Below are 57,671 nucleotides of genomic sequence, written 5' to 3'. Positions count from 1 at the left end.
TGCTCCTGCTCTTTTTTGGCGGTTACCCGAACTTGTTTGCCGTTGATCGTTACGACCATTCTTGGGTCCGGTACAGGGGATGGGGCAGAAACCGGAACCCAGCTATAGGATGGGAGTACCGGTTCTGGGGTATAGGCAGCTCTCAAATCGATGCGCCCTACGTCAACTGTCCCCCCAGCTAAGACATTTACGGTTGTCGTATAATCGTTATACGCCGCTGCTGTCACCGTGAGTGCATGGCTGCCTGCCGCTACGTTATTCACTGTAAATCTCCCCTCGGCGTCGGTCATATCCTTGATTCCGCCCACCGATACCGCCGCACCGACCAGAGGCGTATTCCCTGTACCGTAGACTGCGCCGATCACCGTCCCCGTGTCCACTGGAACCGACTGGACCGTCACTGCTGCGGTGGCCGTGAACCCTCCGTCGACGGTCGTCACCGTAACGACCGCCGTACCTTCTGCAATCGGCGCCACCTCACCGTTCTGATCCACCTGAGCGACGGCCGGATCGCTGGAGTTCCAGGTTACCGTCTGATTCGACGCATTCACGGGCATAAGGACGGCTGTCAGCTTCTGTGAAGCACCTCCTGCCGCAAGGGTCAATGCCGTCTGATCCAGCGTCACTCCCGTCACGCGGACTTGGTCTCGAATATGTGCGGCTTCCACCTGTACGCTGCTCCATGCCTGAATGCGCTTCTGTACATCCAGTTCAAACACCTGGAGATATTGACCCGGGATTGGATCCACAATGTCCGCTCCGAGCGAGTACAAGACCGCTTCGCCAGGCAGCGCATCACCCACCAGAGGACGCATCCCCGCATCCTTCTCGAGCAGATAAGCGAATGTATGCCCAGGATCGCCTGGAACTGCCGTCGCGCTCGTCGAACCGTTCGCTCTGCCTGGACTAATAGTAAGCCTGTCGATGTCCTGTGCCGGTTCATCCACGTACAGAGTCAATACCGCGCTGACGGTGTTCCGGCCCGCATCGGTCGCCGAGACCGTTACCGGGAACGCGCCGCTCACCGTAGCGCTGCCTTCGATTCTGCCAGAGGCAGTCATCGATAGGCCACTGGGAAGTCCGGAGGCGCTCCATGACAAGCCCCCACTTGCGCCGTCGAAAGCATCTATCACCATCGAATAAGGAGCGTCCTTGGCCGCCCGCGGCAGATCGATTGTTAAAATATCCGGGCGCAGAAACGGATAGCCCCCATTGACGCCAGTGTGGACGGCCCACATATTCGCAAAATCCCAGCCGCCATAATTGGAGGCCGTCTTCATCTCGTTGGTGGTTAGGCCTGTGAGTTGAGGTGAGCCTATGATATCCCCAACGCCCACGCCAGCGGTTTGGGCCGATGTCGTGTTATCGTAATATGAGGCGTCGATGGATGAATGCGTCACGATTCCGATAAAACCGCCCACCGTGTAATAGGTGACGCTTCCGGATTTCATGATTGCAGTTGTAGAATAACTATTGGCTATTGTTCCGTATATCATTTGTCCGGCCAATCCGCCCCCATGGAAATATTGACCTCTCTCCGTATTCGTGACCCTTCCGGTGGCATACGAATCATTGATGCTGCCCAATCCCTGTGAACCGACCAGCCCGCCGGCATACTGATTGGGGGCATCGCCGCTTTTGACGGCAGCGGATGAAGATGAGCGAAGAATGGTCGAATCGCCATTGGCTGCCCCGGCCAACCCGCCTGCTACGCTCACGGAAACCGTATTGCCACTCGTAACGGTGCCCTGCGAATGCGAGTTGAGAATGCTGCCGCCTATCAGGTGTCCCACCAATCCGCCGGCATAACTGCCGCCGTTGACTTGTGCGGAAATGCTTAGATTACGGATGGCCCCCGATACGCGGCCGAAGAAGCCGACATACTGTAGAGCTCCTCCATCGATGGTGAGACCTTCGATCCGGTGTCCCCTTCCGTCGAAAATACCGCTAAAGACGGTCGCTTCATCGGCTATGGGTACCCAATCGTATCCGGTCATATCGATGTCGCCGGTCAATCGGATATTCCGATCCAGGTAAGACGCTTGATTCCGATTGATATAAGCCAGTTCTTCTGCGGTCCCGACCCACACCCAACCGTCCGTTTCGGCCGGAACCGAGTCGTTTCCAGCCCGGAGCACGGGCTGAGCGGAAGCCAAGGGAGCAAGCACCATCGAAAAAATGAGCGTTACTGCCAGCACGATGGACATTTTTTTCATAAACAGGTTTCTCCTTTGCATCAGTACAGTCATCGATGAGTCATAGAAACACGTCGTGATCTGATAAAATTCAACATCTTCAATTAAGTGTAATATAACAATGGAATAAAGACTGTCTCAATTTTGTTTCAAGTTCATAGGAAAGCAGTCATAACGAAAAAACCGAGCGAATACAGGGAGCGGCCCTGAGTTTTCGCTCGGCTAAGATTGTGCCTATGATGTTATTTACCGCAATGACTGCAGTCCCATCTGGTCTTCCTCCCTTTTCGTGATGTGGGAAGGGAACCATTCCATAACTTCTTAGTCAATCTCCTCCCCCACCACCATCTCCAGAACCTCCATCATAGCCACCGTCACTACTGTAGTCGTATGAGCTCCCTCCGTCTGCTCCACCGTCACCATTACTGCTATTCCTCCCGGAAGATGTTCCATCAGATATTCCTTTCCAAGATTGAATAAAGACATAATCGATAGCAGTATCCACATCTTTATCGAACAGAGAAGAAGCCTCTGAGAAAATAAAATTCGGATTTTCTTTGCTTACCTTTCTCATAAAACGTTCTCCTACACCAAGCAATAGCGCATCCTCTCTCATCTTTTCAAGCCGATTACGGTCATATTCACCCCTGCCTTTGCCATGTCCGCCTCTTGCCAGTTTCCGTCGATACCGCTTTATAGCGCTTAGGTAAGCTGCCGAACGCTGATCTAATGCTCCTCGGGGTAAAAAACCAACAAATAAAAATGAAAGAATTACGAAGTTCAAGTATTCGTCGACCAGTGGATCATACAAAATTGGAGCTGCAACGAAAAAGCAAACGACCAAAAAGATGATGATGTATCTTTTGAGGCGCCAGCGAAAAGAAGCCAATATGAGTCCGCCGCCCAAAATAATGGCCAATACTCCTACCCATCCCCAAGGCGTTACGTCTGCAATGTACAGATAGATGAGCAAAACCAGATGTATGAGAGCTAGAGCAGGTATGATGACTTTTCTCGCCGCGTATTCCTTGTACATGATCCCTTTGCTATTCTCAGTCTCCACAAGCTCCTGCCAACGGCTGAGTCCCTTTTTAAGACTTCTCATCCGCTTTATGTATTTACCCATAGTCGCTTTATTTCTGCGCTCTGTTTTCGTAGGGCCAGAAATTCTCTCCAAGTTCAGGATAGTCGTACCGTGAGACAGCCAACCAAGCAAATAACGGTCTGGTTTTTTCAGGGCTGTACGATTACCCTTGAATGTAAACTCTGGAAGCCTCTTCGGCGCTCTCGAATCTTCCTGGAATCGCATATCTGATGGCACTAATGAAACACTCACCATGCCTTTACGGCGCAGCGAAAATACACCGGCCAGCCCATCTGCAAGTCGGAGCTTTCCCTTCCGGAAAAGGTAAATCAGATCGATTGGATCCATCGCTGCGAGATCTTCGAAGCTGATCCGCCTACCACTCCACCAGGATGAGATCCTACGCAGCGAAAGGGAATAATAGACGATACCCGCTATGGCTACATAGGTCAGCCAGTGGCTGATATGTTGACCCGCTTTCAGTAAATGTTCACGCTTTTCGAATCTCTGCTGAAGCTTCTGTTCATCTAACAGTCGTTCCGAGAGTGAGGCTGAGGGCTCTTCTGTTTCCCTCTCCGTCAGCACCTCTGGGGGGAAATACAACTTCAGCCTCGCACTATCCCCTTCGGGTAATAGGGCATTTTCGTATCTAATCCAACGATTGTTTATTTCCGTCAAGCTGCCTCTTGAGCGATCGTAGGCATATCCGGATAAATTCTCTTTTGCAGGCTGTTCTGTATAAACCCTAACGGTTACGTTGTGATGATCAAACCTGTTATCTTTGAGTACAGTCCAATCCAGCTCTCCACGATCGTCATATTTCACAGCTTCTCGATCAAGCCTATAGCGATAATAGATCTGCCTCGTTTCATCTTTAGCTTGTAATTCGATGTAATAAGAACCTGATTTAGTTCTTAAATAGACCGGATAACGCTCCAAATTAACATAACCAAGATTACCGAGCTCTCGGTCATTCGGTGCTACATAAGCTTCAAAAAATTCAATATTCGCTCCCCCGAAATTGTCCATATATCTAGGAATTCTTTCATACTCTCCTTGTACTGTGTAAGTGAATAGCTCTTCCACATATAAGTCCCCGTCCGCCATTACCTTGGCCACAACGTCCACTTGATCAATAGTTAACTCATTGTCGTTGCTACACCCGCCTAAGATAACAACCAAAACAATACTAACAGCCAAAAATAACACATGTTCAATCTTTATTTTCACAGTAAACCTCCTGTTTTCCAGTTAGCTTTACTAGAGGCGCTAGACTCCACAAATTCTGGTCGCAAAAAGTCATTATATCACAAGGTTATTTGCAAAAAATTAAAATGCTCAAAATGTTAGGATAGTGTTAAACTTACTGCTCTTTTACCTAACAAAAAGCAGCCGATCATTATAATCGGCTACCTCTTTTAGTTTATTGGTTTCACGTTTGCTTGATCTTGGTCCGACATTAAATATAGCTGCCAACCACAAAACTTCCTTCACCGTTTCTTAGATTTAAGTTTCCCTTTAGTTGAATGGCTATATATAAAGATACCTTATTGTAGCGTTTCCATCATAGTATAGAAAAATTTGCTGCCGCCAGTAGTGATTTCCGCAAATTGATTAAAAAATAATCATTCCTGCAAACTTGCAAAAAGGCAAATTCCTAACTCATACTTAGATTAGAATAAACCTTGGAAACTTTCACGTATTTCTCAAGTGTGTAACCTGCAAACCAACCTTATATTGAGATTACAAATTAATCTTATTCATAAAATTGGTTAATAACTCACTATACTCAATCTGATCTTCTTCACTAGACCAATCTAAATTTGAAACATTGTTATTAATCTTCTGTAGAAGAAGCTTAAGCTGAGACAAATCTTTAAAGTCATCTAAATCGACAGCACTAAGTAACTCCAGCAATTGACCATCATAAAACCCCCCAGCAATCGGATCCTCCGATAAAATTTCCATCGCCCTTTTTATGCCAAGGTCAATGAATACATTCTGAGATAACATCCTTGAAACATCTTCCAAATCAATCTCGTCCGCTGTTTTATTAATTAGACTATCGTACCATTTATCCAATGCATACTCGGGTTCATGATTCTGATTGTTTGGATTCAATGAATAAATCTCTTTAATGGTTTGACTCATTTAATTCAATCCTGTCAATTTTTTAGTGTGCTTGGTTTGTTGATTACTCACTCTAAGTTGCATAATAGCTTTTCAATAGCTTTTAAAATGCGCTAGTTGTATTGTAAAACCTATTACCAAAGTATTCGTCAGTAACTAAATCGCTAATACAAAACAGCCATAAAAGGATGCCTTCCATGGCTGTTCGCGCTTGCTCCTATTTGGTTACACTGACACTCAACTAGCTCTTAATAAACACAATTTTTACGCCAACCACCTGATCCTGCTCATTCACGGCCTTATACACGCCATATGCACCATCGCCAATGCCGGTCCGGGATACGACGCCTCCATCCAGGACACCCGCTTCTTCTCCGCTGTCGGTGATGTCGCAGCATGCAAGATACCAAGCACTATCCGTATCCGAGCTATCTGATGTCGCATCAGCGTCAGGAATTCGGTATACTTTTGAATATCAAAAATCCCGGCCTGCCCGCTATCCACCCCAGCTATAAAAGGACACTTGATCCATTCCAGGAATGCCCCCTGTTCAGCTGCCGAGTGATGGTAAGCCGTTAGCTTGGCGTTGGCTTCGCCCCAGTCCGGAATCTCCACCTTCTCTACTTCTCCTACCCACGTTCCACTCAATGCGGCTTCCAGCACACCCATGATAATAATGTTCGTATCCAATTCATAACAAGGGTCCGCGACAACCAATTGTCCAGATTCCACCTCAAAATCGCCCAGTTGAATGATCAATGAAGATACCTCCAATAGCAGTTTATGATGGTTCTATTCTAGCATGTCCCGCCATACAACCATCACAAAAAAACGCACCTCCTAAAGAGATGCGTCTTTCACTGACATTCATATGCTACAAACCACATGTTACCTGTAGCTTGCAGGATTACTCCGGAATATTCCCCCCGGCCACCCGGTCGCCGGAATTGCCCGATGGATCGGTTACGCCGTCATCTTCGTCGGCATGAATGATCAGCGAGCGTCCGAGCACTGAGTTTGGCTGGTTCTTTTCAAGGGTGCCATGCTGAATGATCGTCTCCGCTTCCACGGTGCCGTCTGCGCCTACGACCAGATTCGGCATATCGCCAACATGGCTTCCTTGTGGATGCTTGAGTCCATGATGCTTGTCGGTCGGATTAAAATGCCCACCGGCAGACTTGAAATCCCTATCTTTGATCGTGTTCTCATGTACATGGAACCCATGCTTGCCTGGTGTAAGGCCCGATGCTGTGATCTTCACCTTCACCCCGTCATTGATCTGCTCCAAGATAGCGGAACCGGCAGACTCCCCCGCCGCATTGTACAGCTGGACTTCAAGATGCCCCAGAGATTCCTTCCTGAAAGCCTGGTCCCAGAACACGGGTTGATTAACCGGATCCGAAACCATGCGAGCGGGTACATCGCTGCTGCCGGTAGGAGTCTCGGAATCCGAGGCCGCCGTCCCTTGTTGCGCAAATGGTCCGTCAGCGGTGGAGTTATCCTTGCCGTTCACGTAGTAGCTTATTTTAGACATCGTGTGTTTAATCGCAGCTAAAGTTCCTTCGGGATTCCCAGCAGCGAACAAAATACCTGTAAACAGCAGGGCTCCGGCAAGAAATGCTCCAGCCATATATTTTAACTTGTTGGTCTTCTTCTTCACTTCATCGCCTCCTGAATGATGTATTCATTCATCTCCCAATCCCCTGATTTTATACGTCTAAGTCGTTATTTTATGGGATATGAGCCCCAAGACAGATATACGGATTGAATAACCTACTAAACTGGCTTTTATATCATCTCCAGCTACTGAACATAAAAAAGAGATTCCCTCCGCTACGGCGTTAATGCCCCTCTTGCAAAATGAGTTCTCTCATCCGATCCGTATGTTTGGCGGAAACCACATATACATCTTCTCCCCAATCTTTGAAACCGTAGCTAAACACACTTTCCTGACCCTCTTCCCCCAACCACAGCTTAATGGCGTGAATCGGGGATTGCTGATCATAGATAACCATCACGTCGTAATCCGGGTCTGTTCGTTTGGCAGCATCTGGTTGCTTGCGAGCCGTACGGATCGCTTCCTCAAATGCGCTTACAGCCTTCGCCTCCTTGAAAGAAACCAGTGTATCCCCGTTCATCTCGTCCCATGACTCAAATGCCGAAATCCGAATTTCGACAACCTTCTCGTCCAGCAGCTGCATCGTTTCCCAGCCGGGTTCCTTATCGCAGCCTGTTAATAGAGCCGCCATATAGAGCAGCATGATCGTTAAAAAGTGCTTCATCAAATCGTCCTTCCTTCTTCACAAAATAGTATTATTGGATGACCCCATGAAGCTTCAGCTTGTTCCTCAGCATGGTTCTGTACGTCTCTTGATCATAATGGGAGTTGTTCATTCGTTCCTTGTTCAGTCCAAGACTGTCCAAGATCCGGTACTCCAGCCTGCGCCGGGCCTCTTCAAGTCTCAAAAATGATTGCAGCTTCAAGTTATTCTGTAGGGGCCGACTGATATCCTTTTCTCTATACAAAAAAGGCTGCGGACGTTATCTCTCATGAAGAAGCCTCCCTGTATCCCCCGGGTAACTCCGAATGATCTCAATCGTGTTCCTGACCTGTCATCACTATGGAGTCTTCGTTAATAACTCAAGCTCATATCTATTCGCCTTTAAACTATGGACATCTCTTTTTTAACGGACTATAATGACAAAAGCGCTCCAAAAAACGAACATTAAGGCGGTAAAAATGAGTAAATATATGTTATTATTTCAAGGGACTTCTTTTTCAAGCAAATCTCCCAAAGAAATTCAAGTATTGAGAGACTATCTTTACTGCATCAACACGGGCGGCATGATTGAGCGAGTCGTGGCACCGGAAGACGCCGACTATCAATCCTTGCTGGATACGTATCAAGGCACGGACAGCTTTCACCGACTAGAGGAAGGACAGTATTTCCTGCCTGGCTTTGTCGATTTGCACGTTCATGCCCCGCAATGGGCTCAATCCGGAACCGCATTGGACATTCCACTCTACGATTGGCTGAATACGTATACGTTCCCGCTGGAATCCAAATTCTCCGATCTGGCGTTTGCGCAACAGGTTTACGACGATGTGGTAAGTACCCTGCTGGCCAACGGAACAACGACGGCGCTTTATTTTGCCACGGTGCATAAAGAAGCCAGCTTGTTGTTAGCCCAAATCTGTGCGAACAAAGGCCAGCGCGGACTTGTCGGAAAGGTTGTCATGGACGATCCCGAGCAGAATCCGGATTACTACCGCGATGCGGACACATCCACGGCACTGGCGGATACGGAGGAATTTATTATCGCTGTACAGGAACTCGCCAAGACCACCAAACAAGGCGTGTATCCCGTCGTGACCCCACGCTTTATTCCAAGCTGCACCGATGAGGGGCTGAAGGGGCTAGGCGAGCTGGCAGCCAAATACGACACGTATGTGCAGTCCCATTGCAGCGAAAGCGATTGGGCGCACGGGTATGTGAAGGACCGGTTCCAGAAAAACGATGCGTTTGCCCTGCATGATTTTGGCCTGCTGCGCGATAAATCGGTCATGGCTCATTGTAATTTTCTCGATGATCAGGATGCCGAATTGTTCGCTGACACCGGCACCGCGATCGCGCATTGCCCGATATCCAACGCGTATTTCGCCAACAGCGTCATCCCGGTCGCCCGCTTCCACGCCAACAATGTCGAGATCGGTTTAGGCTCGGATCTATCCGGCGGCTTCTCACCGAGTCTCTTCGATAATATAAGACAGGCCGTAATGTCCTCGAGGATGCTGGAAGATGGCGTGAACACCTCCCTTCCTGCGGAAGCTCGCGGCGTGCCCGAGTCGCGGATTACGGTCCATGAGGCATTCTATCTGGCCACGGCCGGAGGCGGTGAAAGTCTGAGCCTGCCGATTGGCCGCATACAAGAAAACTACGCATGGGATGTGCAGGTGATCGATACGAGACTTCCATCCGCCAAGCTGCCGATTTTCGATGAGAATGAAGACACACAAGATATTTTTCAGAAGATCATGTATCTGGCACGTCCTGAGCATATCCGCGAGGTGTGGGTACAAGGGGAAAAGGTTCATACGCGTTAAGAAAGATAGAGGTTGTTCAAAAAGCAATTCATCCTAACATTCGAGGTGTCCAGCGGAGTGAATACACAAGCAGACAAGCAAAATGACGAGCAAACGAAGTCACAGCATTTAACGGTACCTCCCGACGGCAAAATATCATTCGGGAAATCCGCCATTCTCGGTTTACAGCATGTCGTCGCGATGGACGTCTATGTCGTTCCTTTCCTGATTGCCATGTTAATCGGCTTAGCGCCCAATCAGTCCAGCGCATTGATTCAATCCACGTTTATTGCGGCAGGGCTTGCCACGATCGTGCAAACGTATTTCTGTATGAAGCTGCCGATGGCGCAGGGCCCATCCTATGTTCCACTCGGCGCGATTGTCGCCATATATGCCGCCAGCGGCGGTGGAGAGATGGGTTGGAGTTCCGTGCTGGGCGCGAGCTTGATTGGCGCGATCCTCGTCATTATTTTGGGATATACGGGAGTTTTCAATAAAATCGTTAAATCCTTCATCCCGCCCATTGTCGGGGGCACGATCATCTTCATTGTCGGTCTGTCGTTATTGCCTGTTGCGATTCGAGACAATATCTACGGCGCCACGGACGCCACCATCAATCAGAATGTGCTGCTGGCCCTGATCTCAGCGGCTGCACTCATCCTGTTCGTCATCCTGGGTTCTCTGTTCCGAACAAGAGGCGCGATATTCCGCGTTACGTCCGTGATGGTCGCATTAATTATCGGATGTATCTCCGCCAACTTTATGGGTGTGCTGGATTTCAGCGCTGTTGCAAACGCCAAGTGGTTCAGCATGCCGCAGATTCCGTTTAAGGATTTTGGCTTTTCGTTCGACTTCTCGGCGATCATCACCATGGTCATCATTTACCTCGTACTGCTGGCGGAAACAACGGGTACATGGTTTGCCATCAGTAACGTCATCGATAAACCGTTAACGGATAAGAACATTAACCGAGGGGTGATTGGCGAAGGGATCAGCTGCCTGATTGCTTCAGGACTCGGCTCCACGCCGGTTACCGGCTATTCCACGAATGCAGGCATTATCTCCATCACGGGTGTGGCCAGTCGCCGGGTCTTCCTGGCGGTAGGCGGATGGTTTGTCCTCTTCGGCTGTTCCGGCAAATTGGCCGCGCTGATCTCCTCGATCCCAACCGCGGTCATCGGCGGCGTATTCGCCATCGTCTGCGGCATCATCTCGATTAACGGGATCCAGGTCATGAAGAACGTGAAAATCGGGGAAAAAGAAATGTACATTATTGCTATTCCGATGATTTTGACGTTAGCGTTAGTGCTCATTCCTAAAGATTTCTTGTACACACTGCCTACGTTCGTGCAGTATTTACTCGGATCACCGATTCTGGCTGCTTCGCTTGCAGCGATCTTGTTGAATAAATTGCTGCCTAGTGCGAAGTAAGTTGTAGAGCGAGGCAGGGCACTTTTTGACGGAGCCCTACATTTGAAATAATAGAATTCATGAAAAACGCTATGCTTCTCGTAAGCTTCTTACGATAAGCACAGCGTTTTTTCTATTTTGAGAGTATGATTTTAACTTTGCTAGATACCTCGACTGTAACTATATTGATGTTTTCGTTTTTTGCGTTTGTACTTGCTCAGCGTATATTTCACCCCACTCTCTCATCTGGATAATGATGTTGGACAATGTCTGGCCAAATTGTGTTAAGGAATATTCTACTTTTGGAGGAATGACATTATACACTTCTCTATGAATAATCCCATCATTTTCAAGCTCTCTCAATTGTAAAGTCAACATCCGCTGAGAAATCCCTGGAACCAATCGTCTAAACTCATTAAATCTACGCGTATCGTTAAGTAAATGATAAATAATGACACCCTTCCATTTACCCCCAATTACATCTAACGTAACCTCTACGGGGCAAGCATGCTGAAGACCATCCGTACACTTTCCGTAACCACTTTTTCGATTGCGCATCATGACACACCTCTTTTTACAGTATACATAATGTTACTATACAACATTAATGTGCGTACTTATTTTTTATATTATTATCACCTATATTATAACTGTACTTATCATTTTGAAATGATCTTAAAATAAAGGAGAGATATCATATGGTGGAAATGAAAGCCGTAGGATTGTATAAATACCTTCCCATTCATCATTCAGAAAGTCTGATCGATATTACAATACCGAAGCCAAAAGCGGAAGGACGCGATATTTTAGTTAAAGTCAATGCAATCTCGATTAATCCGGTTGATGTGAAAGTAAGGGCGCCTAAAGATAAACAAGAGGAAACACCAAAGATTCTTGGATGGGACGCCTCAGGTATTGTAGAAGAAGTTGGGGAAGATTGTAAATTATTCAAACCAGGTGACCAGGTTTATTATGCAGGAAGTATTACTAGACCAGGAACATATAGCGAATATCATTTAGTAGATGAAAGAATCGTTGGTAAGAAACCTGAAACACTTAATGATGCACAAGCAGCTGCATTACCTTTAACCGCCATAACCGCTTGGGAAGGATTATTTGAACGATTAGGTATCGACTTGAACAATACACAAAAAAATAAAGAACGTTCTATTTTAATTATAGGTGGCGCAGGTGGAGTAGGTTCTATAGCTATTCAACTGGCAAAGTTAGCAGGATTAACGGTTATCTCAACAGCTTCCCGACAAGAATCAATAAATTGGTGCAAAAAACTTGGTTCGGACTATGTGATTAATCACTATAAACCTTTTGTTGAACAATTGGAAGAAATCAACTTGAAAGGTGTTGATTATATCTTTTGTTTAAATAATACGGATCAACACTGGGATCAAATTGCGGCTTCTATACTTCCACAAGGCAAAATTTGTTCGATTGTTGAAACAGCTGAGAAACAAGATTTAAATGTACTCAAGAGTAAAAGTGCTACCTTTGTTTGGGAATTTATGTTTACGAGAGCCATGTTTCAAACAGAAGACATGCAAGAACAACATCAATTACTTTCTGCCTTATCAGAATTTATCGATCAAAAAAGAATAGTAACGACCCTAACCGACGTACTTAGACCGATTAATGCTGAAAATCTAAAAAAAGCCCATGGAATGGTTGAATCCGGGAAAATGGTTGGGAAAGTTGTTATCGAACATTTCGAATAATTCATTTACACGGATCAAAATCATAAAAGTCCAAAAAAAGCAGTCCAAAACTGGATTCCAGTTTTGCCTGCTTTTTTTGATTCAACGATTGTTCATATTAGCGTAATTGTGTCTACTGAACCTATGATTGCACTCACTTCTTCTTGTTTCTCATGGCGGCGAGCAGCTTCACCTTCCCGTTGGCTCCTTCCACGAAGCGCCGATAGTCGGGGGATTCCACCGGAACGATCGCGATTTGCCCCTTCGCATTGAAATGAATCCCCCACCCGTATTTCTTCGGGAGCATCGATGCTCTCAAGCATGGTTGCGGCTTCCTAAAAAACTCGTCTCGAATCTGGCTCCCTCTCTCGGCTAACTCCGTCTCCGGAATGTTTTTGTGCCGGATATGCACTTCGTACAAGAGCTCCTCCTGGGTATAGGCGTACGGATTATTCGTGATTAACTCAAACTCGATGCCCGGCTTGGTTTTTCCATCTTTCTTGTCCGGCGGCTGCGTTCCAGTCTCAACAGGGCAATCTGCAGCAACGGTAATAAATGTATCGTAGTAATTCCAATCCATTATCGTTCCTCCTAAACAATATATAGCACGCTCATAACACATCGACTTATTTAAAACTAATTATAACCCTCTATCCCTGACAGAATCGGTCAGTCATTATCGCCGTCTTTTCTTATTCCCCCCATTAAAAAAATGCTTGAACCTCTACCCGCGTCACCTTTTAAGATATGATTCAGACTTCTTATACGAAAGGTGACGAGAATGAAATTAACCACAAGAAAAGAAAAAATGACGGTACAAATCATGCTTGGGACTTCTCTGGTTCTAGGGTTGCCCCAGTGGTTTAAGTATACGTTTTTAATGATTGAAACCTTCATCATATTGTATGCTATGTTTTGCATCGCTCTTCAGAAACCTTATCATTATCCGGCAATACCTTACATCAAAAATAAAGAGATCCATCGAAATGAGGCGCTAAAATGTTAGATCAAATGATGACTATCGGACAATTATCGAACCACACTGGCGAATCGGTCAGAACGTTAAGATACTACGACAAAATCGGCTTGTTAACACCCAGCGATTACAAGGATGGCGGACACCGGCTGTACAGTAGGGATGACTTGGTACGTCTCCAACAGATTCAGGCATTGAAATTCATAGGTTTTTCGCTGAAGGATATTGCGAACATATTGCAGTATGCCCATATCGAACAAGAGCAGATCAAAAGCACGATACAATTCAAAAGAAAACAGCTCACTGCGGAGCTAGAAAGAATACAGGATATGATCGACCAATTAAATCATATGGATATGATCATTTCAAATGAAAACTCAGTGGATATCAGATCCTTTTGCTTTATTATGCACTCCATCCTTTGGGAAGAAGAGAATCTGGATGAAAACAAACGGAACCTGTATAAAATCTATAACTTTCGAGATCCAGAGCGATTCAAGCTCGACCAAGAGTACTATAGCTTATTCTCAAGAATTAGACACTTAGTCATGTCCAAGACAAGTCCTGAATCTGAAGAAGCGCTAGAATGTATGAGGAGATTGATGTTTCTCCATAAACAAACACTAATCAAGATGGCAAAGCTTCAAGAAGATGCTCCCGAGGCTGAAACATTCAATATATTGGATCCATTTACCGATGAGGAAAAAGTCTTCATCAAGGATGCCATGCGCATGATGTCGGAGTCGGAGTAATACATCCATATCATCATTAAGGTGGGAATACATTGATACAAGATATTTTGCAAAAAGTAGAGCATATTCCAGTTCTTTATCAATTTATAGCTGTGTTCGCAATCTCGTTTATCCCTTTCCTCGAGGCTCATGTAGCGGTGCCTGTGGGAGTGCTGCTGAAGCTCCCGTTCATTCCAATTGCTGTTCTGGCCATCTTGGGCAACTGGCTTTCGGTCTTGACCGTAATCATTTCCTCTTCATGGATCAAATCCAGATTTTTCAATGATAGAAGCGATAGTTTTGTTTATCGACGTTTTCAAAAAGGTAAAGTGTATTTCAATCGATATGGCGTTCCTGGCATTTCCCTATTAGGGCCGATCATTGGGGCTAACCATATAGGCGCATTAATTTGCACGATGGCCAATGCGGATAAGAAAAATATCATCATTTGGCAGACCATTAGTATTATCTTGTGGGCGGTAGGGTCTGGGCTGCTTATTCATTTTGGGAGAGAGTACTTGCTTAGATAGATGATTCATCGTTATATCTTGAGGAGCATTTGAAGACAAATTAATGAAAAAGCGGCTACTAAGATGTCAGAAATAAATCTTGGTCGGCCGCTATTTTTATTAAACTTCGTTTCCAGTTAGCTTATGACATACTTGGTTAGTAGATTGCGAATTGCCTTCTAAGCGGTATAACGCGTGTGGTATACTTAGCACAAAAAATTAGAGCGTGACAAGGGAGTTCGTATGAACCATCACAGGATAATAGAACAAGCATTGATTCATATTGAGGAAAATTTAGAAACACCTTTATCCGTGTCATCCGTTGCGCTTACTTTCAATATGTCTAAATATTATTTTCATAGGCTTTTTTCTGCCATGATGGGCTGTTCCTTAAATCAGTACATCCTATCTAGAAGATTGAATGCCGCTTTATCACTCATTTATAACAACAACTTGTCATTAACCGATATTGCTTACCAGTTAGCCTTTGGTACGCAGGCCTCATTCACCCGGGCATTCAAACAACATTACGGCGTAGCTCCAAGTTCGCTAAGAGCAGGGTTTAAACCAATCACTCCGACTCCAATACCTACTGTAGTTAAAAGACCATTTAAAAATATTCATGGTGATATCGTCACGGACTTCACACTGACAGAGTTCAAAGAGACCCGAATCAGCGGGATTGCCTTTGAAGTAGACCTAGCCACCGATGATTACAAGCAGAAGATTCACTCCCATTCAACAATGCTGCTGAATCATATTGATGAGAACATAAATGGTTCTTGTTTTGTCATTTATTCAAACTGTCAACCCAATTCAACCCGGTTCAAAGTGCTGTTCGGAATCCCAAGTGACATTCAAATTCATAAACCCTTTTATTTCACGATTGATGTACCGACTATTTTTTGTGCGAGGTTCAACTATTTTGGTGACCTGCTTGATATTGGAGAAGTGCTCAAAACAGACTATGCAAGATTCTTAAAGATTTCCAAGCAAGAGTCCGATCAATCGGATATTGAACTTATCCAAGTTTTTAATGACGTCCACAATCTGGATTCAGCCTACCATATCTATGCCCCCATCAAGAAACTTCCTGACGATCTGGACATTTAATGTTGCACATCTCTAATTCGATGCTTACTTACGTTCCGACCAAATAATATATCCGATCCATATCAGAGCAACGCCCATCGGTATCGCCAATGCCCGATCAAACGGATGGGGAATAATTGCAGCGGCAAAGGTCACTACAGCAGCGAAAGCCAGCAGAATTGCTGCTGGGCGGGGGAAGACTCTGGCACGTAATGCGGCGATGCCTAGCAGGAGACCTCCTAGCATATACAATACGCCCGCGAGCGGTGCTAATATTGGGAAGATCCCCAGATGAACCTCGCTGACTGTTCCTCCAAAGAGCCCAACCATTCCTACCACAAACTTATCAGCATCACTTGTCAACAACGGCAAAACGAATGCTTCGATGAAACTAAAGATTAATGAGATTAACCAGAACAGATTGAATAAAAGGAAACCGATCAAGCCAAGCCACCCCGCTTCTTTCGCTTGGCGTACATAGAATCCCGTAATTCCGATCAGGTTAAAGAACGACATAGCCATAGTCAGGCATGCCACCACTACCCAAGAGTTTGTGTGCACAGAAGAGATATCATCTGTCGGATGGATAAATTGAATGACGATATATAGAATCCCCGCTATTATTGCCATGAATCCTGACCACCGGTTGAGAACATGTGCCGTTATTATTGATTTACTTACCTCTGTATTGAGCTCTATATTCACGTTGATTCCTCCACTTCTAGATATTAATCACATGATCGCCACATCTTTCTCGACATGACAGGTTTTCGACTCTAACCATCCAACGAGGATATTTTGAAATTTCTTTGCTACAGCCCCTTCCTTAATCTGTTTGTCGAATATAACTTAACAAATATAGCCTCCCCTTACTTTTCAGATCTTGCTGTAATTAGTGAAGAAATCGTAAGGAACCCTATAACGAAAAAAAGCACCTCTCTCGAGATGCAAACGAATCTACAATATATTTCCCCCGTTCAATCTATTGGACCATAACCATATCAACCATTCGCAGTTACTTTGTGGTACTCGCTCCATCAACCTGTCACTGTGCTGACAAATTCGTTCGAAATGCAGGCAAGTTGGTTACTTTCCCCATCTCGCTCAGCAGCTTCTCCATACTTGCTCGCTGAAAGGACGCCAGATATACGGCCAACAGTTCATCCGTCTCTTCTTCGGATACGTCGAGTTCAAATACGATCAACACATCGTCCTTTACGTAAATTTTCCATGCGTTCAGCTCCGCCCCCTCATCGATCTCATGCTCCCGCTCCAAACCCATACATCTACGGTAGTCGGATAAGTCCCACAAGCTCTCATCAAAAATGGCCCAATACGGCAGCCGATCCTCAACTCCTAACTGAACGAGTGCCTTGCCAGCGAGAAAACGTTGAAGCGATCGATTTTCCAGCTGCCAGTCGGGAAAGTTCCACGCACACAAATAGACCGTTGGATCTTCCTCCTCCAGATCCTGAATACGGATCCCGCAATAGATCACGGACTCCTCTACTTGATAGAAGACCAGAAACGCCTTGTCTGTCGTAAAAAAAGTATCATCCGGAATGAACACGTCCTGCAGCTGGAGCGGTTCATATTGGTTATTGCACCCTTGGGTGATATACGGGGATCGTCCCAAAACCATATAATAATCCCGCAATTCTGTCGGCAACGAAAAGCCCAGGCTTTGTTCTTTAGCCTGAATGCCCGCTTCCGAAATGCCGTGGGCCTCTTTATGATGCTCTCCCAATATACGGAGAAGTGTTTCTATATTTGCTTCCATTAATTGCGTGAACCTCCTCGTGATGCGTCTGGGTATCATCTACTTCTCTAAATATACTGCAGATTTGAGGTTGTGCCCAGGAATAGAACGTCATTTCGGGCCTATTACAAATGGTACCGAGCCCCGCTTTAGTAGCTCAAGCTCTTTCCACTTTCATAGCGTGAATACGTTCGAAATTCCGGTTGACGAAACCAAAATCGGGAAGTATAATCGAATCCATATTAAACTCATAGGAATTATTAATCATTAAGATACCGACCATTCAAATGGAGGTCACAGCTTCAGCAGGATATTCTGCTGGCGTTGTGGCCTTTTATTGTTGATCATCCTATTTTTGAAAGCTAGGTGAAGTTGAAGTGATGAGAAAGTTTCTTTCCAATCCATTGATCGGAAAATGTTTGCCTTGGGTTCTCCCCATCTTACTAATCGTTCTGTGGTCCATCTTATCCAATCTTGATGTGATATCGAGGAAAATCCTCCCCCTGCCTCAAGACGTTTTATTTTCTTTCAGGGAGTTGCTGTTGTCAGGAGAATTAATCGATCATATCTCGATCAGCTTTCAAAGAGCGTTCATTGGTTTCTTAATCGGCGGGGGGATCGGTCTTGTACTTGGCTTTATGAACGGCTTATCCTCCATCGCTGAAAAATTGTTAGATACCACGATTCAAATGGTACGCAATGTTCCTCATCTGGCGATGATTCCGCTAGTCGTTCTATGGTTTGGCATTGGCGAGGAGTCGAAAATATTTTTGGTCGCGATCGGCGTGTTATTCCCGGTCTACATCAATACCCTGCACGGCATCCGCTCCGTGGACAACGGGTTGATTGAAATGGGGAACGTATACGGGCTGCGCTCCGCTTCGCTCTTTTGGAGAGTCGTTCTGCCTGGCGCACTGCCTTCCATTCTAGTCGGACTACGCTACGCCTTAGGCATCATGTGGTTGACCCTAATCGTATCCGAAACGATCGCTACGAATTCGGGCATCGGCTTTCTGGCGATGAATGCAAGAGAATACATGCAAACCGATATCATTCTGCTGACCATTTTGCTGTATGCCTTATTTGGAAAGCTGGCCGATTCCATCGCTAAGCTCTTAGAGAAGCGGTTCTTACAATGGAACCCGAACTATCAAAAGTAAGCACTGAAAGGATGTGTCGACCCTGAATTCCTCAACCCATGGTGTACATCTTCGTACAGCAAGATTACAGAAAAGCTTTGGTGAACAACCTGTACTTCAAGGCATTGAGCTGGACGTGAAGCCAGGAGAGTTCATTGCCATCATCGGGCGAAGCGGCTGCGGGAAAAGCACGCTATTGCGCGTGATCGCCGGATTGGAACCATCCACGTCAGGAGACATATGGATCAATGACCATCCGGTTCAGCAAGTACATCCCGAAACTCGGATGATGTTTCAAGATGCGAGGCTGCTGCCTTGGAATAAGGTCATCGATAATGTAGCGATCGGACTTCGAAAAGAAGACCGTCATAAAGCCGAAGCCGCTTTAGAGCAGGTTGGGCTGAGTGCGCGGGCCAATGAATGGCCGTCCGTGCTGTCCGGCGGCCAGAAACAACGAGTCGCCTTAGCAAGAGCGCTCGCCAGCCAGCCAAAATTATTGCTGCTCGATGAACCTTTAGGAGCGCTCGATGCATTGACCCGCATTGAAATGCAGCAATTAATCGAATCGCTGTGGCAGCAGCAGCAATTCACGACCGTCTTGATTACACACGATGTCGAAGAGGCTGTCGTTTTGGCCGACCGCGTGGTGCTCATTGAAGAAGGCCGTATCGCGATGGATCGAGCCGTCCCTTTCCCGCGCCCCCGTCAACGGGGAAATGCCGAAGTGGCAGCATTCATCGATCACATCCTGAAACGGGTCATGGGCATAACCGAAACGGCAAGCCGACATGAAGCAGAAGATCTCCCCTATCCCTTAAAGAAAGGGTCATAGGTTTCTAACACCATCCCGCTTGGGAGGGGATTGCCAAAACACCATTTCTTGAAGGAGGTGGATCACAAGCGAGCGTATGACCGGACGTGAAACCGAAAAAAGAAAGGAGCCCTGAAGCATGCCTAACATCGATAACCCGCAAGAAATCGTTAAGGAAATCAGGATTACACGCTGCCCGGTTCCGACAGCAGCCAGTTTGGCCCTTGACCTCGGACTTCTTCAACAGGAGCTTGAAAAGTCCGGATGTACGGCGGCGGAACTAACAAGAAACGCCAATCACGCTTTGCCTCATGCGCATTTTAATCACACCTTGCCTTTCCTGGTGCGAGAAGGAGGGAACATTCCGGCTTTATGGGCGCGCTCCACCGGGAGCGATACGCGGCTGATCGGACTAAGCTGGGTCGATGAATATCAAGCCATCATTACCCTCCCTGACTCGGATATTCAGGAGCCTGGCGATTTGCGTGGAAAACGAATCGGGATTCCTCGTCATCGTTATTTAGAGATTGATTTTCGAGCGGCCCAAGCGCTTCGCGGTTTTCATAATGCGCTCTCGCTGGCGAATCTTACGCTGGATGATGTCAACATCGTTCATCTTGAGGCGGTTCATGAAGGAAGAAGGGATTCATGGAATACCGAAATCGAGGCGCTGCAGCGGCGCGAGATCGATGCCGTTTTTGTCAAAGGAGCTACCGGGCTTGAGGCCGCTCGTACGGCCGCCCTAAAGGAAGTGATCGAGCTCGGGTTCCATCCGGATCCGCTGGTGCGAGTCAACAATGGCGTGCCCCGAACCGTGACGGTCGATACGGCACTGACGGAGCAGGAACATGTTGTAGAACAGATTCTCACTTCTCTGCTTCGCGCCGCGGATTGGTCCAAAGATCATCCCGATGATTTCATTCGGATCGTTACGAAGGAAACCGGCGCTTCATCCGAATATGTAGCATCCGCTTATCGCAATATTTCGCTTCGACCGGCACTACGCGAAGACTATTTAACAGCGCTTGATGCCCAGAGCAGGTTCCTGTTCGAGCATGGTTTCCTCCCGAATCCCGTAAACGTATGGGACTGGATTCTTCCAGAACCGTTAGCCGCGGCTGAATATAACATTGCCAAAGGAGTGTCCCTCACATGACTCAAAGTAAAGCAGACGTAACCATCGGCGTTCATCCCAATAATCATTCGTTATTCGTATTGCGCCGCTTAGGCTTTTTAGAAGAGATTCTTAAAGACCATAACGCATCCGTTGCCTGGGTCGACTACAACGATGGAGCGAAGACGCCACTGCGTATTGCTTCCGGAGAGATCGACTTTGGAGGTACAGGGTCTACGCCGCCGTTAACCGCGCAGGCTTCGGATATCGATATTGTGTACGTTGCGGTATCTAATCCTCGTACAGCTAGCGGAGCATTGGTCGTTCGCAAAGCAACGCCGGTGCAATCCGTTGCAGATTTGAAAGGGTTGCGCATTGCGCTTTCCGAAGGGTCATGGCATACGAGTTTTCTGGCAACCGCGCTAGATAAAGAAGGCCTTCTTTATGATGATGTCGCTCGAGTTGATATAGGCAATGATGGGGCGAATGCATTGCTGGCCGGGAAAGTGGAGGCTTGGGTCGGCAACGATCCGCAGCTGACGGAGCTGCATAACGAAGGACTCATTCGTACGCTGGTGCCGCTTGAATCCCATATCTCTCATCGTTCCGTATGGTTTGCCAGCCGAGATTTTGCGACGAATCGGCCGCAATTGCTCAAGGCCGTTGTCGAAGCTCTGCAGCAGGCCGATGGTTGGATTCAGGAAAATACGCGCGAAGCGGCAGAGCTGTTTGCCCGGGACCTGCCCCATTGGCCTTCCGTGGATTCATGGGAAGCCGCGCTTCAGCGGAGACCTTGGGGGCTGCAGCCGATTACCGAAGAATTTATAACTGAACAGCAGCGGGTTGCAGATCTGTTAGCACGACAGCATATTTTGCCCAAAGAAATAGTCGTTTCAGAGGCGGTTTTACCTGTCCCCGTAGAAATTGGAGGGGAGTAGCATGGCTGTACACAAAGAGAACGTTGAAGTGTATTGGTATTTAACGGCACCGGATGGCCGAAGTCCTTGGTCAACGGAGGGGGCGCGCAAAATCGATTTGCCTTACCTAAGGCAGATTGCCTCGGCTGTAGACCAATTAGGGTTTACCGGCGCATTGCTGGCAACGGGTCCGCATGATACGTGGGTGCTTGGATCATCCCTCATCTCCAGCACGAACAACATGCGTTTTCTGATCGCTGTTCATCCACCGTTGATTTCACCCGTGCTGGCCGCGAAAATGGCGCAAACCTTCGATGATTTTTCCGGAGGACGCGTATTATTAAACATCGTGAACGGAAACACGGCGCAAATGCGCGCCTATGGTTCAACGCTTGGGCATGATGAACGTTATGCCTACACGGATGAATGGATTCAGGTGTGGAAACAAGCGGTGGCCGGGGAAAACCTGGATTACCATGGCAAATATATTACCGCCGAAGGCAAAGCCTTACAGCTCTCCCCCACGCAGAAACCAACGCCGCCCCTGTGGTTCGGCGGATCGTCGCAAGCGGCTCATCTCACGGCAGCCAAGCATATCGATACGTATCTGAGCTGGGGAGAAACGCCACCGCAAGTCGCAGAGAAAATTCAAGATCTTCAAGCTTTAGCTGCAGAGCAAGGGCGTACGATGCGGTATGGCATCCGACTGTATCTGATCGTTCGCGATACGGACGAAGAAGCTTGGCAAGAAGCGGATCGGCTGCTCAAGACGATGGATCCGCAGACCGTGGAGCATATGCAAACCATTCTTCGAAACAGCGATTCGGTGGGGCAGCAGCGCATGCTTCGCAATCACAACGGTCAGATCCCGAAAGACGCGCGGGAGCTCGAGATTTATCCGGATTTGTGGGCCGGGATGAGTCTGGTACGACCAGGTCCGGGCACAACGATCGTAGGCAGTCCGGCAACCGTTCTGGCACGCATAAGAGAGTATCAGGATGCGGGCATTTCAACGTTTATTTTCTCCGGTGTTCCATTGCTTGAAGAAGCTTACCGTGTAGGAGAATACATACTGCCCCATCTATGCGTGAACCGTCAGGCCGCAACCATACAGAAGCAAGAAGAACAGGAGAAGGTTTTCACTTGGGCTCATCAAATCCACTAAATGATCCGGCAAAAAGGGAAGTGTCCTATGCGAAAAATAAGCTTACATTTACTTTTAGCAATTCTGTTAGTGACGTTAGCGGCTTGTGGTAAGGCCGGTCAAGCGAAACAAGCCAATGCTGAGGATGAGGCCGTGCCCATTCGTCTTGGCATACTGCGCAGTGCCCAGCCATTAAGTTTATCCGATGAAGGCGGTCCCCTCTATAAAAGGCTGGAAGCAGCCGGAGCGAAAGTTGAAAAAACCGGCGGTTTCGCCGCCATGTCGCCGGCGATCGAGGCGTTAAACGCCGGTTCGATCGATATCACCATCGGCTCGATTACGGCAGCCATTAGCGCCCTTGTCGGAGGCTCCTCGGAATTCACCATTTTTACGAAGCAGCAAGGCGATCTGCATAATCAAGGCATTGTGGCCAAGCCGGAAGCGGGCATTAAGGGTCCTTCCGACCTTCGGGGTAAAAAGATAGCTGTAAACCGCGGAGGCACGGGCGAATACCTACTATATAAAGCGCTGGAGAAAGGCGGACTCGATGCAAGCGAAGTCGAGATCGTCTATCTTCCGCCAACGGAAGCGGGACCTGCCTTTGAAAGCAGGCAAGTCGACGCTTGGGCGACATGGGGTTCGTTTACGGCCGTGGCGCTCGTCGACTTCGGTGCAGAGCTGGTCATTTCCGCAGGCGACATCGAATCCGAGAACGATACGGTGTATATTGTGCGAAACGGCTTCCTGAAGGAGCATCCTGAGCTCGTCCATGAAGTGTTCGAAGGCTTGAATGAAGAGTCCGCGCTTCTATCCGACGACGTCGATCACACCGTCCAATTAATTCAGGACATCCAAGGCGTCTCCGAACCCGTCGCGCGTCAGCAGCTGGAAGGCTCTTTATACCCGTTTGACCCGATTGATGACACCGTCCGCCAACGTTGGCAAGAGGTGGCCGATTATATGTTTGAAAAAGGGATTATTCCGAATGAAGTGGATGTCCTATCCAATACGGTGGATGTGAGGACGTTGAAGTGAGGCCGCTTGAGGCAAGCTGAGAGGAGCGGTGAGCGTCAGACATTGTTCGGTAAAAATTCCAGTATCCAACCATTTGAGGACACTAGGTCTGTTTAGGACTTGGTGTCCTTTTTTTGTTTTTACGATTGGCCTAGCAATGAACCAAAACAAAAAGAAATAAGGCGCTTATCCAACTCTAATAAATCATTTGTTCTATCCATGACGATACCACTCTAAAATGAGTTGGGGAAAGCAGTTTCGGTTCACCGATTCTAGCAGCTTCACTTGCAGCGATTTTGTTGAATAAATTGCTGCCAAGTGCAAAGTATTTGTAGAGCGATGTAATTGAAGCCTTATGTAAGTTTAACAGGGCTGCCTTCAAATAGACTACGTTCATCGTAGACTTTGGGGGCAGTCTTTTATATATGTGTATTTTGGATTAGCTGATATTAGGCGGTAGTCATAAACAGTATTCGATTTTTCAAGTACGTATTTCCTCAGTTAAGTAATCCATATCCCCCCCTGCAGTAGCTCAGTTTACTTTCCAAAATTAAGAGACCTTCATTTATCGAGAAGAGAAATATATTGTAATTTAATAGAAGATTTTTGTATTTGCAAATAAGATATGTGTTTTATTTCATTGATCATATTGTATTTAATGATAAAATATAGCAACTTTTGTTCTTCTTTTGGGAAATGGTTGTAAATATGGGATTTCATCTCTCTTTATTAAGTAGGAATGTTCTCTTCAAAAAAGGAAGGGGGTCTTATTTTGAAAAAGAAAGAGGAAATAAATCGTCGGTTTATCACGTATATGGCCAATCTTATTTACTACAACTCTATTAATTACGACAAAAAGAGACGAATGAAGGAAAACCGATTTCCTCTGATGCTAGACAACAACGAAAATCAAGATTCAGCATTATTTACAGTTTACGATTCAGAATCTGTACCACCAAATTTAAAAGATCACATTACAGATCATCTACTTCATCAAGCATATGAATCCCTCCCAGCACAACAACAAATGATTCTATCTTACGCTTACGTACAAAAACTAACTGACAAGGAAATAGCCCGGAGATTGGGAGTATCCCAACAGAATATCTCGAAACACCGATTAAAAGCGCTAGCTAAATTGCGCCGGTTAATTACGCAAGGGTGAGGAACGATGTCGGAGGTTGATTTCGTTACTGATTTGATATTGAAGAATGAAATTAAAAAAACGTAAAGAAGTGATTTTATGATGGCCGAATTGTTAGTACAGGCTCAGCAACTTCATGACCAAGATGCAACACTACATATTCTGGAATCTTTCACACCAAAGATAAAAGCCTCCTTGTTACAAGTTCCTCCCGATCATCGAGAAGATTTAAAACAAGAACTCTATGTAAAAATGATCGAGGTTATACAAACTTTTGATATTAGTGAATTGATATAAAATTCGAGAGTGGTTGTAAAATCAGATGCTCATTTCACTTTATATAGTGAGACGCCGGTGATCTACAAAAACTTTATGGAGGTAACAATTTATGGCGATTGGTGACAAACTAACTTCGAGAGACCAGCTTTACGGACGTGACAGTGTCGATTTGTTGGCAAGAACACTGTATGGTGAAACGGAAAATGACTCAGATTCACGTGTAGGTGTTGCTTACGTCATTATGAACCGTAAAAATTATACGGGGAAACCTTTTGGTAACCTAAATACGATCGAAGCAGTTGTGCTCCAACAAGGTGCTTTTAGTTGTTTTTGGGATCATAACTTAGCTAAATGTCTTGCGCCAGACACAAGCAGTGCCATATGGAGAAACTGTGTTAACGTTGCTCAAAACCTAAGCAGCTTTAGGAACCCTATTAACGATAAACGTTATTACACAGTAGCCAAGCTCTTTAATTCACTCTCTTATACTTCTGGAGGGAAACTCTGGTATAAAATGCCTGGTGCCAGAGTAGATGTGGTAGAGGTTACTTCGAAAATACAAGTTGGTGACCACATGTTCTTCAACATCGTCGAGCCTTAAGTAAAAAAAGGAGCTGGTGGTTGCCAGCTTCTTTTTTTACTTTTCAGAATCAAATTCTATTTTCTCAGCTTTAAATTCGTTGCTTGTACTATCGTAGCTATAAGTGATTATAACGGAACCGACAAATTCTATTTGTTTAACATTCCCAGCAACAGTGGCAACAATTTTTTGATTCTCTATTGAATAAATATTTATAGCCCCAAAAATAAGCTTATCGGAATAGTTATCATCTTGTGTAGGATAAGTTGTTTTATATTCTTTACCTTGAATGTTAACTGTTATGTCCAGCGCATCCGCTTTTTGAATTACTTTAGAATCCACTTCTTCTTTAGCAACATCCAACGCATTAGGTACTTTAATTTCGGACAAGTCTTCCGCATGAAGTACATGAATGTCATAAGTATTAAACTCTGTCCCTCGACCGGTCTGGATCAGGATTACAGCTTCTTCCTTACCGTCACCCGTTAGATCAGTATAGAGTAGCTGTGGTTTAGTTCCTGTATCTACGATGTTCCAATCGAATTCTTTCTGTTTCCCGTTAATATCAACCCTAACCCCTTGAACTTCACCGTCTGTTTCGTTGACAGCATAAAGTTTTACGTTCTTATTTTCCGAAGCTGTAATCAGTTTTTCTTTTTCATTAGTGTTTTGTACCGGCTGCGTTGTTACCTGTTTACTGGGAGACTCACCCGTCAACCCTTGATTAGCACTACCACTATCATCTGAACCACACCCCGAAAGCAAAACAGCACTCACCAACATAAATACACCAATTTCTTTTTTCAATCTCCTTGTGCCCCTTTCATCGTACCTAGCAGAAATTATATCAAAGCAAATAAGAAGAGGAATTACATAATAATAACAATATTTAATAATAAAGTTAAATTTATGTTAACAAACCTCTATCATCACTTCAAGTAATACGGCCATTTGAACAGATCATTCCAAGGCAAGGGCGAATTCATATTCTATTTTGAGAAATGGTTGTGAAAATGGGGCTTCATCTCTCTTTATTAGGCAGGCGTGATCTCTTCAGATCATATTACCGATCATTTACTTTATTAAGCTTATGAATCCTTCCCAACCAACAACAACTGATTCTATCTTACGCTTAAATGCAAAAACTAAATAAATTTCGGAGTATCCCAACAGAATCTCTCGAAACACCACTTAAAAGTACTAGCTAATTTAAGTCGGTTAATAACGAAAGGGTGAGGAATGATGTCGGAGGTTGATTTTGCTACTTTTATAGCTAATTTAGGGTTTCCCATTGCAATTACTTCGTATCTACTTATTCGTTTTGAAAAAAAAATATCTGATTTAAGCGAGGCTATTAATGGATTGAAGAATGAAATACAAAAAAACGTGAAGAAGTGATTTTAGTAAAACTCAGCAACATGACGATCAGAATGCATCATTACAAATTCTAGAATCTTTCACTTCAAAGATAAAAGCCTCCCTGTCACAGGTCCCATCCAATCATCGAGAAAATCTAAAACAAGAACTCTATGTAAAAATGATCGAGGTTATGCAAACTCTTGATATTAGTGAATTGAAATAAAATTCGAGAACGGTTGTAAAATCAGATGTTCATTTCTCTTTATATAGTAGAACGCCAACTATAAAAGCGTTCAATAAAAAACTCAAGGAGGTCATTTAAAATGGCTTGTGCAGCAAACATTAGTAATACTGTCAATGGATCGATCACTTACAATGAAACACGTTACGATATTCTTGCATTAGCTAAATGGGTATCTTATCAAAGTTGGAGGAAAAGCGGTGGACTTAACGGAATGCCCGTTGCAATGATCATAACACAATGGGGATTCGAGCATGGATGGGGAACAGCTGGACTCGCAGATATTCAAGCGACACTTAATTTCGCCTTCCAACGTTCAGCTTGCGGATACAGTGGAACTTATGATAATTCCAGACCATCTGGACGTAATTTGATTTTTTCTACTCTTCGAGATGGAATTTCTGCTTACGCCAAACTGATGATAGAAGGTTATATCCACGTTCGCTATGCTTACTCTAGAGCTGGAGGTAACGCACCTGGCATTCGTGCTGCTGTAAAAGCTCTACAAGATGGTTATGATCCGAATTACACTGGACCAGCCTCTGGTTTCTGTCATACTCAAGTATTTGCTCTTAACAGCTATGCAACAAGACGAATTTGGGCAGAACATCCTTACCCTGGCATGGACACAACGATTACTAACAGCAATAATACATGTCTGAATAGTCTAATGTACATCCAAAAAACAGATCCTAATGTATACGGACTTCCGAATTTGTATTAATTATCTTATTGAAAATGCACTATCAAGGTTGATAGTGCATTTCCAATCAATCTATTCTGATACGAACTGCTTCTTGGAAATATCCAATGAGTAGACTATTTTTTCAATAGCTTGTTCATCGTTCTCTCCTTCAGTATTTCTAGTAGACACAACCAACTTGCCATCTTCATTATGTGGGAAGGTATCAATTGCATAATTAACAGTTTCTCGGTCGTTATTTCCTGTTTTGAATGTTAATGGAAAAACGTGTCCATTCTCTTTATCTATACCAAATGCATATGAGTTATATCCTCTAGAAGCGGTATATTCCGGAGTAAGAAGATAAATATCAACTTTATCAAAACTGATCTTCTCAAAAGAAACGGTTTTATCGGTTTTCTGTACAAATATGAAATCATTTAATTCCTTAATCACTTTTTCGGAACCATCATGTTTAAATATTACATTATAATTTCCTCTAAAAGTGAAGTCGCCTTCTGCTCCAAAAACGCTAGGCACCTCAATGTGTCCAATTTCCTCCTTGCCGTTGGATACAACCTGGAGTTCTCCATGCTCAGTACTCACTCGAGCTCGGACAGCTTGGTTCTCCGCAATGGAATCCAGTTTAATACTGTATCCATTATCGGGAAATTGAGAGGTTAATTCTTTATTATTAGTCCCCTGGCTCTGAGTATTCGGAGTCGGAGTGTCTCGAGATACTGAGGGCTGCTCATTTCCACAAGCAGTCAGCAAGGTACCACACAAAATAACGGCATTTAACATCAAGATAGGCTTCTTAATAATTTTATTTCCCTTCTTTCGATTCATTGTTGAATTTAATATAGATCAGTATACATGATTCACAAACCAAAAAGTTGATAATATGTCATTTTATATTTAAAAAATAGTAACGAATGGAATTAATCAATCTATATGGTATATGGGGGCGATAAAAGTGGTTTGTCGAGATCATTTGATCAAAAGCATCCAAGCTGTACATGTAGCAGTCAGAGCATATTCTAAATGTATATCTAGCGATGAAACAAATGATACTGATAAGCAAGAGCAAGAAGTGTTCCAACGGTTTGGTTTAGAATTGTCTACACAACTAGCCACTCTCCGCAGGATGTACATTGATAAATTCAACATCGATCCTATAACCGGAAGACCACAGGAAATATTGATACCTTGTAATTGTAGTAAAGTCGAATAGAATCTCAAAAATTTTCGTTCTACCTATCGCTGCTTGTCACGCTGGTCGGATTGGTCGTAACAATTGTCTTAGCATTCCGTCCTCACCTTCACCCGTCCCTAAGTATCGTCCTAGCTTGCATTATGCCATAAATTCCATTAACTTATTTTTGATAGCTTCATTTATTAAACATGATCATACATGCAGTTGAAGGAGGATTGGGAAAGGCATGATTCACAAAAAGAACAGATATGTCATAGCCATCTTCATGGCCTTCGCTGCCCTTTTGACCGGCTGCAGCACGTCCGTCAAACAAACCGTCCCGCAGAACACGGACCCTGAATCGATATTAAGCGTAATCTATGATGTGGAAGGGATCAAATCCGCTGGATCCGTGAACACGGAACCCTTGACCGAAATCTCTGAGATCGAAGAAAATATCAGCATCCGCTACCAATACGCTTTCTTGGTGAAAGATGCCGTCAACCAGAATAATCAAGCCGTTCCGGATCGACTGTATGTCGTTTCTGCGGTTGAGAATACGAGGAAGGATCGGGAAATCAGCGTCCAGTACATCGACGGCTCCATCAATGGGGTAATAGCCGAGCGCAATCCGCCGCACCTTCCCATTACCGTAAACATATGCCCGGATGATTCCAAATCTCCTTGCGGGGCTGATGGTTCGAAGACTTATCAAGCGGATGCGTTTGTTTTTTCGTTGGACCAATTCCCCGCATTTCGTTCGCATGACAATGTTGTTGATATTAGTGTTAAGTATGCATTAGGTAAGAATAAAAAAGAGCTTCGCGAGCAATTTCTAAGTGATTCGGGGTTGCAGGATACTGACAAGGCGATCGTTTCCCTGAAGCTGCCGGACACATTCGTGAAATAACAAGAAACGTTATCGTTAGCAGTTGGCGGAACATCAATTCATGCAGCAAAGAGAGCTAACAATCAAAGCTGCGAAATACCGCGGCTTTTCGATATGTATGAGGCATATTCTGTCCGGTGGAGTAGAACGACCTATTTTATTGATTCTGTCATTCCTTACACCTCTGAGTTTCATCAGAAGTGTTGGTCACTCTTAACTGTTAAAATAGTCACTTACGATTTTATCTAGTTTTTCATTCCCCTTTTAACCTGATAAATGACATATTTATGATTCCATTGCTGCACGGTAACAAATGATTCTTCATTTCCCTTTTCAAAAAAATAATTAGAGCCTTCTTGCTCGACATAGCTCCATCCTTTACTGTTCAGTCGCTCTTTTAGAAGCCCAACGGAACGATCCTCTCTTGCCAGATAATGCCCCACTTTATCCATTGGAACTATTAATTTCTCCGTAGTACTCAACGTGTACATGAGCTTTAAGTTATGGAATCCGATATTATTGATATAGGCACCTACAACATAACGACAAGAAAAACGATGCCAATAAAACCGGATGCTATGATCTTCCAGGGTCTCTTCAAAGTCATTCGCCACCTTATTGGATATGGGTTATTTCACACTATTTTTTTACTGCACCACTCAGAGTTATAGGGCATTTGGCTTAATTTTAATATATCAGCAGCAGAATAATACCAATCGGCATCATCAAACCATAAGTAATCCTCACTATTTTCCTTAAAGTACTCTATTACAAATCTAAAAATAAATTCATACTCATGATTAATATTGTCAATATCTGCTGCCCAGAAATAATTTTTGTCTTCAGTCAGCTATAACTTTATCATAAGCATTTTTAGACGGGGTAACATCGAATACCTCTGTATCTGGATTCCATGTAGAACGATTTCTCACAGGCACTACTGTGGCAATATCCTCAATACCTGACAGTTGCGATTGATTTAAGAAATTTGAAGAAACGACCATAACCGAAACAGGTCAATTACGGTTGTATAGACTATGATCAACCTGTTTGAGGTAAAGGAATAGCGATATTCAGATTATAAAACTAAAAGCATTTGATGTGCGTACAAATAAAATGGCGAAACCTTTGAACGGGTGTAACATGGGTTACACTGTTGGTTGAATGATGACATCGTTCGTCATCTACCGCCAACAATGAAAAAAACCTTGAAAGGCACGTAGCCTATCAAGATTTCATAATAAGAGGTGCAGTGCCTAAGCGGGGTTCTAACTCTTGTGCTTTTCGACAAATTGATTTATGCCAGCAAATACTATATCTTTAATTACCTCTGTATAGTTATTGTATCCGCCCTCTTTTTCAATGATTATGTCTAACATATTTTTTAATTTGCCATCTATCATAATCGTTATTCCTTCGACTTGTTCACCAGTTTTTTCATTCTCGAACTTTTCAGACAGTATGGTTATTTTATTATCACTCATTTCTTCCCTCCATTATTCTCAAAAATTCAAAGTTCTCTTTTATCGACATTTACATATAATGAGATAAGGACTATAAATGTATTTGATTCAGTGAGAAGATTTTAATTTAAGTAACTCTGCTAGCATTTTCCTATCCAGAAACCATAAATCTTTCGTAGAAACATACCACGGAACTCGACAGGCCAGGGGAAACTATGGATTCATTTATTTACCCAATAAAAACCAATGCATCTCCTCGTTGAAAAGCCGTAGGAAGCTTAGTTTCAAGAAGTTCAATTCTAGATAGCATCTGTTTTTGCACATCATCCTGTAAGTTTTTTCGTGCCCAGTCTTTAAGTAAACTAAGTTCATGTATCAAACAAACAGCATCTTCTTTTGTGACATCTATTCCATACCTAATACCCACAATCCACTCCATATTTATTGACTCAATTGCAGGTATCCAGTATGTTTCAAAGAAATTTTGTGTAGCTATTGGAATACTGAAATGTTGTTCAAATTCGTTTTGTGGTGCTAGAATTATTGCTGAAACGGCCAGAATTAACTCCCTCCTTTTCCAAATTCAGCAGTAAAAGTATAGTCTAGGAATTACAAAAAAACAGGTCAATCATGGTAGCATCTGACTATAATAACCTGTTTGATGTAACGGAATAGTGATATTTAGGTTGTAAAATCTGATTGAACATTACTACCCATCTCACTCGGCACTGGTAGCCAGTCCTCTTAGCCACTTACTTCACATTTTTCTCTTTAATATGAGCTTCTTCTATACCTTTAATATTTTTTTCTAACCTTCCTGATGTTCCGTTTTCGCTAAATCAATCGCCACGGCTAGTTTAATTTGAAATACTTTACTCAACTGTTTTTGGAAATCCTTCAGGTTGTAAGTGTCAATTAAAGGAACTTCCGATTGATTGACTCTACTAATTTCAACTTTAGCGATTTTATCAGTGTCAACCAAAATAGTGTATATATCCTCGCCTTGTTCAGGTGTCCAATTCAAAATATACGCACTTTTTAATTCTCCAAAAGTATCTTTTAACACATTCATTATTAATTCGACTTTTCCGTCTTTAGCCAAAACCAAATTCGAACCCTCTAGTTCCTTTCTGAATTCTTGTTCTTGTTTACTTCCTTTGAGTTTCATTTTATCACTCCCGGTGTAGCAGTAACTAGATTTCCATGCTTATCGGTTAATACAGTCATAATATTTGTTGGAGAACCACTAAACTTGTCAATTCCTATGTTAAAGTCTAAAGTAACTTCCCTCACATATCTAGCTTGAAGAGGGTAATATAGGGCAAAAGAAAAACCTTGACTGAGTGACGAGCACTCGATCAAGGTTATACTAATTACTCTACGGTTACATTATCACTTCTAAATGTCATTATTTTTATATCTTCTTCACCTTCAAAGACGATTTTTATGTCTTTCGACGTTGAAGAAGAATCCACATCCGTACAACTGATCTCCAAGATTGAATCGGAATCTACCGTATCATTTGTTGAATCTAAATGATACCTTTGTACATTTTCAAAAGTAACCTTAATTAATTTCATTTCATCTTCCTCGGGGCTGTAATTTTTTTGTCTCCAATTACAGAGATCGATATCGAGAACCAGTTTCTCGCCGTTAATACTAATATTTTCTAATAGGCTGTCATGTAGATCGTATTCTTCAATAAAAGTAGCTATTTTCATACTTACTCACCGTCCTTTATTACAATATGAGAAGCTTTCGAACCTTTCCCCACAGGATTTCCGTCAATATCAAAATAATAATCGACTTTTTTATCGGTATAATTCGGATTGTGGATATGGTAATGGTCTACCGCTTCAAATCCTGTTGCACCTTTCTTTCCTGGATCATAACTAATTTTTACACCTGTTTCAGGATTATAATATTCCCGAGACATGGTATTCTCGGCTTTCCTTGGATCAGTTACATCCTGCCAGCCTTCGTTGAGCAATTGATCTGGTGTCTTTGTTCGTATGTCGTTGATCATGCTGCCCATGGCTTTACCCGTACCCTCATCCCCCGACTTATTACCATCGCCGCCACGATCGCCGCTATCATCACCGGCACCACTACCGCTACCACTACCACTACCACTACCACTACCACTACCATTACCGCCACCAAGATCATCATGCTTTTTATTCAGCGGACCTCTACCCCTAATTCCAGCACGGTTGAGGATAGCCTCTCCAAGGATCAAAGCCGCCCCCTGTCCCAAATATTTGGACCAGCCGCCTGCTGAATCGACTTCTGCCTTCACGTCTTCGGCAATTTTTTCGCGATACTCATCGCTAAAAAGCATTCTGCCGGCCCATATCCCCGTGTTCCAAATATCCTCGACCGTCCCGATGGTTGCATTATAGAGCATCTCTTTCCCGGTTCCAAGCGGATCTTCGTACAAGGATATCGCCGTATCCATTAACGAGTTCCCTAACTGGGCGGCTCCGATCTTTACGCCCTCCCATAGTTCCCCTGCTTCTTGCTTCACGGTGTCCCATGCCTTCCCGGCTTCCTGCTGCACCGAATTCCAGGCTTCCTCCGCTTTTCTCCCGGCATCCTCTACGGCACTATGGCCTGCGGGTCCCCTCATCATAGGGAATGCTCCCAGCACATGCCCAGCAACTTGGATCGGTTGTCCCCGCTCATCTGCTGACTTAAATCGTTGGGCAATCCCTCTCAGCTCCAAGCTTGTCCGATGGATATGCTCCGTGGTCTGCGTCATCTCCCGATGCGCCTGCTGAAAATCCGCGTAAAAACGGGATCTCGTCGTACCTTCCCACCCAGACTCCAGCATATGGATGTTCTGGTTCAGCATGTGTATCATTGCTTCCAGCTGTTCATGCGCCCTGGAGCATTGCTCTGCAACGCGCAGCAACATCTCCGGTGTGACCAAAATTCTACTCATAACAACCTCTCCATCTTGCTTCCGGGATTGAACCCGATCTCCGATCATAGTTAACTTAAATATTTTACTCCACTTGAATTATATGGAAAAGGTTCTCGAGACCTTGCTATTTTACTTTAAAACTAGGATCTTTTCCTCAGTTAGATGCGGGACTTTATTACGAGCAGGATTCGAATAACATGACCATTATTATAGAAGTTGTAGGATGAAGGGAGTCACGGAACATAACATACCGAAAAAAAAGGGGTGGGAATAGATGGATTAATTTATCTTTAATTATTCTCAGCCTGCTTGCTTGCAATGAATATCTGTTTAGAAAAAAAATTTGTACTTGTCCTTAGGTCCTATATTTTAAAACGGAGTGGTATGATTGGTAAGGCAATTCTAGCAGGCTGGATATTTGGAGAAGGAGCTCATCCGTTCTCTTGATCAGATTCACTGCAAAGGCTTAGTTTCTTGCAGAAGTGCAGTTTTCCATAATTTCATTTAATGCATGATGAAGAGAGAACACGGGAGCGCTTAATCTATCGTTATACTTCTGCAATTCGATTAGAGCATATTGTTTTAACTCTTGAATAACCGGATCATCTAGTTGATCGGCTATATCTGGGTGGAAAGTGATTAAATGCCTGGAATCATCTACTTCTAGGATAGTGGACAAGGCTTTTAAAGGTGTCTTAAGTAAGGATATCGTCTGAGAAAGCTCTTCCCATGTCGCTCCATGTACAAAATCGCCAATGCCCGGATAACCTCCAGCATATCTGCAAGTTCTTCCAACGACTCCTTTGAATTTGGAGCGGTAAAATACTCCTCCGACTCTTCTTTGAGCTTTATGATCAATTCTTTCTTATACTCTTCCTTATCTAAGACCCGTGTGCGAAATTCTTTGCCTGTAGATTCAATGACTTGGGGAATCAGATCCCGAACTAGCTTATTGTAAACCGGCATAGATTCTCATCCTTTACATCGCTAATTATGTATTCATATTTGTATCATATCAAAGAATCGCTCGAACAAAGACTACTATTTTCCTGAAAACAGAAATACGACGAATACAATTTTGTTTAAAAATCTGCTCCCCACCCTCTCCTACACCCCCAACAAAAAAAGACCCCGAATTCCAACCTTAGGTTGAAATTCAAGGCCCTTCCCCCTACGAATAGATCACGCGATTATGCTGATCTGCGATACCCGATTTTCGATAAAAATACGTATTGATGACATCGCACCACTCCTTTGCACTCTCTAGTTGTTCCAGCAAGCGCTGTTTAACATGCAGGAAGCGTTGCTGATCAAGCTTATGCTCCAAGGCATCCCAGCGTGCGAGCCACTGCTCCACCTGCTCGACTCCTGCAAAATGAGTGTCATAAATATGCTGAATGACCGTCTTGCCGGACTTTAACACATGGGTATAAGAAACATGGTGGAAAAATAGCAGCAATTCATCCGGGCAAGTCTCTAATCGCTCATACATCGACGCATGGGCGCCAACATATTGGCCGGCGTACCCCGTTCCCGTGGCCTGCGTCCTGTCAACGCCGATCCCGTCGCGGTCCGCGAAATGATACGTTCCCCATTTGGAGTATTCATATCCGTCCACGTCTGGGCCGTAGTGAACATGCGGCACGACCATCCAGCCCACGCCAAGCGGAGAGGTATAATTCTCGTAGACCGGCCACGATTCCATCAGAATGTCCATCACGGTCCTCGTCACATCCGGATCGGGTCCAAAGGTCATCCGGCTCCACTCTTCGGCGATTTCCTCCGCCGTCAGCTCCGGATTCCACAGCAAGCGGCCATAGCCGTAAAGGTTGGACTGGGCAAGGTAGTGACCGGTCCAGTTGAAGTCATCACCAATATTGGACACGGCTGTTATGCCGCTGTGCTGATACGGATACACCCGTCCGGCTACAATATCTTTCACCTTGCTGCCCTTTCCTTGGCACAGCGTGTCGAATTCCAGCACCTCTTTCCATTGCGGAATTAAATAACATACATGCCTTTGCTGTCCCGTATACTCCTGCGTAATCTGGAATTCTAGCAACTGATTCGTTCGTTCCATCGCTCCAAACAATGGCGATACCGGCTCTCTGACCTGAAAATCCATCGGACCGTTCTTGATCTGCAGGATCACATTGTCCTTGAATTTGCCGTCCAGCGGTTTGAAATGATCATATGCGGCGCGGGCGCGGTCCGTCTGGCGATCCCGCCAATCCTGATGGCAATCGTACACGAAGCATCTCCATAAGACGAGTCCGCCGTAAGGCTCCAGCGCTTCTGCCAGCATATTGGCTCCATCCGCATGATGGCGTCCATAGGTAAACGGGCCGGGACGGTTCTCCGAGTCGGCCTTGACCAGAAATCCGCCAAAGTCAGGAATGGTTCGGTAAATATCGGCCGCTTTCTGTTTCCACCAATTCTGAACGGCCGGTTCTAACGGATCCGCTGTGGATGTATCCCCAAGCTCGATCGGTGCAGCAAAGTTCACGCTGAGGTAGAGGCTGATGCCGTAATCGCGGAACACATCCGCTACGCGTGCCACATCCGGTAGCAATTGAGGCGTGATCAGCTTCGTCTCGGTCTTATGCACATTCACATTATTGATCGTGATTCCGTTAATCCCAACAGAGGCCAGCATTCTGGCGTAAGCCCGGACACGAGTCAGATCGGAGACGAGTGTATGGTCCTTATAAAATATCGATCGGCCCGCATATCCGCGCTCAATGGTTCCGTCCATATTGTCCCACTGATTCACCATGCGAAGCCGGTACTTCGGATGTTCGATCATATCAAGCGCTTCGTTCGCTTGGCCCGTCTGCAGGAGACGCATAAAATGAAAGACCCCGTACAGAAGTCCCCTGTCCGATCCTCCTGCAATGAATATGTAATCCTGGTCTCCTCTTACGATGCGGCGTATGATGTAACCTTCATCTCCCACAAGACCGGCTTCCTCGGCTTCCGGCGAGCCGTCAAGCAAAGCTCTCTCTATGCTCCCCAGCGTCCCTGCGACCAAGCAGCGGCCGGCATCCATCTTTTCGCGAAGTAAGGGCTGCACACCTGTCAGTAGAGCAATGCCTGTGGTCAACTCCTGAATCGCTGTACGAAATACTTGCGAAGAAACCGCCTGCGCGGTCACGATCTTGCCCAAATAGCTTTCCAGCGGCTTAATTGCCGCAGCATGCTTCAGCGAGCTCCCATCAACCTGCAACCATGCCGGGTCATAACTGCTGTTCATAATGCCTCCTCATGATCATTTCACGAGCTCCGTCGGGTTCATGCCCGTGAATTTTTTAAATACCGTGCTGAAATACGGAATGTTTTTATATCCGACCTGTTCTGCCACTTGGTACACCAATGCATTTTTCTCCATCAGCAGCTCCCGGGCCTTCTCGACCCGTACTCTGGTCAAATAATTGTTGAACGTTTCTCCCGTCAAATTCTTAAAAATCATCGACAAGTAGTTTCTCGAAATATATACCTTATCCGCCAGTCCCCCAAGCGTGAGATCCTCGGCATAGTGCTCGTGAATGTACTCGATCATAAAGTCGACTGCCTGGCGATGCTTTCCGTTCCCGCCCCATTCGCGACTGCCGAACACGAGCCCGATCTTGGTGATCAGCCATTCCGCAAGCTCGGATGGACGCTGCAGTTTCGCCATTTCGCGCGTAATGCTGTCATTCGGGAAGAAATCGTCAACGACGGTCCCCGTCTCATAGAAAGCGAAGGCGATAATTCCCCATAGCTCCCCTGCCAGCATACTGACGTATGGTTTGGTGATGCCCCCTTGCTGTTCCAATCGCTTCATATAGTCCCTGATGATCGTCTGTGCTTGATGTTCTTGCGAGGTTCGAATCGAACCGGCCAGCTCCAGGTAAAGCTTAACAGGGCGCACGGGAGGCTTGGCCTCCGCATTGCCCGGCTCCTGTGCACAGTAGAAATACAGCTCATACTCCGGAACCGCCGGCTGCGTATTCACATCGATCGCACGAAAGGCTTCTTCTGTCGAGATACCGATTTCCCTTATACTGCTCTTGCGATCACCGATGCCGATTCGGAGCTTCAGCTTCAAGTAGTTCTGCACACAGTCGATTAATCGGACACCCAGCTGCTCCAGCTGCTGCCGCACTCGCTCGGCAGACTCCATTCGACCATGATGAATAATGACCACGGAGCGGTTGGTGTGGAGATCCGTATGGTCGAAGCGGGGGAATGCCGCCTGGGTAATTTCGCACACCATATTGCTGATTGCAAATCGAAGGAGGCTCCAGTCCGGCAAGCTTAGATTAGCTGCCCGTTGATCGGAGATCAGCTCGATGCCAATGACCGTATGATCGAAATCGGTCCAATACCGATAAGGCTCGGGGATTTCCGTTTGGAGACCTGAATGTTGCAGTGCACCTGCTGCGGCCGATTTGACCCACTCCTTCTCCACGAAGGGCTCGTAAAGCTGCAGCTTCTGGAGCAGTTCATCCTGCTTCATGCGCAGCTCTTCCTGCTCCTCCAAATCGGATATGGCTTCATTTAAAACAGACTTCAGCGTCGGAAGGCTGATCGGCTTGGATAAGTAATCGCTCACGTTCAGGCGCAAGGCTTGACGGGCATACTCGAAGTCCGAGTAACCGCTCAGAATGATCACTTTTCCTGAATAGCCGGTGTTCTTCCGCAGCTGCTCGATCATATCCAGACCATTCATGACAGGCATATATAAATCGGTAATCACGATGTCGGGGCTGGCCAATTCAATCATTTCAAGCCCTTCTTCCCCGTTCAAAGCTTCTCCCGCCCACTCTGCATTCAGTTCATCCCAAGGGATGGCTTTTCGGATTCCCTGCAGCACGGCGCGGTCGTCATCAACGATTCCTATCTTCCACATCTGAAGATCCTCCTTCTTATTTGCAAAAAGGCAATGCCTCACATTAAAGGTAATACGCCATGCCCGATAGGCTATGAAACCGCTCAGGCATGACGTAAACCGGGAGTAGACCGGAACATATAAGCTGAATTATTAATTTGGATGCGGGGGGCAAGTACGAAAATGTTCCTACGATCGCTGTTGCTCCCGGATTTTTGGATTTTATATTAAGTGGTAAAAATCCGGTCACAAAGGCGACCACTTCCGTTTCTTCGGAATCATTTTACTCCCTTGCTAGCATCCATCTAGTTCTCATCTCATTTTATATGATCTATTCATATTCCTGCGAGGCCTTCTTCAACGATTCATAGGCCTTCTCCGGTGTTGTTCTGCCGAAGCTCAGCTCATCCCGGACGAGCGGGAAGTCTTTGTCGATGAAGTTCACCCAGCCTTCCGGCCCTGTCGTAAATATCTGTCCGTCCGGCGTCGTTGCGTCAATCAGTTTCATCCCAACCTTTTCGCCCTCCGGAAGATTCGGAATCAGCGACTCGGCGATCTTGGCATTGGCAGGCACGCCTCGAGCAGTTCCAAGGATAGCCCCTGCCTCCGGATCATTGATGAACCAGTCGATGAACTTTGCCGCTTCTTCCTTGTGCTTGGAATTAGGCGAAAGACTGAAGTACATGGACGGCTTCAGCCAGCCTCCCGCTTCCTCGGCCCGCGGCATCGTAACCAGATCGTACGCCCCTTCCTTCATGCTGTCCCATGTGGTGTAGTTATTGGAGAAGGAGTAGCGGAATAAGATTTTGCCGTTGACCAGCAGGTCTGCCGTCGGATCCATTTCCTTGTCGGATGCGTTCAAATCGGCTGGAGGTATAAGTCCGTCCTTGCGCAGCTGTTCAAACTTCTTGGTCCATTCCAGGAAAGTCGCTTCATCAATATTGAATTTGCCGTCTTCCGTAATCAAAGGACCTTTACCCTTGGCATAGTGATAAGCGCTGAACATAAAGTAGTTACCGGCATAATCCAGCGTGAAATATTGGCCTTCCGCCAGTTTAGGCTTTACCTCTTCCGCCAATGCGAAGAAATCATCCCATGTCCAGCCGTCTGTCGGCATCGTTGCGCCCAGCTTCTCAAGAGCCGCCTTGTCGTAGATCATCCCAAAAGCAACCGATCCCAACGGCACGCCGTATTGCTTGCCGTCTCTCTGCCCGATTGGCAGCAGGCTCGGCGTCAATTCATCCAGTTTAACCTTGGTGTCGAGCTCTTCGAGCTGGTTGCGGGATGTCCAGTCCGAAACCCAGCCCGGGTCCATTTGGAAAATATCCGGCTCGTTATGCGCCGCTGCCTGAGTGGAGAGTTTATCCAGGTAACCGTCCATCCCGGAATATTCGGGCTCGAAGGTAACGTGCGGATTTTTCTGCGTATAGGTCTCCAATGCCTTCAATGTAGCTTCGTGACGCGGCTGCGAACCCCACCACATAATCCGCAGCTTGACATTTTCCGCCGCCGAACCGCTCTCGGCCTGTGTATTGTTCTTGGTTGAGGTTGTGCTTTCCGTGCTTGAGTTGGTGCTTCCGTTACCGCCGCATGCCGCCACCAGCAAGGAGAACACCATCCATAACGCGACAATATGCAATCGCTTCCATTTGTTCATGCCGACTTCCCCCTAAAAACAATATATTGTGGTCAATATGTATCCTATCAATTCCAGGATGACAGGAGTATAAGAGAGATGCACAATTTATTATAAAATCGTCTGATTATGTTTTACCGCTGTGCTTCCTCAAGCCTTGGAAAGGCGATCGATACAACCACTCCTCCATTCTCTCCATCCTTAACGAGGATCTCATAATCATCGTTGAAGAACGCCGAGAACCGCTCTCTCACATTCCGGATCCCGTAACCTCCTTTGCGGCGATGGCTCCCTTTGTTCTGAGGAGCAAGCCCGCTTCCGTCGTCGATAATCGTCATTCGGATCCGGCTGCCCTCTTCCTCAGCCTTAATTTGAATTCGGCCAGTTTGCCTTGAATTAAATCCATGAATGATTGAATTTTCGACGAAAGGCTGGAGCGTCATTTTGGGAATGAATAAGTTGCGGATTTCCTGGGAGGCATGCACCTCGTATTCCAGACCGTCTTCCCACCGGATCTGCTGGATTTCCAAATAGCATGCGACGTGAGTCAACTCTTCTTCAATCGTAATAAAGCTTTCTCCATGCGATAATCCGATGCGGAACATGCGGCCCATCAGCTCCAGAATGCGACTCATCTTCTCCTGTCCCTCCGCAATCGCCATCCAGTTCAGCTGGTCCAAGGTGTTATATAGAAAATGCGGATTAATATTGGCTTGGAGCGCTTCGATTTCCGCCTTCCGCTGCTGCTCGTAACGCTGCGCAAGGGATGCGTACAAAGCCTGGATTCTCTCATTCAGTCTGCGAAACCCTGCAAACAGAATGCCGAATTCATTCGTGTAATCACCGGCCAGCTCAGCTTGTCTCCCACCGACATCGTAATTCTTCATCGCTCTCACTAACTGGGCGATCGGCTTCAACAATTGCCTGCTTAACCATAGCGTTAACAAGAAAGCCAGCAATAGGGCTCCGATGCCGATGGTAATAATGGCTCCAGCCAGCTTGATGCTGCCTGACGTAATTCTCTCCCATGGGGTAATCTCCACCAGCATCCAGTTGGAGTCGGCGACTTTGGAATAGACGACCAGAGACTCGACGCCATGCTGTGTATGCAGCCGTGACACACCGGATTGGTCCGTGAACCGCAAATCCTGCTCCTGTAATCCGGCATCCCTCATTGATTTCCCGACGCTCAGCAGCTCCCTGCCGTTCAGATCCAGCAGCATCCGGTTGGAATCTTTGGAATATCCCTCGAGAATCCCGCGGATCCAATCCGCTTTCACATGCACGACAAGAATACCCAAGTACCGGGAGTTGTTGTACACCTTGCGGGAAAAGCTCAGCACAGGCACGTTCCCATTATAGGTCGTTAAATCATGCTCCTCTGACCAGGAAAAGTCATTGTTCTGCAGCAAAGGATACCATGGCTTTGTCGCAGCCTCCGTTAATCCATGGAACTGAATATAGCTCTGCCGATCCCCCCACTCCGGCTGTTCCATGTATAAATCGATGGCTTGAATTTGCGGAATCGAATAGGTGAGATGAGCCAGCGCTTCCTGTATGCCCTTGGACCTCCGGTAGTGGTTGAACTCATCTTCTTTTCCCGACAGAAACGTAAGTAAATCGTTGTCCCTGGACGTTGTCAGCGATATCTGCTCGATCGAAGTCAGGCGACCCGTAATTTCGTTGTTCAGCTCCTCGAGCAGTCTTTTTTGATAATACGACGTGTTTTCAGCCAATTCCCGCGAAGTCATGACATAACTGGTCCATACCGTGATCGCCAGCACAATCGTGATCAGTCCTGCAAAGCAAATAATAAACAGGGAATCGATCCGGTATTTTTTGAAGGGATTGATCATAATTCTCATCCTCCATGCTTTACATTCCTATCAGAAAAAAACATTGAAGCTGTGCGGCGTACCGCTGCCTCAATGTTTCCTCATTTTATAATATATCGGTAGGGCTAGCTACTACCCTTTTAGTCCTGTGGTAGCCACACCCTCCACAAAGTATTTCTGGGCAAAGATAAACAGCAATGTAGCCGGTAGAATGGATACGAGCGACATTGCGAGCAATTGTCCCCATTCCGCGCCGCCTTGCGAATCGTTAATCATCCGTAAAGCCAAGCCTACCGTATATTTGTCGACGGAATTAATGTACAGGAGATGACCAAGGAAATCATCCCAGTTCCATAGGAAGCAGAAGATAATGACCGTCACGATAGAAGGCTTCATCAAGGGCATTACAATCCTCCAGTAAATCCCGAACCAGCTGCATCCGTCGATCTTGGCCGATTCATCCAGCTCCCGCGGGATCCCGCGTATGAATTGAACGAGCAGGAAGACGAAGAAGGTTCCTCCCGCCCCTCCCGCTAATGCATGGGGCACGATAAACGGCAGGTAGGTGTTGACCCAACCAAATTGGTGGAACATCGCATACTGCGGAATGATGAGCACTTGGCCCGGCAGCATCAGGGTGAGCATGAGCAGGGAAAACCAGAAGCCTCGAAGCGGAAAGTCCAGTCTTGCAAATCCGAAGGCAACAAGCGTACAGGAAATCACCGTTACAATGATCACCGCCGTAATTAAATAAAAGGTATTCAAATAGAAATCGGTAAAGGTGAATCCCGGAACAGAGTTCCATCCGTTGGTGTAATTGGACCACTGAGGCACGGACGGGAAGATGGACGGAGAACTGAGCTCCTGGTTCGTTTTCAGAGAAGCGCCAATCCACCAAACGACCGGATAAACCATAATCAAGCTGAACATAATGAGGACCGAATGGCGGATCACGGGGTTCCATTTGTGTCTGGTCATTTTCCTTTCCCTCCTTGGCTCTCGGATTCGTAGAATACCCAGTATTTCGACGTCAGGTTAATGATCACGGCGGCAGCCACAATCAATATCAGCATGATCCAGGCCAAGGAAGAGGAATAACCCAGCTGATAGCGGCTGAATGCCCGTTCATATAGGTATAACGCATATACATAGGTAGAGTTCATCGGCCCGCCGCCGGTGATGACGTAAGCAGGCGTAAACATCTGGAAGGAGTTAATGACCCCCATAATGAGATTGAAGAATAACGTGGGCGACAGCATAGGAAGTGTGATTTTGAAAAATTGCTTTAGCTTGCCCGCGCCATCCACCGCGGAGGCTTCATACAGATCATTCGGGATCTGCTTCAAGCCGGCAAGGAAAATAACCATCGATGAGCCGAATTGCCATACCGACAAACCAATCAGAGACCATAATGCGGTATCCGGGTTCGTGACCCAGCCCGTTCCGGGAATTCCGAAGAATCCAAGCACTTGGTTGAAGAAGCCGTCCACGCCGAAAATATTTTTCCATAGCAGGGAAACCGCGATGCTCGCCCCGATCAAGGAAGGGAAATAAATGGCCGTTCGATAGACGGATATCCCGCGCACGGCCTTTTTTAGCAGGAGCGCAACCATCAGCGCCGCAATTAGCTTCAGCGGCACCGAGGCGAGTACATAATAAAACGTGAGCTTGAGTGATTGAGCAAATTTGTCGTCCGCCGTAATGATGCGCTCGTAATTGTCCAAGCCGACCCACTCGATCGGCCTCATGAGGGTGTAATTTGTGAAGGAATAGTACAAGGACAACAGCATCGGATAGGCTGTCAACGCCAGAAATCCAATCAGCCAAGGGGAAATAAACAGATAACCTGCAAGGGGAGAGTCCCAGCGCTTGCGAAATGGCTTTTTGCGAACAGGTATTTCGGATGCTAAAGATGTTGCTCGTTCCATGAATTCACTCTCCTTTTCAGTACCTTAAGTATAGAAGGAGAGCCGCCGGGAACTACATGAGACAATTGCTCAAAATCATTCAATATTTTCAGAATGTGTCGTCAGAAACGAATACGACCAAGAACCCCACCGTGTCGAAGCGAGTAATTCAATTTTATCCTGCGGGGTTAATTCTCCGGGTGCACTTGAACTGGCATAATTTAACAAAAAAACGCACCTCCCTGTGGAGATGCGTTTTTCACTGAATCTCATATGCTGCAAACGGATGCACTATCAACTTGCCAGATTACTCCGGTATATTCCCGCCCACCACACGGTCGCCGGAATTGCCCGCCGGGTCGGTAACATTGTCATCCTCGCCGGCATGAATGATCAGCGAGCGCCCCAGCACCGAGTTCGGCTGGTTCTTTTCCAGCGTGCCATGCTGAATGATCATCTCCGCTTCCACGGTGCCGTCTGCGCCCACGACCAGGTTCGGCATGTCGCCGACATGGCTTCCTTGCGGATTCTCCAGGCCATGATGCTTGTGGGTCGGATTAAAATGCCCTCCGGCAGATTTAAAATCCGTTCCCTGAATCGCATTCTCATGCACATGGAACCCATGCTTGCCTGGAGTGAGGCCGGATGCGGTAATCTTCACCTTCACCCCGTCATGGATCTGCTCTAAAGTAGCGGAACCAACTGGCTCGCCCGCCGCATTGTACAGCTTGACTACAGGCTGCCCCAGGGATTCTTTCCTGGAAGCCTCGCCCCAGTACACTGGTTGGTTAACCGGATCCGAAACCATGCGAGCTGGCGCATCGATACTGTCGGTAGGCATCTTAGGATCCGCGGTCTCCGTCTCTTGTTCCGCAATTGGACCGTCAGCGGTGGCATTGTCCTTGCCGTTAACGAAGTGGCTTATTTTAGTCATCGTGTGTTGAATCGTATCTAAGGTGCCTTCTGGATTCGCAGACACTTTCCTGACCCTCTTCTCCCAACCACAGCTTGATGGCATGAATCGGAGATGGCTGGGCATAGACGACCATCACGTCGTAATCCGGGTCCGTTCGTTTGGCATCTTCCGGCTGCTTGCGAGCGGTACGGATCGCTTCCTCAAACGCTCTTACATCTTTCGCTTCCTTAAAGGACAACAGTGTATCCCCATTCATCTCGTCCCATGTCTCGAAATCCGAAATCCGTATTTCGGCAACCTGTTCGTCTAGAAGCTGCATCGTCTCCCAACCAGAGTCCTTATCGCAGCCTACCAATAGAGCCATCATGTAAAGCATCATGATCATGAATAAGCGCTTCATTACTGTCCTTCCTTATCTATGAAAAATATTATGGGATGATCCCATGCCGCTTCAGCTTGTCTATTAGCATGGTTCTGTACGTCTCTTGGTCATAAAGGGAGTTATTGATTAACTCCTTGTTCAGTCCGAGCTTGTCCAAGATCCTGTGCTCCAACTCGCGCCGGGCTTCCAATACTTGCAGAGTCCCTTCGACGCCTTCCAGGCCGTGATGTTTACCGTACCCCTGTCCAGTGTAGTAATGGGCGAACCCTGTGGACCATGCCTCCGGGCGTTCCCGGATAGCCTTGCAGAATGCGTATTCCAGGTCGTTCTGCTCAATGTAGAACAGGAGGGGATTTAGCGGAAGGACCGCTTTTTCCAGCCCCAGCACGTAGTCCGTCACTTGATCTTCCGGCGCATCATGCTTCACCATGCCGACGGTTACCGGATTCTGAATGAAACAGCACTCAAAAATCGCGACGGTGGGCTCATGCAGCGCCTGCTCGGCAAATGCCTCCCACCGATCGGTGATGAGCCACCGGTTGAGGTCCAGCGGGAGCTCGTAAATATCCTTCTTAGCCAACGAATGATAAAGGTCGTCCGGAAAAGAAGCGCCATATTCGTTCTTCAGCTTCTGGTAGGGCAGGAGGTTCCAGCTGCCTTTTTTGACAGCCCGTTCGATCCATATTTCTTTAAAAGGGTTTGCGACTTCCAGCAACTGCCCGAATTCCTCTTCCGTCAGACACGCGGTTCCCTCATAATCTGCCGGATGGTCGGTATCCCCCTCCATCACCAGCCGGGACTCAATGTTGTGCTCGGAAAGAATGGCATGAATCATACGGGACGTCGTCGACTTGCCGAATCCCGGCAGGCCCTCAACCATGATTAATTTCGTCTTCATTTCAAATCTCCTTCAAATCTCAAAAAATGTGTGCAGCTTCATGTTATTCTGTGGGAGCCTGTGAATATCCTTTTCTCTATACAAAAAGGCTGCGGCCGTTTTGCGCCGCAGCTCCCACTCATGAAGTCCCATTCTTATTTTCTTATCATCGGTTGTTGGACCATAGATCACTCACTTATGTGAATATACAACAGAACCTACTTGAATATCCTTTGCTGTTATATTCTTACCGACAGAAATACCTATGTTTTTTTTATTTGCCATCGAATTTGAAATCTGTATCGATCGAACTTCATGTATAGTTTCATGATCATCATGTTTTAAGATAATCCGATCCCCTATCATCGATTCAATCTCGGGATATGATAAGGAATCAAGTTCAGGATTAATACCTACTAAGATTGTTCCCTCTTCTTTATGATCAAATGCGAGACTAACCGTCATAATTTTATCCATCTATATTCACTCCTTATCTTTCATCAATGTATAATTTATCTTTTACGTCTCGCCACTTCAAACCTCCATGATGCAATCTAGTAATTGCGTCCCTTAGCAGAGTTATTCTTTCCGTCGATGTCAATTCAGGTGCAAACCTAGCCGCTCTAATACTAGCCTGAGCTTCGTCAAGAGCGAAATTCACTTTAAATGTGTCTGCATCCAGTCCGTATAGTTCAAATGCTCTTCCCGCTTGGTAAGCCTCATAGTGACCGACGATCTCATGGGCCACTGTAGCTCTGCCTGTTACTCGGGAATTCGCACTGAGGGTACCTATTCCCGTATGCTCCGCAGGTAGTACATCTGTATTTATGATAAACCGATCATACATCATTCCTGTGTTCCATTCATCATAAAATCCAGGCTTACTTATAAAAATATTTTCTTCCGGAAAGCCTAGGGATTTGGTGTAATTCATGAGTTCTTTCTGTTGAATCTCTGTTAATGGGATTTCATTTCTCAACCCATCCGAAGAGATTTGTCTTAATTCACTGGCTCCTTCGAATTTAATTGAGCCTTCCATTACAGTCTTAGGTTTTATGATTGCCTTAGTAGTTATTCCCCCACTTATTAGACCAGCTGTTCCAATAATGTTGGCCATATGTTCAGTCGACCAAGCATTCGTGGGAAATATGGCTTCTCTGATGGTACCATGTACACCAAAAGTCATACCATTTAAAAAATCGTTCGGAGAGTCAAACATATTATTTGCTCTCTCTACATAAGCTTGGTATGCCCCTTTTGGGATACCTGCAGAGGCAAAGTCTAGAAATGTCCAAAATGAATCAAACTTCTTCTCGTAACGCTCATCAAAGCCGGACTTGATATCGCTGCCTAGTTGTTTTAAGCTGTCTCCGGACTTCTCAAGAGCATTCCGCGTGTCTGGAGCGGGAGCTGCACAAGAGTTTGGAGGAGGTGGCAAACACCTTGAATCCATGGAGCCGCTTTGAGACTCATCTGCTAATCTAAACTTTTCAGCATGCTCATTTAATCGCTGTGAAATAGAACCAGTTAACAACACGAAATTTTCCATGTTCCTTTTAGCTGTTTGAAAATCATGATAAAAGCGATGTTTTGTAGTTCCTTCCCAATTCGCTACCATAAATGACATTTGCGATATCAAGTGAGCATTCATGTTTTCAATTACTAATTTGGCATTAAAAAATCGCTTGGATACCTCTTGTAGATGGTCTGGAGTAACTTTAATTGTGGTCATAGTTCCCCTCATCAATCGTTTAATTAATTTTTACTAATCACTTATTTCCAATATATGTAGTTACTCCTATTTAACCATAAAACTATTACCTAGGTCATTATTAGCTTTTCAAGGATATGTTAGCTAGAAAGAAAGCAATTTTTCTCTTCGACCTTTGAAATTAATAATAAGCAGATTCGCCATAAAAACATAGTTGAGCAAAACAAAAAACCGTAGACGTTACCATCTACGGCCTTTCCCAAATTCAACCTAACACTCTACTCCAAACTACTAAACTCATTCATACGTGCAAGTTTTACAAGATCAGACTTCGGCCATCCGATTTCTCTCGATTTCATTCTGCAATAATAACAAGAGCAATGAATCTTCCCCTTAGCAAACTCACCTGTAAACTTGGCATGCCAACCATGCTGTTTAGCAAGCCTGCTCTTACGCCGGATCACTCTCCGTCGATGATGACGGTAATACGAACGAGTACGATTGTTGCCTTTGCTTTTCATTCCATCACGCCCCTTGGGAAAAGGCCCAGCCTGCAAAGGAGCCAAGATGGTTATGTCATCCTCTACAGGCCGAGCGTGATGAAACTGCTAAGTTGCACGAACACCATGGATCACCTCAACGCGTAGTGATTTCAACCTGTATTACTTTCTTACCAACTCGCCATAATTTCCACATGCACCGTACAGAACATTCACCCATCAGGTCGTTACAATAAACCCTTCCGTTTCGTCCCCCATCAATTGCGGCCTTACATCCGCAAAGCCCTCACCCGGATTACGCAGAGCTTCCAAAACAACCTGCGCGTTATACCCGTCGTGGAAATCATAGATCTGGCCGGACTCTCCGTTCAAAATCTGAATGATTTGTTTCAGGATCGGCAGCGGGCTGACGACGTCGTCCACAGATACAGGCAGCAAATCGGTATTCTTGCCGCTTCGGTACAGGTTGCACCAGTTCTCCAATGCCAAGGTACCTTCTTCACCATGGACCACCAGGGAGACACGCTCCTCCCCTTCCCGTTGGTCGGTTCCCGACAGGCGAATCTCGATATCATTATGTAATCTCAGAACCGCCTGGACTCGGCTTTCGGACTGATTCGTATCCGACGGAAACTCGATCTCGCTCTTCACATGCGTAATCGGCCCGAACACCTGCTGGATCATCTGGATCCAGTGAATGCCAACCTCCAGCAGATATCCGCCCTGCTGCCTTGACGTGATCCAAGGATTCTGCTGCCAGGCCCTCGGCCACTGCGGAAACTCCAGGTACAGATCCATGTTTTGGATCCCGCCAATCGCTTGCTCCTCTAGCAATCCCCGCAGCTTCAAAACGGCCGGATCGAGCGGAAGCGAGAAATGAACCGCATGGAGCACATCGGCTTTCTCGGCCAGCTCCACCAGACTCCGGGCTTCGGTCAAGCTATTGGCCAGCGGCTTCTCGCAGAAGATATGAATGCCTTTCTCGAATGCGATCTGGGCCACATCGTAATGCAAGGACGGCGGAACCGCGATATACACCAGGTCAAGCGTCACCTCATCCAGCAGCTGGCGATAGTCGGTGTACAGCCTTGGACGAATCCCAGCTTCTGCGACTTCCCGGTGCAGACTGGATTCATCACTGTCGCAAATGGCGACCAATTCGATCTTCTCCGTATATTGGGGCAGTAAGCGGTGAATCATATGCCGGCCCATATGCCCTAAGCCGATGACGGCTATTTTTTGTTTCATCATCCTGTTCTCCTATTCCATTCGCGATTGAATTTTGCCATTGCATACACGTCCCCTAATATAGATCAAGGTGCTGCAGCCCGTACACTGAGATATACAGAACGTTACTGTTCCGTTATTTCTTTAGCTTAAAGCACACAACACTTTTTTTGTATGTTGGTAGTTGTTTAAATCATTTTTTTAAAACCTTTTTCATTTTCTTCTTCGCTCGTTGAACTCGTTTTTTACAAGCCTCCACAGAAATCCTCATCTCTTTAGCCGCCTCCAACATCGAGTACTTATCCAGAGCAATCTTTTTAAGTAATTTATAGTCCTCACTATTGGTTAAGTCAGAGTACATAAAATCAATATCGAGTACATCAAGATCCCCAGGGATCATGTTTTCATCTAACTTTAAGGAATTAATGAGGTACGCCCGACTGCGAGCTTTGTTTTTAATAACATACTTTAGCGTATTTAATAGCCAACCTTTCGGATTGGGGCTATATAAAAGATTGTCGGCTTTAGCACACGCAATTCTAAATGTGTCCTGAACGGCTTCTTCAGCCAGTGAACGGTCGCTCAACATGTTTTGTGCATATGAAAACAATAAAAAATACATTTCTAAATATAATGCTTTAATAACACGTCGTTGATCATCATTTAGAACCATCCTCTCACCACCTTCCCCGCATACCAATTCTCCAATTAAGGGATTATTTTATATAATTTCATAATATTTGGTATTTATGGTTTACTCGATAAGCGGGTTAAAAGGGGCAATTTAACAATTTCTTCAAAATTTGAAAAAAGGCTGGGGACATCAAGAAAAGCAGGATGGGGAATGAAGCGGTGGCGAAAGGAAAAAATGAAAGCAACCTAAGTCCGAACGAAACTGGACTCAGGTTGCTGAAGATGGTTTTAAATGACGGTTTACTTTACGGTAATCAGTTCAAAAAAGTTGCCTTCTCTTTATTTATGACTTGAGTCTAAATTATTTGCGTAGCGGCGCAGCGACTCCTTGAGGCGGGTTACTTCGTTATCAATATGACTATCGCTATCATAATACCAAGTAACAGTCTCAGTAGCAATAGATGTTTGCGGGTCATCTGCATTAGCTTCATCGGTCAGCGCGGAGCCGGTCCATAGAATCCCCACCAGAGCCAAACAAAAGAGTAAAATGCCCGCCTTCTTCCCTTTCGGGTCCATAATTAAAGATATCCGATTTTTCAAGTCTTTTTTCCCTCCATAAAAATTACTTGATAATCCTGTTTGGACCTTCGCTCCATTCCTGACGACAGCAATAATTGTTTCCCCGTATTGCATTCGCCGTTGATGATCTGCATTCTGTAAAACCAATGCATCACAGGAAATTTCACATTGTTTCGCAGCCGCTTTTGCCATAATATAGACAACCGGATTAAACCAATGAAACGCGGTTGCCATCAGAATCATGGCCTTATACCAGAGGTCGTGCCGTTTGTAATGAATCAACTCATGCTTTAGAATCAGTGACAATACATCGTCTGAGAGTTCCATAGGCGGAAGTAAAATGACAGGCCTGAAAAAGCCAACGAGCATTGGATTTGTAATACTCTCACACACGCTTAACCCTACAGGTTTGTTTATCCTCAGTTCCGATCTCACACGGTCCAAAATTCCCAAAACCTTCACATCGAGAACAGGCTCACTCCATCGGCGTATCGTCTTTATGAAGCGACCATGCCGCAGAGCATGATACAATACAATGCTTACAACGCCACATCCCCAAATTGCTGCAAGCAACCACCACAAAGGGATTGTTGCCCAATTGTTCTCCATATCCCTTACAGCCATGAACGACATTGATTGGGCAAAAGCTACAGGAATATCCGGTATAGGCACATGGAAAATTAACGGGTCGATCTGTGGACGAAAGGGAATTATCCAGCCTGCCGCAATCAGCAGCCAAACCTTATACATCCACTTTGCGGCATATCGTTTTGATAAAATGGGCCGTACTGCCGTATACATAAGCGTTATCAACGACATCGAAACAGAGCATTGAATCAGGGTTACTAAAAATCCCTGCATATCACTCCCTCTTTTCTTTCAGCCACTTTTCCAGTTGGTCTAGGTCGCTGTCCTTTACCTTATTACCGGCATACAGCGTAGCAACCAGGCTGAAGAAGGAGTTCGCATGAAAACGCTCCATAAAGTCACCTGTTTCAAATTTCAGGTAGTCCTCCTTGCTAATGAGCGGAAAATAAATACGCTCTCTTCCCTTTTTCTCAGTTCGAATGAAACCTCGTTCCATCAGCCGTAACATTAGGGAAATGACCGTCTGCGCTTTCCATCCCCTTTCGTTTCCAAGCTGTTGCATAATAATATGGGTCGTTACAGGTGGATCATTGGCCCAAACCACTTTCATAATATCAAACTCCGCATCAGGCAGCTTTTTCATCGTTCTATGGATCAACTCCTTTAAGACAATTGTCTACCTAAGATTCTACATTTGTCTTATATACATGTCAAACCTAAACAATCAAGATAAAATCTGGATTGATATAAACATGCTATTGAATAATTGAAGAAACTTGTCCCCAGATCGATGCATTAGAACATATATGTAATGAAAGCTACAATGTAACACTTCATGAATTGGAGGTGATTCCGTTGGACAATTAACGTAAACATAGATCTTCACGTGGAACAGCATAATACTTCACTTGATAATACAGCACTTTGAAATCCAAATTCCCAATTTTAGAATGGAGGCTATCGGCTATGAAAAAGAACGCTCTCTTATTTTTATCGGTACTGACTCTTCTCCTTCTACTCACACCTAGCCTTGCTTTTGCGAATGATCAACAGGACTACAACTCCCTGTCACAACAGGAACTTGCGTATCAGGATATTGACGTAGCGCCCGAGGAATGGAAGGATGAAATCTTGGACGCAAGGAATTCTATCATTTACAGCACTTCTTGGACCGTTGATGGCCAGGTTGCGTATGAGCTGCCGGATGGAACCATTGAAGAACTTCCTGAATTTTCCGACCTGTTTCCGGACTGGGACGTTCCTAGATTGAAAGAGGACGTGCGCAAACAACAGTTAGCTAAGCTGACAGCTTATGATTTTCAGATCCTAGCCGCGAATTATGTAGGGTTTGTCTATCTATTTGAACCATCCGATTCTTCAGCGACACTGCCGTTTTACACCTTTTTCACCAGCGCCAGCAGAGTTACAATGACAGCTGACTCTTTGCCAGGGACAAGCTATAATGGCGGATTCACGAATATTGACACTGGCGCAGACCTCGGTTATGTAAATAACGTTAAGCAAGGCGGAAAAATATATCTTACGAACCCTAAACGTAACACTGCTTATGGAGCTCGTGCGAGTACCTACAGCACAACCGGATATGCGCAAATGAGTGTAGTTGATGGTTAATCCCCCATAAGATCTCATTGCTGGTAGAGATGATGCTTCACCCAAAGTAGTTATTTCTACTAAAGCGATGATTATTGGGGATGTCATTCTTAAACTTATCGCTGCTAAAAGATTATTAAAGCGCCACGCCTCATGAAAACAGGCATGGCGCTTTCTCTAGTCATCAATAAATGCTGACGCTCTACCAATCCCTTAATTTTATACCTTACTACCGATATTTTTTGGGTCTGGGGTACTCAGTACTTCTTGCAGGCATTCCATTCACTCCACCCCCTTCAACGACTCGATCATATGAATCCGCGTCACTTTCTTCCGCAGCATAAGGTTGGAGAGAAGGGTCAGGAAGAATGCCAGCGCAACCGACGCCAGCATAATCACAAGGTTTAATTGATCGGGAATTTGCTGATGCGTACTCGAAAGCGCCTTGATAATGATGGAATAAACATAACAGCTGATCGGCAGGGCAACAATGACCGCAAAAGCGGTTAACAGCATGTTCTCAGAGAAGATCAGCCGGTTGATTTTACGTTTGGGATAGCCTAATACCTTCAGGGTGGCAAGCTCACGATTCCTTTCATAAATATTGATGGAAGAGATCGTATAGATGGCGCCGAAGGACAGAATGACGGCACAGATGATAAACATGATGAAAATAAAGCTGTTTTGCTTCAGCATATATTGCGCAGATTTCTTGAGATCATCCTTGTCCACAATGGCCTCCACCTGCGGGTCCTGTTCGAAGAAGCTGCGAACGCCCGCCAGATCGGCAGCGCTATGGACGCTCACTAACAGAGAAGAAGGATCGTAGTCGATACCCACACTCTTCATATAATTCGGTGTGCTGTAGAACGATGGATTCGAGTATTGTGTGGAGATATCCAGAACCTTCATATCGACGATGGTTTGGTTAAGCTCCGGTGCCGTGAATTGAAGCTGGATTGTATCCCCTTCAGCAATATGATATTGATCCGCGTAAGATTTCGGTACCAGCACGCCATGATCCTCTAACGATAGCCGGTTGCCTTGTTCATCATAAAAGCGAATCAGCTCATTATCCTGCTCCGTAACCACCAGCGTAGCGTTTTCTTTGTTTTCCCCTCGGATGAGTTCCACAGGGTAGGTGGACAACCCATAACGTTCTGCTATGCCGGACGGCAGTGCTGCCATATCGGGGAACGATCCTATCGCATAATCGACTCGTAAATCATACGTATTCACCTCTTCAATCTGGCCGGCTACCTTGAGCAGGGCCGTCTGCGTGCCAAAAGCCGTGATCAACAAAACCGTACTGACCACAACGCCAACGGAGCTTGCGAATGCTTTTTGTTTATTTAGGAATATATTTCGTAGAATGATCTTGTAGCTGTAGGGAAGCCGGCTCCACATGCCCGGAACTTGCTCGATGAGCAGCTTCTTCATCTTCTTGGGCGGTTTCGGACGCATCGCCTGGGCAGCACGTTCTTGTAGGATCGCTCTGCCGCTGAAATAGCAGGACAGCATGCCAAACGCACTGGAGCAGATCATCGGAGGTAGGAGCGTAAAGAACGAGAGGGTGAATGTCAGGTCAGGCAGGGAGTAGCTTCTTCCAATCGACGTTGTAATGAGTGGAATGAATAGAGCGGCGGCGATGGCATAGCCCAAGATGGAGCCGATGACGCCTGCCAGCACAGGGTAGCCCATGTAATGCAGCATGATGCTTCTTTTTTTCACCCCTAATGCCTTCATAATGCCCACTTGATTTCGCTGGGAATCGATAATCCTCGACATGATCAGAAACAGAATCACCGCTTCAATCAAAAAGAGAACGATCGGGATCACCCTGCTCATCAGCTTATTATTATGAATCGTCTGCTGGGTCTGGGAATAGTTGAAGGTCCGTTCTTTACTGACCTGGCTTATATAAGGGAGGGACTGGGAATGTGCTTCAATGGCTTGGCCTAACTGGTCCATATCGTAACCGTCCTTGGCATCAATCAGGATCTCATTGTAGAACATGCTGCCTGCGATTTCAGGTATGGTCTCTTCGGGGATATAAGCGATTCCATAAGCTTGATGGTCCTGGGTTTCGTTCTTCTTGGCATGCTCCACATTTTCATTCAAGCCGCTAATCGTGAACGTCATGTCCTTGTCATTCACACGGAGGCTGATGGTATCACCTACACGGTAATGATGTGCCTCGGCATAGTGGGAGTCCAACAGGATCTCATTCGGCCCTGCTGGCATCCTGCCCTCCATCATCCTGGATGTGTTGATTGCATTAGGTACAGGGATCGAATGCACCGTTAATAAGGCTTTATCATCTTCAAAAGCCTGTTCGGCCTGGACGCTATAACGCCCTTCGATATGATGAATGCCTTCGATGTCTCGAAAACCGGCCACATCCTCAGCGGAAATTTGACTGTAATAAACGTTCAAGTCGCTTAGATTATGTTCTTGAAAATACCCCTTCGTATAGCCGCTAAGATTGTCACTTAAGGTAACCAGCCCCGTGTAGAAAAAGGCTCCCACCGCAATAACCAATACAATGGCTATGAATTGTCCTACCGACTGTCTCATGTCCCTTAATAATTTCAACGCTAAAACCTTCATCACCACTCGATCCCTTCAACGCTTTGTTTGTGCTCATTGATCGTGATGCTCTCGATCTTCCCGCTCTTGACGCGGATCACTTTATCCGCCATGGGCGCGATGGCCGAATTATGGGTGACCAGCACGACGCAGGTCTTCGTTTCCCGGTTCAAATCTTGAAGCAGCTTTAAGACCGATTTCCCTGTCACATAATCCAGAGCACCGGTGGGTTCGTCGCAGAGGAGCAGCGCGGGATTCTTGGCAACCGCTCTTGCGATCGCAACTCTTTGCTGTTCGCCGCCAGAGAGCTGGGAAGGGAAGTTCTTCATCCGATCTGTTAGTCCAACCTTATGTAAAATATCACGGGCGTCCAGATGGTCCTTACATACCTCTGTCGCAAATTCCACGTTCTCCAGCGCATTCAAATTCGGAATCAGGTTATAGAATTGAAAGACGAAGCCAACCTGCTCGCCGCGGTATTCGGTTAATCTCTTCTCGCTCCATCCCGTAATCTCTTGATCCCCCACAAACACTTGTCCCGAGGTAGCGGTATCCATCCCGCCGAGAATGTTCAAAATCGTGCTTTTCCCCGCCCCGCTGGCCCCTAGGATCACGACGAATTCCCCCTCTAATATGGAGAAGTCAACACCCGCAAGGGCTTGAATCGTCACTTCGCCGATTGGATAAGCCTTGGTTACGTTTTTGAATTCGATTAACGTTGTCACTTCTTACATCTCCCCGTATTGGAATTTCCAGAAATGGGTTGCCTGCCATTCCCGGTCACTTGTGAAGAAACTACCGCTTCTCACTAACCGCAAGTTACATTCTATATCCATCATATCTAGCCTCATGGATATTTCTTCCTGCAGCCGATGTATTTACGTATCGGTCTTCAGAAGGGTCTTTGTCGCCGCTTCTCCCGCTTCGCATCATGAACACAAAAAGAGTCATATAGGTGAACAACACCTACATGACTCTTGTACTTCCTATCTGAAATTGCAACACAATCCTTTTATTCTCTGTAGTAAGCGTAAAGCCTTCGATGACGGCATCCTCGAATGAAGCTTTTGCTATTCATTTGGTGCGGCGGTCAACGTACTGCGTTGTTTGATTTTTTGTATGGACAGATTCAAGCTGTAATTCCCATAATCGAGAAGTTTATTAAGAAAAAGGTTCAGTTGATCTTGGGATGAAACTTTTATCGTTAAATGGTAACAGCCTTCTCCCGAAATTC

56 protein-coding genes and 1 pseudogene (2 of these 57 only partly in view) are annotated in these 57,671 nt (G+C 45.7%); 19 read left to right on the top strand and 38 right to left on the bottom strand.

Annotated features, from left to right (window positions below; all coding sequences use genetic code 11):
• The 7 genes from BJP58_RS25505 to BJP58_RS25475 all read right to left on the bottom strand — a co-directional run.
• Positions 1 to 2,216: the 5' portion of an S-layer homology domain-containing protein gene (locus tag BJP58_RS25505; protein WP_194541104.1), read on the bottom strand. It extends 1,120 nt beyond the left edge of the window; 2,216 of the gene's 3,336 nt are visible here — the first part of the coding sequence; the start codon lies at positions 2,214 to 2,216; the stop codon falls past the left edge of the window.
• A 304-nt stretch (positions 2,217 to 2,520) separates the two neighbouring features.
• Positions 2,521 to 4,509, bottom strand: coding sequence for a DUF2207 domain-containing protein (locus BJP58_RS25500; protein ID WP_194541103.1), 1,989 nt, complete (start codon positions 4,507 to 4,509; stop codon positions 2,521 to 2,523).
• Positions 4,510 to 5,022: 513 nt separating this feature from the next.
• On the bottom strand, positions 5,023 to 5,430 hold the full coding sequence (locus BJP58_RS25495) for a contact-dependent growth inhibition system immunity protein (protein WP_194541102.1): 408 nt from the start codon (positions 5,428 to 5,430) through the stop codon (positions 5,023 to 5,025).
• Between the two features lie 270 nt (positions 5,431 to 5,700).
• A complete protein-coding gene (locus BJP58_RS34285) occupies positions 5,701 to 6,168 on the bottom strand; it encodes a hypothetical protein (protein WP_442953939.1) in 468 nt (155 codons plus the stop codon).
• Positions 6,169 to 6,316: 148 nt separating this feature from the next.
• Positions 6,317 to 7,069, bottom strand: a complete 753-nt coding sequence (locus BJP58_RS25485) for a superoxide dismutase family protein (RefSeq protein ID WP_194541101.1) — start codon at positions 7,067 to 7,069, stop codon at positions 6,317 to 6,319.
• A gap of 181 nt (positions 7,070 to 7,250) precedes the next feature.
• A complete protein-coding gene (locus tag BJP58_RS25480) occupies positions 7,251 to 7,691 on the bottom strand; it encodes a YhfM domain-containing protein (protein ID WP_194541100.1) in 441 nt (146 codons plus the stop codon).
• Between the two features lie 31 nt (positions 7,692 to 7,722).
• Positions 7,723 to 7,893 (bottom strand): hypothetical protein, encoded by a 171-nt coding sequence (locus BJP58_RS25475; RefSeq protein WP_194541099.1) that lies wholly within the window; start codon positions 7,891 to 7,893, stop codon positions 7,723 to 7,725.
• 256 nt (positions 7,894 to 8,149) lie between these two features.
• On the opposite strand from BJP58_RS25475, the gene guaD reads away from it, so the two are divergent.
• Positions 8,150 to 9,514 (top strand): guanine deaminase, encoded by a 1,365-nt coding sequence (gene guaD / locus BJP58_RS25470; protein WP_194541098.1) that lies wholly within the window; start codon positions 8,150 to 8,152, stop codon positions 9,512 to 9,514.
• A 57-nt stretch (positions 9,515 to 9,571) separates the two neighbouring features.
• Positions 9,572 to 10,924, top strand: coding sequence for a uracil-xanthine permease family protein (locus BJP58_RS25465; RefSeq protein ID WP_113060800.1), 1,353 nt, complete (start codon positions 9,572 to 9,574; stop codon positions 10,922 to 10,924).
• Between the two features lie 159 nt (positions 10,925 to 11,083).
• On the opposite strand, the gene BJP58_RS25460 is transcribed toward BJP58_RS25465, so the two are convergent.
• The gene (locus BJP58_RS25460; RefSeq protein WP_194545057.1) at positions 11,084 to 11,461 is read right to left on the bottom strand and encodes a winged helix-turn-helix transcriptional regulator; all 378 of its coding nucleotides are present in this window, start codon (positions 11,459 to 11,461) and stop codon (positions 11,084 to 11,086) included.
• Between the two features lie 149 nt (positions 11,462 to 11,610).
• On the opposite strand from BJP58_RS25460, the gene BJP58_RS25455 reads away from it, so the two are divergent.
• Positions 11,611 to 12,633: a zinc-binding alcohol dehydrogenase family protein gene (locus BJP58_RS25455; RefSeq protein WP_194545056.1), complete on the top strand. Its 1,023-nt coding sequence runs from the start codon at positions 11,611 to 11,613 to the stop codon at positions 12,631 to 12,633.
• A gap of 133 nt (positions 12,634 to 12,766) precedes the next feature.
• Here the strand turns inward: BJP58_RS25455 and BJP58_RS25450 are convergent, their stop codons facing one another.
• Positions 12,767 to 13,192: a DUF6157 family protein gene (locus BJP58_RS25450; protein WP_194541097.1), complete on the bottom strand. Its 426-nt coding sequence runs from the start codon at positions 13,190 to 13,192 to the stop codon at positions 12,767 to 12,769.
• A 419-nt stretch (positions 13,193 to 13,611) separates the two neighbouring features.
• Between BJP58_RS25450 and BJP58_RS25445 the strand changes: the two genes are divergently transcribed.
• From BJP58_RS25445 to BJP58_RS25435, 3 genes are all read left to right on the top strand, one after another.
• On the top strand, positions 13,612 to 14,340 hold the full coding sequence (locus BJP58_RS25445) for a MerR family transcriptional regulator (RefSeq protein WP_194541096.1): 729 nt from the start codon (positions 13,612 to 13,614) through the stop codon (positions 14,338 to 14,340).
• A gap of 32 nt (positions 14,341 to 14,372) precedes the next feature.
• On the top strand, positions 14,373 to 14,849 hold the full coding sequence (locus BJP58_RS25440; protein WP_194541095.1) for a small multi-drug export protein: 477 nt from the start codon (positions 14,373 to 14,375) through the stop codon (positions 14,847 to 14,849).
• 222 nt (positions 14,850 to 15,071) lie between these two features.
• Positions 15,072 to 15,941: a helix-turn-helix transcriptional regulator gene (locus BJP58_RS25435; RefSeq protein ID WP_194541094.1), complete on the top strand. Its 870-nt coding sequence runs from the start codon at positions 15,072 to 15,074 to the stop codon at positions 15,939 to 15,941.
• A 24-nt stretch (positions 15,942 to 15,965) separates the two neighbouring features.
• On the opposite strand, the gene BJP58_RS25430 is transcribed toward BJP58_RS25435, so the two are convergent.
• Together BJP58_RS25430 and BJP58_RS25425 are read right to left on the bottom strand one after the other, a co-directional pair.
• Positions 15,966 to 16,625 carry a hypothetical protein gene (locus BJP58_RS25430; protein WP_194541093.1) on the bottom strand — a complete coding sequence of 220 codons (660 nt, stop codon included), beginning with the start codon at positions 16,623 to 16,625 and terminating at the stop codon, positions 15,966 to 15,968.
• 340 nt (positions 16,626 to 16,965) lie between these two features.
• Positions 16,966 to 17,700, bottom strand: a complete 735-nt coding sequence (locus BJP58_RS25425; RefSeq protein WP_194541092.1) for an SMI1/KNR4 family protein — start codon at positions 17,698 to 17,700, stop codon at positions 16,966 to 16,968.
• Positions 17,701 to 18,059: 359 nt separating this feature from the next.
• Here BJP58_RS25425 and ssuC point away from each other — a divergent pair, with 359 nt between their 5' ends.
• The 9 genes from ssuC to BJP58_RS25380 all read left to right on the top strand — a co-directional run bounded on the left by ssuC (position 18,060) and on the right by BJP58_RS25380 (position 25,842).
• Positions 18,060 to 18,839 carry an aliphatic sulfonate ABC transporter permease SsuC gene (gene ssuC / locus BJP58_RS25420; protein ID WP_194541091.1) on the top strand — a complete coding sequence of 260 codons (780 nt, stop codon included), beginning with the start codon at positions 18,060 to 18,062 and terminating at the stop codon, positions 18,837 to 18,839.
• 13 nt (positions 18,840 to 18,852) lie between these two features.
• A complete protein-coding gene (locus BJP58_RS25415) occupies positions 18,853 to 19,650 on the top strand; it encodes an ATP-binding cassette domain-containing protein (RefSeq protein ID WP_194541090.1) in 798 nt (265 codons plus the stop codon).
• A 118-nt stretch (positions 19,651 to 19,768) separates the two neighbouring features.
• On the top strand, positions 19,769 to 20,785 hold the full coding sequence (locus tag BJP58_RS25410) for an ABC transporter substrate-binding protein (RefSeq protein ID WP_194541089.1): 1,017 nt from the start codon (positions 19,769 to 19,771) through the stop codon (positions 20,783 to 20,785).
• Positions 20,782 to 21,681, top strand: a complete 900-nt coding sequence (locus BJP58_RS25405; RefSeq protein WP_194541088.1) for an aliphatic sulfonate ABC transporter substrate-binding protein — start codon at positions 20,782 to 20,784, stop codon at positions 21,679 to 21,681. The genes BJP58_RS25410 and BJP58_RS25405 overlap by 4 nt, the downstream gene beginning before the upstream one ends.
• A 1-nt stretch (position 21,682) precedes the next feature.
• Positions 21,683 to 22,825 (top strand): LLM class flavin-dependent oxidoreductase, encoded by a 1,143-nt coding sequence (locus BJP58_RS25400; protein ID WP_194541087.1) that lies wholly within the window; start codon positions 21,683 to 21,685, stop codon positions 22,823 to 22,825.
• 27 nt (positions 22,826 to 22,852) lie between these two features.
• The gene (locus tag BJP58_RS25395) at positions 22,853 to 23,839 is read left to right on the top strand and encodes an ABC transporter substrate-binding protein (protein WP_194541086.1); all 987 of its coding nucleotides are present in this window, start codon (positions 22,853 to 22,855) and stop codon (positions 23,837 to 23,839) included.
• Positions 23,840 to 24,590: 751 nt separating this feature from the next.
• A complete protein-coding gene (locus BJP58_RS25390; RefSeq protein ID WP_194541085.1) occupies positions 24,591 to 24,983 on the top strand; it encodes a sigma-70 family RNA polymerase sigma factor in 393 nt (130 codons plus the stop codon).
• A 78-nt stretch (positions 24,984 to 25,061) separates the two neighbouring features.
• Positions 25,062 to 25,259, top strand: a complete 198-nt coding sequence (locus BJP58_RS25385) for a helix-turn-helix domain-containing protein (RefSeq protein ID WP_194541084.1) — start codon at positions 25,062 to 25,064, stop codon at positions 25,257 to 25,259.
• A 91-nt stretch (positions 25,260 to 25,350) separates the two neighbouring features.
• Positions 25,351 to 25,842 (top strand): cell wall hydrolase, encoded by a 492-nt coding sequence (locus BJP58_RS25380; RefSeq protein WP_194541083.1) that lies wholly within the window; start codon positions 25,351 to 25,353, stop codon positions 25,840 to 25,842.
• A gap of 36 nt (positions 25,843 to 25,878) precedes the next feature.
• On the opposite strand, the gene BJP58_RS25375 is transcribed toward BJP58_RS25380, so the two are convergent.
• A complete protein-coding gene (locus BJP58_RS25375) occupies positions 25,879 to 26,628 on the bottom strand; it encodes a hypothetical protein (RefSeq protein ID WP_194541082.1) in 750 nt (249 codons plus the stop codon).
• A gap of 432 nt (positions 26,629 to 27,060) precedes the next feature.
• Between BJP58_RS25375 and BJP58_RS25370 the strand changes: the two genes are divergently transcribed.
• Entirely contained in the window at positions 27,061 to 27,219 is a 159-nt protein-coding gene (locus BJP58_RS25370; RefSeq protein WP_336245426.1) for a YvrJ family protein, read from the top strand.
• 284 nt (positions 27,220 to 27,503) lie between these two features.
• A complete protein-coding gene (locus BJP58_RS25365) occupies positions 27,504 to 28,145 on the top strand; it encodes a hypothetical protein (protein ID WP_194541081.1) in 642 nt (213 codons plus the stop codon).
• Between the two features lie 51 nt (positions 28,146 to 28,196).
• Here BJP58_RS25365 and BJP58_RS25360 read toward each other — a convergent pair whose 3' ends face one another.
• Positions 28,197 to 28,907, bottom strand: coding sequence for a hypothetical protein (locus tag BJP58_RS25360; protein WP_194541080.1), 711 nt, complete (start codon positions 28,905 to 28,907; stop codon positions 28,197 to 28,199).
• A gap of 638 nt (positions 28,908 to 29,545) precedes the next feature.
• Between BJP58_RS25360 and BJP58_RS25355 the strand changes: the two genes are divergently transcribed.
• The gene (locus BJP58_RS25355) at positions 29,546 to 30,208 is read left to right on the top strand and encodes a hypothetical protein (protein WP_194541079.1); all 663 of its coding nucleotides are present in this window, start codon (positions 29,546 to 29,548) and stop codon (positions 30,206 to 30,208) included.
• A 224-nt stretch (positions 30,209 to 30,432) separates the two neighbouring features.
• Here BJP58_RS25355 and BJP58_RS25350 read toward each other — a convergent pair whose 3' ends face one another.
• The 22 genes and pseudogenes from BJP58_RS25350 to BJP58_RS25245 all read right to left on the bottom strand — a co-directional run bounded on the left by BJP58_RS25350 (position 30,433) and on the right by BJP58_RS25245 (position 52,880).
• Positions 30,433 to 30,801: a hypothetical protein gene (locus BJP58_RS25350; RefSeq protein WP_194541078.1), complete on the bottom strand. Its 369-nt coding sequence runs from the start codon at positions 30,799 to 30,801 to the stop codon at positions 30,433 to 30,435.
• A 654-nt stretch (positions 30,802 to 31,455) separates the two neighbouring features.
• Entirely contained in the window at positions 31,456 to 31,671 is a 216-nt protein-coding gene (locus BJP58_RS25345; RefSeq protein WP_194541077.1) for a hypothetical protein, read from the bottom strand.
• 208 nt (positions 31,672 to 31,879) lie between these two features.
• On the bottom strand, positions 31,880 to 32,089 hold the full coding sequence (locus tag BJP58_RS33755) for a hypothetical protein (protein WP_233354758.1): 210 nt from the start codon (positions 32,087 to 32,089) through the stop codon (positions 31,880 to 31,882).
• A 369-nt stretch (positions 32,090 to 32,458) separates the two neighbouring features.
• Positions 32,459 to 32,818, bottom strand: a complete 360-nt coding sequence (locus BJP58_RS25335; protein WP_194541076.1) for a hypothetical protein — start codon at positions 32,816 to 32,818, stop codon at positions 32,459 to 32,461.
• A 205-nt stretch (positions 32,819 to 33,023) separates the two neighbouring features.
• The gene (locus BJP58_RS25330; RefSeq protein WP_194541075.1) at positions 33,024 to 33,371 is read right to left on the bottom strand and encodes a hypothetical protein; all 348 of its coding nucleotides are present in this window, start codon (positions 33,369 to 33,371) and stop codon (positions 33,024 to 33,026) included.
• Positions 33,372 to 33,373: 2 nt separating this feature from the next.
• Positions 33,374 to 34,594, bottom strand: coding sequence for a WXG100 family type VII secretion target (locus BJP58_RS25325; RefSeq protein ID WP_194541074.1), 1,221 nt, complete (start codon positions 34,592 to 34,594; stop codon positions 33,374 to 33,376).
• Positions 34,595 to 35,288: 694 nt separating this feature from the next.
• A pseudogene (locus BJP58_RS25320) lies at positions 35,289 to 35,542 on the bottom strand (nucleoside triphosphate pyrophosphohydrolase); the annotation flags it as partial.
• A 205-nt stretch (positions 35,543 to 35,747) separates the two neighbouring features.
• Positions 35,748 to 37,829, bottom strand: coding sequence for an alpha-glucuronidase family glycosyl hydrolase (locus BJP58_RS25315; protein WP_194541073.1), 2,082 nt, complete (start codon positions 37,827 to 37,829; stop codon positions 35,748 to 35,750).
• Positions 37,830 to 37,844: 15 nt separating this feature from the next.
• Entirely contained in the window at positions 37,845 to 39,467 is a 1,623-nt protein-coding gene (locus BJP58_RS25310) for a response regulator transcription factor (protein ID WP_194541072.1), read from the bottom strand.
• Positions 39,468 to 39,777: 310 nt separating this feature from the next.
• Positions 39,778 to 41,103, bottom strand: coding sequence for an ABC transporter substrate-binding protein (locus tag BJP58_RS25305; protein ID WP_194541071.1), 1,326 nt, complete (start codon positions 41,101 to 41,103; stop codon positions 39,778 to 39,780).
• A gap of 113 nt (positions 41,104 to 41,216) precedes the next feature.
• A complete protein-coding gene (locus tag BJP58_RS25300) occupies positions 41,217 to 42,938 on the bottom strand; it encodes a cache domain-containing sensor histidine kinase (protein WP_194541070.1) in 1,722 nt (573 codons plus the stop codon).
• Between the two features lie 111 nt (positions 42,939 to 43,049).
• Complete coding sequence (locus BJP58_RS25295; protein WP_194541069.1) at positions 43,050 to 43,895, bottom strand: carbohydrate ABC transporter permease; 846 nt, start codon at positions 43,893 to 43,895, stop codon at positions 43,050 to 43,052.
• A complete protein-coding gene (locus tag BJP58_RS25290) occupies positions 43,892 to 44,845 on the bottom strand; it encodes a carbohydrate ABC transporter permease (RefSeq protein ID WP_194541068.1) in 954 nt (317 codons plus the stop codon). The genes BJP58_RS25295 and BJP58_RS25290 overlap by 4 nt, the downstream gene beginning before the upstream one ends.
• 286 nt (positions 44,846 to 45,131) lie before the next feature.
• On the bottom strand, positions 45,132 to 45,758 hold the full coding sequence (locus BJP58_RS25285) for a superoxide dismutase family protein (RefSeq protein WP_233354757.1): 627 nt from the start codon (positions 45,756 to 45,758) through the stop codon (positions 45,132 to 45,134).
• Positions 45,751 to 46,140 (bottom strand): YhfM domain-containing protein, encoded by a 390-nt coding sequence (locus BJP58_RS25280; protein ID WP_194541067.1) that lies wholly within the window; start codon positions 46,138 to 46,140, stop codon positions 45,751 to 45,753. The genes BJP58_RS25285 and BJP58_RS25280 overlap by 8 nt, the downstream gene beginning before the upstream one ends.
• 28 nt (positions 46,141 to 46,168) lie before the next feature.
• Positions 46,169 to 47,020: a P-loop NTPase family protein gene (locus BJP58_RS25275; RefSeq protein ID WP_194541066.1), complete on the bottom strand. Its 852-nt coding sequence runs from the start codon at positions 47,018 to 47,020 to the stop codon at positions 46,169 to 46,171.
• A gap of 171 nt (positions 47,021 to 47,191) precedes the next feature.
• Positions 47,192 to 47,476: a hypothetical protein gene (locus tag BJP58_RS25270; RefSeq protein WP_194541065.1), complete on the bottom strand. Its 285-nt coding sequence runs from the start codon at positions 47,474 to 47,476 to the stop codon at positions 47,192 to 47,194.
• Between the two features lie 13 nt (positions 47,477 to 47,489).
• Positions 47,490 to 48,731: a WXG100 family type VII secretion target gene (locus BJP58_RS25265; protein WP_194541064.1), complete on the bottom strand. Its 1,242-nt coding sequence runs from the start codon at positions 48,729 to 48,731 to the stop codon at positions 47,490 to 47,492.
• 698 nt (positions 48,732 to 49,429) lie between these two features.
• Positions 49,430 to 50,461, bottom strand: a complete 1,032-nt coding sequence (locus tag BJP58_RS25260) for a Gfo/Idh/MocA family protein (protein ID WP_194541063.1) — start codon at positions 50,459 to 50,461, stop codon at positions 49,430 to 49,432.
• Between the two features lie 169 nt (positions 50,462 to 50,630).
• On the bottom strand, positions 50,631 to 51,110 hold the full coding sequence (locus BJP58_RS25255; RefSeq protein WP_194541062.1) for an RNA polymerase sigma factor: 480 nt from the start codon (positions 51,108 to 51,110) through the stop codon (positions 50,631 to 50,633).
• A 299-nt stretch (positions 51,111 to 51,409) separates the two neighbouring features.
• Complete coding sequence (locus BJP58_RS25250; protein WP_194541061.1) at positions 51,410 to 52,510, bottom strand: M56 family metallopeptidase; 1,101 nt, start codon at positions 52,508 to 52,510, stop codon at positions 51,410 to 51,412.
• 1 nt (position 52,511) lies between these two features.
• Positions 52,512 to 52,880: a BlaI/MecI/CopY family transcriptional regulator gene (locus BJP58_RS25245; RefSeq protein WP_194541060.1), complete on the bottom strand. Its 369-nt coding sequence runs from the start codon at positions 52,878 to 52,880 to the stop codon at positions 52,512 to 52,514.
• A 323-nt stretch (positions 52,881 to 53,203) separates the two neighbouring features.
• On the opposite strand from BJP58_RS25245, the gene BJP58_RS25240 reads away from it, so the two are divergent.
• On the top strand, positions 53,204 to 53,869 hold the full coding sequence (locus BJP58_RS25240; protein ID WP_194541059.1) for a hypothetical protein: 666 nt from the start codon (positions 53,204 to 53,206) through the stop codon (positions 53,867 to 53,869).
• Between the two features lie 261 nt (positions 53,870 to 54,130).
• Here BJP58_RS25240 and BJP58_RS25235 read toward each other — a convergent pair whose 3' ends face one another.
• The 3 genes from BJP58_RS25235 to BJP58_RS25225 all read right to left on the bottom strand — a co-directional run.
• Positions 54,131 to 56,458 (bottom strand): ABC transporter permease, encoded by a 2,328-nt coding sequence (locus tag BJP58_RS25235; protein WP_194541058.1) that lies wholly within the window; start codon positions 56,456 to 56,458, stop codon positions 54,131 to 54,133.
• Positions 56,458 to 57,162: an ABC transporter ATP-binding protein gene (locus tag BJP58_RS25230; protein ID WP_194541057.1), complete on the bottom strand. Its 705-nt coding sequence runs from the start codon at positions 57,160 to 57,162 to the stop codon at positions 56,458 to 56,460. Before BJP58_RS25230 ends, BJP58_RS25235 begins: the two co-directional genes overlap by 1 nt.
• Positions 57,163 to 57,507: 345 nt before the next feature.
• Positions 57,508 to 57,671 carry the final stretch of an Lrp/AsnC family transcriptional regulator gene (locus BJP58_RS25225; protein WP_194541056.1) on the bottom strand. The gene runs 286 nt beyond the window's last position, so the window shows 164 of its 450 coding nt (coding positions 287-450); the start codon falls outside the window, past its right edge — the gene reads right to left on this strand; the stop codon is at positions 57,508 to 57,510.

Source organism: Paenibacillus sp. JZ16 (assembly GCF_015326965.1).
In the GTDB taxonomy this organism is placed as follows: domain Bacteria; phylum Bacillota; class Bacilli; order Paenibacillales; family Paenibacillaceae; genus Paenibacillus_AQ.
Note: the sequence above shows the minus strand (reverse complement) of the source record. Positions and strands in the feature narration are given on the sequence as shown.

Excerpts from the sequence above, each read along its gene's own strand:
- BJP58_RS25335 (WP_194541076.1), bottom strand. The coding sequence starts at position 32,818 with ATGAAACTCAAAGGAAGTAAACAAGAACAAGAATTCAGAAAGGAACTA.
- BJP58_RS25395 (WP_194541086.1), top strand. The coding sequence starts at position 22,853 with ATGCGAAAAATAAGCTTACATTTACTTTTAGCAATTCTGTTAGTGACG.
- BJP58_RS25315 (WP_194541073.1), bottom strand. The coding sequence starts at position 37,829 with ATGAACAGCAGTTATGACCCGGCATGGTTGCAGGTTGATGGGAGCTCG.
- BJP58_RS25455 (WP_194545056.1), top strand. The coding sequence starts at position 11,611 with ATGAAAGCCGTAGGATTGTATAAATACCTTCCCATTCATCATTCAGAA.
- BJP58_RS25370 (WP_336245426.1), top strand. The coding sequence starts at position 27,061 with ATGATGTCGGAGGTTGATTTTGCTACTTTTATAGCTAATTTAGGGTTT.
- BJP58_RS25285 (WP_233354757.1), bottom strand. The coding sequence starts at position 45,758 with ATGACTAAAATAAGCCACTTCGTTAACGGCAAGGACAATGCCACCGCT.
- BJP58_RS25260 (WP_194541063.1), bottom strand. The coding sequence starts at position 50,461 with ATGATGAAACAAAAAATAGCCGTCATCGGCTTAGGGCATATGGGCCGG.
- ssuC (WP_194541091.1), top strand. The coding sequence starts at position 18,060 with ATGAGAAAGTTTCTTTCCAATCCATTGATCGGAAAATGTTTGCCTTGG.
- BJP58_RS25305 (WP_194541071.1), bottom strand. The coding sequence starts at position 41,103 with ATGAACAAATGGAAGCGATTGCATATTGTCGCGTTATGGATGGTGTTC.
- BJP58_RS25290 (WP_194541068.1), bottom strand. The coding sequence starts at position 44,845 with ATGGAACGAGCAACATCTTTAGCATCCGAAATACCTGTTCGCAAAAAG.
- BJP58_RS25380 (WP_194541083.1), top strand. The coding sequence starts at position 25,351 with ATGGCGATTGGTGACAAACTAACTTCGAGAGACCAGCTTTACGGACGT.
- BJP58_RS25280 (WP_194541067.1), bottom strand. The coding sequence starts at position 46,140 with ATGAAGCGCTTATTCATGATCATGATGCTTTACATGATGGCTCTATTG.
- BJP58_RS25400 (WP_194541087.1), top strand. The coding sequence starts at position 21,683 with ATGGCTGTACACAAAGAGAACGTTGAAGTGTATTGGTATTTAACGGCA.
- BJP58_RS25480 (WP_194541100.1), bottom strand. The coding sequence starts at position 7,691 with ATGAAGCACTTTTTAACGATCATGCTGCTCTATATGGCGGCTCTATTA.
- BJP58_RS25295 (WP_194541069.1), bottom strand. The coding sequence starts at position 43,895 with ATGACCAGACACAAATGGAACCCCGTGATCCGCCATTCGGTCCTCATT.
- BJP58_RS25310 (WP_194541072.1), bottom strand. The coding sequence starts at position 39,467 with ATGTGGAAGATAGGAATCGTTGATGACGACCGCGCCGTGCTGCAGGGA.
- BJP58_RS25330 (WP_194541075.1), bottom strand. The coding sequence starts at position 33,371 with ATGAAAATAGCTACTTTTATTGAAGAATACGATCTACATGACAGCCTA.
- BJP58_RS25235 (WP_194541058.1), bottom strand. The coding sequence starts at position 56,458 with ATGAAGGTTTTAGCGTTGAAATTATTAAGGGACATGAGACAGTCGGTA.
- BJP58_RS33755 (WP_233354758.1), bottom strand. The coding sequence starts at position 32,089 with ATGGAGTGGATTGTGGGTATTAGGTATGGAATAGATGTCACAAAAGAA.
- BJP58_RS25405 (WP_194541088.1), top strand. The coding sequence starts at position 20,782 with ATGACTCAAAGTAAAGCAGACGTAACCATCGGCGTTCATCCCAATAAT.
- BJP58_RS25450 (WP_194541097.1), bottom strand. The coding sequence starts at position 13,192 with ATGGATTGGAATTACTACGATACATTTATTACCGTTGCTGCAGATTGC.
- BJP58_RS25325 (WP_194541074.1), bottom strand. The coding sequence starts at position 34,594 with ATGAGTAGAATTTTGGTCACACCGGAGATGTTGCTGCGCGTTGCAGAG.
- BJP58_RS25250 (WP_194541061.1), bottom strand. The coding sequence starts at position 52,510 with ATGCAGGGATTTTTAGTAACCCTGATTCAATGCTCTGTTTCGATGTCG.
- BJP58_RS25275 (WP_194541066.1), bottom strand. The coding sequence starts at position 47,020 with ATGAAGACGAAATTAATCATGGTTGAGGGCCTGCCGGGATTCGGCAAG.
- BJP58_RS25240 (WP_194541059.1), top strand. The coding sequence starts at position 53,204 with ATGAAAAAGAACGCTCTCTTATTTTTATCGGTACTGACTCTTCTCCTT.
- BJP58_RS25300 (WP_194541070.1), bottom strand. The coding sequence starts at position 42,938 with ATGATCAATCCCTTCAAAAAATACCGGATCGATTCCCTGTTTATTATT.
- BJP58_RS25360 (WP_194541080.1), bottom strand. The coding sequence starts at position 28,907 with ATGTTAAATGCCGTTATTTTGTGTGGTACCTTGCTGACTGCTTGTGGA.
- BJP58_RS25460 (WP_194545057.1), bottom strand. The coding sequence starts at position 11,461 with ATGCGCAATCGAAAAAGTGGTTACGGAAAGTGTACGGATGGTCTTCAG.
- BJP58_RS25365 (WP_194541081.1), top strand. The coding sequence starts at position 27,504 with ATGGCTTGTGCAGCAAACATTAGTAATACTGTCAATGGATCGATCACT.
- BJP58_RS25270 (WP_194541065.1), bottom strand. The coding sequence starts at position 47,476 with ATGGATAAAATTATGACGGTTAGTCTCGCATTTGATCATAAAGAAGAG.
- BJP58_RS25345 (WP_194541077.1), bottom strand. The coding sequence starts at position 31,671 with ATGAGTGATAATAAAATAACCATACTGTCTGAAAAGTTCGAGAATGAA.
- BJP58_RS25385 (WP_194541084.1), top strand. The coding sequence starts at position 25,062 with ATGATGGCCGAATTGTTAGTACAGGCTCAGCAACTTCATGACCAAGAT.
- BJP58_RS25255 (WP_194541062.1), bottom strand. The coding sequence starts at position 51,110 with ATGGTTCTAAATGATGATCAACGACGTGTTATTAAAGCATTATATTTA.
- BJP58_RS25425 (WP_194541092.1), bottom strand. The coding sequence starts at position 17,700 with ATGGAAGCAAATATAGAAACACTTCTCCGTATATTGGGAGAGCATCAT.
- BJP58_RS25495 (WP_194541102.1), bottom strand. The coding sequence starts at position 5,430 with ATGAGTCAAACCATTAAAGAGATTTATTCATTGAATCCAAACAATCAG.
- BJP58_RS25435 (WP_194541094.1), top strand. The coding sequence starts at position 15,072 with ATGAACCATCACAGGATAATAGAACAAGCATTGATTCATATTGAGGAA.
- BJP58_RS25265 (WP_194541064.1), bottom strand. The coding sequence starts at position 48,731 with ATGACCACAATTAAAGTTACTCCAGACCATCTACAAGAGGTATCCAAG.
- BJP58_RS25410 (WP_194541089.1), top strand. The coding sequence starts at position 19,769 with ATGCCTAACATCGATAACCCGCAAGAAATCGTTAAGGAAATCAGGATT.
- BJP58_RS25445 (WP_194541096.1), top strand. The coding sequence starts at position 13,612 with ATGTTAGATCAAATGATGACTATCGGACAATTATCGAACCACACTGGC.
- BJP58_RS25355 (WP_194541079.1), top strand. The coding sequence starts at position 29,546 with ATGATTCACAAAAAGAACAGATATGTCATAGCCATCTTCATGGCCTTC.
- guaD (WP_194541098.1), top strand. The coding sequence starts at position 8,150 with ATGAGTAAATATATGTTATTATTTCAAGGGACTTCTTTTTCAAGCAAA.
- BJP58_RS25245 (WP_194541060.1), bottom strand. The coding sequence starts at position 52,880 with ATGAAAAAGCTGCCTGATGCGGAGTTTGATATTATGAAAGTGGTTTGG.